Here is a 54,048-nt window from a genome sequence, read left to right as displayed (position 1 = left end):
TGTGGCGGATGCGTATCTCCGAGCTGTTCCCGACGGTCCCGGCGCTCCGCGGCAAACACCAGGTCGTCGAGGGCTTCCGGTATGTCCGTGCCCGTCCCGACCTGATGCTGATTCTGGCCCTGGTGGGGCTGGTGGGAACGTTCGGCATGAACTTCCAGGTCACCAACGCGCTGATGGCCACCGCCGTGTTCGGCAAGGGCCCGGAGGAGTACGGGCTCCTGGGTTCGATCATGGCGGTCGGGACACTGGCCGCGACCCTGCTCGCCGCCCGCCGGCAGGGACCGCTGCTGCGCTTGCTGCTGGGCGGTGCCATCGGGATGGGCTTCTTCACCCTCGTGGCCAGCGTGGCGCCCTCATACTGGTTGTACGCGGCAGCCCTGATTCTGGTCGGCCTCACCTCGCTGACGTTCCTGACCAGCTGCAATACGAGCATCCAGCTCTCCGTGGAACCGCAGTTCCGCGGACGGGTACTGGCCCTGTATATGGGCGTCCTGCAGGGCGGGACGGCCCTCGGGGCGCCCCTGGTCGGCTGGATCGGGACCGAGTTCGGGGCCCGCTGGTCGGTGGCTGCCGGCGGCATCGTGGTGCTGCTGGCCGGCCTGTGCGCCCTCGTTCTCGTCAGCCGGCGCAGCGGGCTGACCATGCGGGACCAGGCGCGGAGGATTTCCTTCAGGATCCCGTCCCGCAGCGGCCGCGGGGCAGCCGGGCCGCGCCCGTAGTCCGGCACCGCGCCGGCACTCCGTCCGCGGCCTCTGAGCCCGAACGGACACTTGGGGCCCCGAATCCGCTGATTTTGGGGCCTCAAGTGTCCGTTCGCGCCGCCCCGGCGAGCGGTCCGCGCTGGCCGGTGAGGGCAGCACCGGCCAGCGCGCCTTGATCTCCTGGACACCTATGCCGGGCAGGAGGGCTCCGGGGAAGGCCGGGGGGCGTCCGGGCTTGAGTTGCACCCGGACGCTCCCTGTACTCCCGCGGACCGCTGGATCAGACTCTGGCGCTGTCGCCGGTGCGGGCGGGGGTGCGCTTGTCGAAGATGGTGGCGCCGACTTCCTGCTCGGCCTGGTTGTTGATGCCCAGGTCGATGCCCTTGCGTTCACGGATCACCAGCACGGCGCCCGTCGAAACCAGGGCGACGATCAGCAGGTAGACGGAAACGGACACGGTGGTGCCGGTGGCCTGGACGAGGGCGGTGGCAATCATCGGGGCGAAGGCGCCGCCGATGATCGCGCCCAGGGCGTAGGAGATCGCGACGCCGGAGAACCGGATGGAGGCCGGAAACAGTTCGCTGTAGACGGCGGCCTGCGGGCCGTAGGTCAGGCCGAGTCCAACGGTGAACATGGCGAGGCCCAGGAACAGCGCCCAGATGTTGCCGGTGTTAACCAGCCAGAACAGCGGGAAGACTGTGACGATCAGGCAGCCGTAGCCGATGAGGTAGGTCTTTTTGCGGCCGATGCTGTCGGCGAGGAAGCCGGCAACCAGTGTGAAGATGAACCAGAGGGCAGCGGAAGCGGTTACGGCGAGGAGCACCGCGGTGCGGTCCATCGCCAGTCCCTTGGGGTTGGTGGCGTAACTGAGGATGTATCCGCCCGTAGTCATGTAGCCGGCAGCGTTGTTGCCCGCAAAGACCAGCGCGGCGATGATGACCAGCAGCCAGTGCTTCTTGAACAACTCCACGATCGGGACGCGGCTCTGCTGCTTCTTCTGTGCGATTTCCTCAAAGACCGGGCTCTCGTCCACGCTGCGGCGGACAATGAAGCCGACGATGATCAGGACGAAGCTGAGCAGGAACGGGATCCGCCAGCCCCACTCGGCGAAGGCCGCGCCGGGCGAGATCACGCCGGACATCAGGGCCAGCACGCCGGAGGCAAGGAGCATGCCCAGGGGGACACCCAGCTGCGGGAAGGAGCCGAACAGGCCGCGCTTGGAACGGGGTGCATGCTCGACGGCCATCAGTACGGCGCCGCCCCATTCGCCACCGGCGGAAATACCCTGCATGATGCGCAGCAGCAGCAACAGGATGGGCGCGGCAATGCCTGCCGTCTCGTAGGTGGGCAGCACACCGATCAGGGTTGTGGCAGCGCCCATCATGATCAGCGTGATGACCAGTATCGCGCGGCGTCCCAGCCGGTCACCGAAGTGTCCGGCCAGGAACGCGCCCAGGGGCCGGAACAAGAAGCTGAGACCGACCGAAGCGAAGGAAATCAGGATGGCGATGTCGTTCCCGGCCGGTTCGAAGAAAAGCTTGGCGAAGACCAGGCCGGCAGCGTTGGCGTAGATGAAGAAGTCGTACCACTCGATGGTGGTCCCGACAATGGTGGCAAACGCTACCCGGCGGTGATCCTGTGCCGTAGTGCGCTGCCCATGGGACAGAGTGCTCATAGTGTTCCTTATTTCTTTCGGCCACGTCAGCGTGGCCAGTAAGGGCGGATTTCTGGGCGGTCCGAGCGGGCTATCACTTTGTCATACACGAAATCGTATACGATGCCCTAGTGTAGCTGTGATTCAGGTCATGTCAAATAAAAAGTCCTACGTCAAGGCGGGGACTGCCCGGGAAGAGGCCTTGAAATCAAAGTCGGGATTCACTGCGTCCTGGCGGGAAATTGAGCGGCCCTGGCCCAGGAGCCGCCGCGCCGCCATGTGGTCGGCCGGCTGGTTGACGGACTCGACGGCGGCAAGCTCGCCGTTCCGGTAGCAGAAAACGGAGAACCTGCCGGAGGCCGGGTCGCCGCGAAGGACCGTCTCGTCCCCGTGCTGGCCCAGCCCGGCAATCTGCAGTTTAAGCGGGCCCTGCTGGGACCAGAACCAGGGCAGTCCGGCGTAGCCTTCGCTGCGGCCGAGGATGGACCTGGCCGTGTGCCGGGCCTGATCGGTGGCGTTCTGGATGGACTCGAGGCGCGTACGCGCCCCGGTGTGGTGGCTGGGATAGCTGGCGCAGTCCCCGAGAGCGAAGACGGCCGGGTCTGCCGTGCGCATGCCCGCGTCCACGATGATCCCGTTGTCCACGGCGAGACCGGCCGAGGCGGCCAGTTCGGTCCGCGGGACGACGCCGATACCCACCAGGACCAGATCGGCCGGGTAGACCCGCCCCGTGGTGCTGACGGCCCCGCACACCCGCCCGTCACGCCCTTCGAAGGCAGCGATCCCTTCACCGAACCTGAGTTTCACGCCGGTCCGCGCATGGGCCCCGGCAAAAAAGGCGGACATCACAGGGGAGAGGGCGCGGGCCATGGGACGGTCGGCGGATTCCAGGACCGTCACGTCCAGGCCCCGCTGCCTGGCAGCCGCCGCGAATTCCATGCCGATGAATCCGGCGCCGATCACCACCACGGAGCGGGCCCCGTCCAGGCCGGCGTGGAGGGCCTCGGCATCGGAAAGCGTACGCAGCCCGTGGATGCCGCCCACCGTGCTGCCGGGCACGTTCAGTTCGCGGTTGGCCGCTCCGGTGGCAAGCACCAGGGTGGAGTACGCCAGGCGGGACCCGTCGTCGAGCGCCACCGTGCGGGAGTCCCGGTCAACGGCGGTGGCGCAGACGCCCAGGCGGGAGTCGACGTCGTTGTCTGCGAAGAATTTTCCTGCCCTCAAGGGCAGCGGCTGCGGTGCCTTGCCGGCCGCCATGTAGTCCTTCGAGAGGGGAGGGCGCTGGTAGGGGGCGTGGGGCTCCTCGCCGATGACGGTGATGGGCCCGGCGTGGCCTTCGACGCGCAGCGAGTCCGCGAGCTGGATGCCGGCGTGGCCGTTGCCGACGATGACGATGTTGTTCATGTTCTCCATGGCGCCTGCCTCAGACCTGGCTGCCGGGGACGTCGACTTCGAGGTCTCCGACGCCGCCGCCGAGGGTCACCTGGCAGCCCAGGCGGCTGCGCGCCGCATCCCGGGGATCGACGGTGCAGTCCAGCATTTCGTCCTCGTCGTCGCCGATGGCGGGCAGTCCGGCGAGGTATTCGGGCCGGACGTAGACGTGGCAGGTGGCGCACATGGCCTGTCCGCCGCATTCGCCGACGATGCCGGCCACGCCGTTGGCGACCGCGGCCCGCATGATGGAGGTTCCGGGGTCCACGTTGAGGACGTCGACGGCGCCGCCGGCGTGGTGGAAGCTGATTTTGGTCATGATGTCGGTTCTTTCTACTGGTCCCAGGTGACGGGAAGGGCGGTCATGCCGCGGAAGACCCAGCCGGCGTCGACCGCCTGCCGCGAGGGGTCCAGCCGCAGGTTCGGCAGCGTGTTGAAAAGCCGGGGGAGGGCCACGCCCGCCACCGAAGCGCGGGCGACCCAGGTGCCGGCACAAAAATGGTTGCCGCCGCCGAAGGCCAGGTGCGGCTTCTTCTCGCGGTTGATGTCGAAGCGGTCCGGATCGGCGAAGACCTTCGGGTCCCGGTTCGCGGCGCCGATGACGACGCCGAGCCGCGCCCCCTGGGGCAGCCGGATGCCTTCCAGGACCGTGTCCCTGGTGGTTTCGCGGGGGTACATGCCGATCGGCGCGACCCAGCGGACGGCTTCCTCGAAGGCGACGGCGAACCGGGCCTGATCGGCTTTCACCTGCTCCAGCTGGGCCGGGTTGCCCAGCAGCGCCCAGACGGCGACGCCGATGACGTCCCGGGGCTCGTTCAGGCCGCCGCCGATGGTCATCTTCATGTTGGCGCGGATGGCCTCCAGCGGAATCGGCATGGAGGCCAAGCCCGAGAGCAGGCTGCCGTCCGGGTTTCTGAGCAGGTAGGGCAGGACCTCGTCAATGGCGTCGTCGACCTCGTCGTAGGACTTCTTCGAGGCGGCCCATACGTCCGGGTCGTCGGCGTAGTTGCCCGTGCCGTTGATCATGGTCTGGGACCAGCGCTGCATGTCCTCCTGGCTGGCGTTGTGGAAGCCCATGATCAGCCGCAGGTTTTCGGCGGCGTAGGGTGCGGCGTACTCGCTGATCAGGTCCGCGCCCGGGCCCGCAGCCTGGAGGCGGGCAAGGAACGCCTCGCTGTTCCGTTCGAAGATCGCGTTCCATGTTTCCTTGATGGCCTTCGGGCGCAGCACGGAACCGTAGGATTTGCGGTCGACGTCGTGCTCCGGATCGTCCTTGCGCAGCATGGAATGGCCCATGGCCCGCTTCATCAGCGAACCGGTCTCGTTGGCCGAGAACGTTTCCTGGTCATTTTCGATGAGGTGGCAGGACTCGTAGCTGGTCACCATGTAGCGGCCGACGTCCGGCACCCAGTGCACAGGGGCCTCGTCGCGCATCCTGCGATAAATGGGGAACGGGTCGGTGTGGAGGTCCGCCAGGGTGACCCAGTCCGCCGTCGGGGCAGGCCTGGCCGTGGTTGTCTCGAGGGTCATTGTCGACTCCTGTCAGGGATGGATTTCCCTCAATGTGTCACGGACCATAACCATTGGTAAAGTTCATAAAAATCACTAACATCCATAGAAAAATTGAGGAATGGCATGGCGCGCTACACCCTGCGGCAGCTGGCGCACTTCGTTGCTGTGGCTGACACCGGCGCAATTTCAGCGGCGGCGCTGAAGCTGCATCTCTCGCAGGGCGCGGTGTCCGCGGCGGTGACGGAGCTCGAAAGGATCTTCAAGGTCCAGCTGATGGTCCGCCGAAAGGCTCACGGCGTGACGTTGACGCCCGCGGGAAAACATCTCTATGCGCGCGCGGTGCTGTTGCTTGCAGACGCCGAGGAACTGGAACTGAGCGCCTCCAGCGGAGGTCTGGAACTGGCGGGACCGCTGGTCATCGGCTGCTACCTCACCCTGGCGCCGACCGTGCTGCCGCCGCTGCTGGACGGGTTCTCGGCCAGGCATCCCAGGGTGCGGCTGGAATCCGTGGAGGGAACCCAGAACGGGCTGCCGGACCGGCTGTTCGGCGGCGAGCTGGACCTGGCCGTGGTGTACGACATGGATCTCCCGGCGTCGCTTGGATCCGTGGAGCTGTATACGGCGGCCCCGTATGCCCTGCTGCCTGCGCGGCACCGCCTGGCCGGCCGGCCCCAGGTGTCCCTTGCCGAACTGGCCGCGGATCCCATGGTCCTGCTGGACGCGCCGCCCAGCAGCCGCCATACCTTGTCCCTGTTCGAGCGGGCGGGGGTGGAGCCGAACGTCCGGTACCGCACCACCGACTTCGAGGTGACCCGCTCGCTGGTGGGACGGGGCCTGGGGTATTCGATCCTGGTGCAGCACCCGGCCGTAGACAGGAGCTATGAAGGCCTGGAGATCGTGAGCCGGCCGCTGGCCCCGGCCGTTCCGCCGTTGTCCGTCAAGATGATCTGGCCGCGGGCCGTGCGCCTGACGGACCGTGCCCGGGCCATGGTCGACTTCGCAGCAGGCCTGCCGTGGGGGACCGCGGCTCCGCAGTAAACCCCGTCCGGTGTACTAGACAGCGAGCGGAACGGGATGCACCTCGTCCGCAGGGTGGCCTGTGCGTTCATGAATGCGCCGCACTGCGTCCGCGGAAGGCGCCTCGGACAGGCAGTACACCACGCCGGCCTCAGGGTCAGCCCACGCACTCTTGAAGACGACGTTTTCCTCGCCCTGGATGGCCAGGTCGGCATCGTGGGCCGCCTTCAGATCCTCCTCCGTAAGGCCCTTCATGTTGTTGTGAACATCCATAAACTGCGGCATGACAACGCTCCCTAAATATTGGTCGACAGATTGGTCGACCGAGGGTTGTGGGGGATATAAGCCGACGCTAGACGCGTGCGCGGAAGCCGTCAAGAGGCCGCGTTGAAGGCAGTCCGGGCGGCAGCCAGCCGCCTTGGCAGCTTCGCCTATCCTGCGCCCTCCCCGGGCGCTGCCCCCTCATCCAGGGTTTCCGGCTTGACCCAGGTCGCCACCACACTGACCCCGCCGTGTTCGTCCCGGTCCGTGGCGATTTCAATGGCGGAAGCCGACGCCCCCATGCCCAGCAGCTCGTCCCGGTAGGAGGCTACGAGGGCCGTGAGGCTTTCCTCCGTCCACTCGCCGGGGCGCATTCTGGTCGAAATTTCAACTGGTTCGGGCTGGTACAGCGTCACGTGATGCCTCCTTGGGAACTGCCCGTGGCTGGTCCTGCCGCTGCGGCCGTTGCGAATCGTCACGGTGCCGAGATGTTCCACGCTGTGACGCGGAAGCGCCCGCGGCAAGGAAGGATCGGGGGACGGCCGGGGTGGCGTCGTGGGAGGACCGCCGTCGTACAGCGGAACAGCAGCGGCGGGGGGCGCCGTCTTCCGCGGGGACTGACCGTCCTGCGGCGGCCGGGGCAGCGACCCCCTGTTGCACGCTGCGCGGGCAGGGCTATGCTGTCGCCATGACGACGCCGCCTGCGGCCTCGCCGGTGGGGGCCGGTCCCTGCTGCCGGACGTGGCCTCCACCCTTGAACCGAATCATCGACGGGCATGCGTCGTGAATGAAGGGTCGGCGACGGCGGGTCGGCTGCAAGCCGGAACCACGACGGCCGCGAGGCCTGAAGTGGTGTCCAGTGCGCTGCTGGCCGTCGCGGACGTGGCGGCGTCGAGGTACTTCGATGCCGCGTTCCGGGTCAGCGATGTCATGGACCCCGTCATGACGGCAGGGGGAGACCGCCTGCGCTGTGAGTCGTTTTCGGCCTGCAACGGGGTCCAGGCACGGCTGGACCTGCTGGGCAGCGGCCTCGACGGCGGCGAGATCGGCTTCGGCACCACCAACGTGGACATCAACAGCCCGTTGCGGTCCGCGCTCGCCAACGTGCACCGCAACGAACTGCTGGCAGTGCAGCTGCTAGACCGGGAGCGCCCATGACGACGGAAATATCAACGATGACGGCGCCGGAGGACCGCGGCGACCCGCGGCTCGTGCAGGAGGTGCGCCGGCTCGTCACAGCCGGGGACCGGAGTGCCCTTCTCAAATACATCACAGCGCCCCCGCCGGATGAGCTCGCCGAGGCGGCGAAATGGTTTGTCAAGGGCGGCCGGACCCTCTTGGCCAAGGACCGCGACTGGCGGCTGCAAACCACGGACACCAGAGACGACATGCCGGTCCGTGACTTTGTGCGGAATGTGCTGATCGTGGCTCTCAATCCGCCTGCCACCGCCGCCAAGGCCCTGCCCTGGGGGGACATGCGGTCAAACCTCACCAGCGAGGTCCTGACGTTGCTGGATATTCTTGTGGCCAAGGGGGAGGAATGGTGCCGGCGCTTCGTGGCCGCTGCGATGGAACGGAACGCAAAAGCGGGAGAGCGGCCAGCCGTTGTCGCCGTCCGTCATTGCCTGCCGCTCATTCTGCACTTTGGAGTTTCCACAGCTCATTTCGGGGCCTACCCGCGGCTTTGGGCGTTCTACTATCGGGTGCTCGCGACCGGCTGGATCCACGAGGTCTGGAACGATGAGATTGCGGCGCAGTTCGAGTACCCGGGGTGGTCGGGGGTGGAGTTCCGCATCGGTCCCGCCGGAACCGCGGTGGTCTTTCCGAAGATGCAGAAATCGTTGCTGGAGTTGTGGGACCAGGACGCAACCGCAGCGACAACGCTCCTTCGTTGCTTTGAGGTGCCGGACGCGCTGGGTCCGCTGACCAGGATGGGAATGCCGACGGAGTGGACCGTCGGGACCGCAGTCCGCGGCTACCTCGACAGGGGGATCTTCAGCAGGGAGGAGGTCTTCGGCAAGGTCCGCACGGCCCTGGCACGGGGCGACGGACTCCCGACCCAGAGAGTGCTGGCCGATGTCCTGAAGTCGTGTCAGCCCAGTCCTGAGGAGGTGGCCGCCAGCATCCCGCTGTTCTTGTCCACCGTCGCCACGGCCCCCGGGTTCCTGTCCTCCCCGGCTTTTGGGCTTCTGCTCCGCGCCCCGCTGGATGGCGGAGACCTGCAGGACCTGAGCGTCGCCGTGTTCGGCAGGACAGAGAAGAAGCCGCAGGAGCTTTTGGTCCGGCACCTCAAGTCCCTGCGGACGTCAGGGACTTACGACGCCGCCGTCCTCGCCGCCTGCTGGGAGGCGGCGGCGGGATCCTCGGATCTGTTGATCCGGACCATGGCGGAATCGATGCTGGACATCCCTCTGGCCACCAGCACAGAGGGGCCAACTGCTCCGGCATCATTGTGGGGAACCGGGGCCCGGCACTCGCCGGAAATTCCCCGGTATGTGGCACCGGAAGCCGATTCCAGGAAAGGGCTGCCTTATTGGAACCGACAGTGGAAACATTCCATCGCCGACGAGCAGTATGTCGATCACTTCCTGCGGAACGTTTACCACGTTTCCCAGAACGTGCGGGACTGGTATCGGCGGAGATATCGTGTTGACTTCGGGCCGTTTCCTGGAGACATGCCCCCGCCGCCGAGCTGGGAATGCTGGGCGGAGCCGAGCCCTAATGTCGTCCTGGCCATGTGGGCGGCAGGGGAGCACAACCTGGCCGCTCACCGGAATCTGGTCCAGTTGTTCCGGGCTTCGGGGCCGTTGGCCGCAATCCATATATTTCGTCACAGCGAGCTGGCGGTCCAGGCAGGAAGAGTGCCGTACTCCCTGGCTACACCGAGCTACGACAACTTCCGCGTGGAACTGGACAGGCTGGTGTCCCTGCTGCGTCTTTTTGAGCGCGAAGGCTGGGCGTACGGGGAAGCCGACCTGTTCCAGGCACTCCTGCGGCTGGGGCCGATGGATGCGAGGCTGGCAGCCGATATCCCTGAGCTGCGTGTCCCGCCGCTTGACGGTCCACCTGGCCCGGAGCGGCTTGCCGGGCGGATTCTCCGCGAATGGGTCCGGGGAGGAGGATTCAGGCCCCGCCGGTGGACGCTCCGCTCACAGTGCCGGTGCCGTTGGACCGGTTTCCGTCGATCCCCCGGTCGTTGCTCTCGTCAGAGTTGTGGGGTGGCAGCCAACGCGGGTACCTGGGTGACTGGCTTGCCTGTACGGCCTCGGCGGTTGTGCCTTTCTGGCCGGACCTCGGCGCCATGTGGTGGGAACGGGGGAGGCTGTGCGGCGGCCTGGTCGTCTCCCTGCGGGCAGGTGGCCTGGCCGGGGCAACGGCCGGAGGAGTCGGGCAATTGACCCACAATTGGTTCGTTGCCATGCTCGCCAGTCCCCGTCAAGACGACCGGGACCACGCCGTTGAAACGGTGCTGGAACTGGCCGCGAGGCGCCAACTGTCAGCCGAACACCTGGCCATGGCTGCACGGAAGCACGTCGAGGCAGGCGACCAACCGCTGGGCCGGTTCGTGCGGACCCTGGCGCTGGTGGCCTATGAGGGCCATCTGGACTGCGTCTGGCCCGCGTTGACGGCCTTGGTGATGGTGTCAGCAGGACAGCAGAAGCTCCCGGCCGGGATGCCGGAGCTGCTGGCCACCTGCACAGAACTGTGGGACGCCGTTCCCGCCGAACATCGGATGGCGGCGACCGTCCCGGCAAAATTCACCGGCGCAGTCGTCGCGCTGGCCGCCTCAAAATCGGCCACGAAGACCGCGCTCGAAGCGAGGCGGCTCGCGTCTCGGATGGGACTCGTTCCCTAGCGCCCCGCATTCTCACGCCCGGTCCCCGCCTCACTCCCCGTGGACGGCGGTCTGCTTCTCTTCCGAGCGGTCCAGGTAGGCCAGCAGGAGCCCGCCGGCGCGGTCCAGTTCGCCGGCTTCGAGGGCTGCGCAGATCTCCTCGTTGTCGGCCAGATAGCCGCGGTAGAAGTCCGCCTCCACTGTCGCCTTATGGAAGAAGAGCCGCATCTCGGCCAGGGCCTGGGACATGATGGTGTCCAGCCGCCGGCTTCCGGCCAGGGCCACGATGGCGCCGTGGAAATGCGCGTTGGCGCTGCCGAGCGCCTCGTCGTCATCGAGGGCCGCCGCGGCCTTGCCTTCCTCCACCGCGGCCCGGACCGCGGCGATGCGCTCGGGGCTGCCGCCGCCGCGGATCGCGCTGACTTCGATCGCGCGGCGCACCGTGTAGACGTCGTGGATGTCCCCGGGCGCCAGGCTCGCGACGAACACGCCCCGGTTGGGATGCCGGACCACGAGGCGCTCGGCCGCGAGTTCGGCGAACGCCTCGCGGACCGTGTTGCGGGAGACGCCCAGCTCCTCCGCAATCGTCGATTCCGTCAGCCGGTTCCCCGGCAGCAGCCTCCCCTCCGCCAGTTGCAGGCGCAGTTCCGCGGCCACGCGCTCCGCCACGGACGGGACGGCCACGCGCAGCCGCGCCGCCTGGCTGCGGGTTTGCGCTTCGGAAGTGGTCATAGTGCCGAATCTACACGATTGTTCCAAAGTTAAATCGTCGGATTGTTGAACAATCGCCACAAGTGGTGCATCCTTGTATCGGGGCTATCATGAGACGAGGATCACAAATGGCAACCATCGACCTTAACAGCGACGTCGGCGAGTCATACGGCCGCTGGACCTTGGGCGACGACACAGCGATGTTCCGCTCGGTTTCCAGCGCGAACGTGGCCTGCGGATTCCACGCCGGGGACCCGTCCGTGATCCGGGCGACCTGCCGTGAAGCGGTTGCCGCCGGCGTCGTGATCGGCGCCCACGTCGGCTACCGCGACCTGGCCGGGTTCGGGCGCCGGTTCCTGGACATCGACCCCATCGAGCTGGCGGACGAGGTGGTCTACCAGATCGGCGCGCTGCAGGCGCTGGCCGCCGTGGAGGGCGGCACGGTCAGGTACGTCAAGCCGCACGGCGGCCTCTACAACGCCATCGTCACGCACACCGCCCAGGCGCAGGCCGTCGTCGACGCGGTGAAGTCCGTTGATCCGGGCCTGCCCATCCTCGGGCTGCCGGGCTCGGAGGTGCTCCGCCTGGCCGAGGCGGCAGGGCTGCGCGCCGTGCCCGAGGCCTTTGCGGACCGGGCCTACAACCCCGATGGCACCCTGGTTTCCCGAACGCTCCCCGGCGCCGTCCTAGAGGATCCAGCGCTCGTCACCGAGCACGTCCTCCGGATGGCCACCGAGTCCGCCGTCCGCACCGTTGACGGCTCCATCCTGAAGATCCGCGCCGAGAGCATCTGCGTCCACGGCGACTCCCCGGGAGCCGTCACCATGGCTGCCGCGGTGCGGCAGGCGCTGTCCGACGCCGGTATCATCACCGCCGCCTTCGCCTAGTCCGCACGCCGCCACCCGGCACCCCAATGCACGCCCACCACCAAGCGTTACCGGCAGCACCCGCACCCCTGGAGGAACAGTCATGACCGCACCACACCAGGCCTCACCGGCCGGGGCCACGAGGAAGCTGCCGCCCGGCGCCCTGAAGGCCTACATCGCGAGCCTCACCGGCACCTCGCTGGAGTACTACGACTTCGCCATCTACTCCGTGGCCTCGGCCCTGGTCTTCCCCAAAATCTTCTTCCCCAACAGCGACGAGTTCGTGGGGCTCCTGCTCTCCTTCTCCACCTTCGCCGTCGGATACCTGGCGCGTCCGATCGGCGGCATCGTCTTCGGCCGGCTCGGCGACCGGATCGGCCGCAAGAATGTCCTCGTGATCACCCTGCTGCTGATCGGCATCGCCACGGTGCTGATCGGCGCCCTTCCCGACTACTCCGTCCTCGGCGTAGCAGCCCCAACCATCCTGGTCCTCCTGCGCCTGGCCCAGGGAATCGGCGTCGGCGGCGAATGGGGCGGTGCCGTCCTGCTCTCCAGCGAATTCGGCACCGCCAGCAAGCGCGGATTCTGGTCCTCGGCAGCGCAGATCGGGCCGCCCGCGGGCAACCTGATGGCTAACGGCGTCCTGGCGGTACTCGCCGCCACCCTCAGCAATGCAGACTTCCTCGCCTGGGGCTGGCGGGTGGCCTTCCTGGCCTCCGCCGTGCTGGTGGTCTTCGGGCTCCTGATCCGGCTCAAGCTGGAGGAAACCCCGGTCTTCAAGGCCATCAAGGCCCATGGCGAGGCGCCGAAGGCCCCGCTCAGGGAGGTCTTCACCAAGGAGCCCCGCGCCCTCGTGTCCGCCGCGCTGTCCCGGATCTGCCCCGACGTCCTCTACTCCCTGTTCACCGTTTTCATGGCCGTCTACGCCACCAGGGAACTGGGCATGACCACCGGAAACGTGCTCGGCGCCATCCTCATCGGCTCGGCGTTCCAGCTGGCGTTGATCCCTGCCGCCGGCGCCCTCACGGACCGCTTCAACCGCCGTCTCGTCTACGGCATCGCCGCCGTGGGCACCGCGGTCTACATCCCGCTGTTCTTCCTGATGGTCCAGGGCAGATCCGTCCTGCTGCTGACCGTCGGCGTCGTGATCGGCCTGGCCTTCCACGCCTTCATGTACGGCCCGCAGGCGTCCTACATCACCGAGCAGTTCCCGGCCCGGCTGCGCTACGCCGGCAGCTCACTGGCCTACACGCTCGCCGGCGTTGTCGGCGGCGCCATCGCCCCGCTGGTCTTCACGGCCCTCTACGCCGCGACCGGCAACTGGTACGTGATCGCGGCTTACCTCCTGGTGAGCTCCCTGGTGACCATCGTCGGCCTGGCTATCGGCCGGGATCCGCACACGGATGAGGAAGAGCGGCTCCTGCAGGACGCCCGCGCCTGATCGGCGCGGACCCTGAGCGGCGCGGACCTTTCGCGCGGACCCTATTCGTGAGACACCGGCAATGATGGAAGCAGCTGATGATTGAGGCAGCGGGGGAAACCCTGGCACTACAGAAGGTCCGCTCCGTGCGGGCTGTGGGAACCTGCGCGGTGCTCGCCGAGCTTTCCGGGACGCAGGACGTGCTCGCCCTGCAGGCGCTGCTCCTCGAAAAGCCGCTGCCGGGCCAGACGGACGTGCTGGCCGCGGCCGAGACCGTCCTGGTCAGGGCCGACTCGCCCGCCTCGGCCCGGCGCATCGCAGCGCTCCTGCCCCGGCTCCAGCTCACCGCGCGGGCCCGCGCCGAGGGTGAACTGGTGGTCATTGACACCGTGTACGACGGCGAGGACCTCGCCGAAGTGGGGCAGCTCACCGGTCTCGGGACCGACGGCGTGATCGCAGCCCATTCCGGCCAGGTCTGGACCATGGCCTTCGCCGGCTTCGCCCCGGGCTTCGCATACATGGTGGGGGAGAACCAGTCGCTGGACGTCCCGCGGCGCAGCTCGCCCCGCACCGCCGTCCCGGCGGGCTCGGTGGCGCTGGCCGGCAATTACTCGGCCGTGTATCCGCGCAGCTCACCCGGCGGCTGGCAGCTGATCGGCCGCACCGGCGCGAAGATGTGGGACCTGGACCGGGAGCAGCCGGCCCTCGTCGCCCCCGGCCAGCGCGTCCGGTTCCGCGCGGTCCGGAACGCGGTGACACTGGCCGCGGAGCCCTCCTCAGTTTCCCCGGAAGCCCAGCAGCAGGCCGCGTCCGGCCTCCGGGTCCTGTCACCGGGAGTGCAAAGCCTGATCCAGGACCTGGGCCGGCACGGCCACTCCGGCCTGGGCGTTTCCGCTGCCGGGGCACTGGACCGCGCCTCGCTGCGCCGGGCCAACCGCCTCGTGGGCAATGCGCCCTCGGCCGCCGCGGTCGAAACCGTCGCTGGCGGGCTCAAGGTCCAGGCCGTCGGGGACCAGGTCCTCGCCGTCGCCGGGGCGCCGTCGCACCTGGGCATCGAGTCGCCGTCGGACCCTGAGCTCGGGGAGTCAGGGGAGTCCGGACATCACCGGACGGCGCCCATGGCCACCCCATTCGCCCTGCTCGACGGCGAAATCCTCAGCATCGGCGCGCCGGAGAGCGGGTTCCGCAGCTACGTCGCGGTCCGGGGCGGCGTGGATGCCGCCCCGGTGCTGGGCAGCCGCTCCACGGACACCATGTCCGGAATCGGCCCGGCACCGCTGGCTGCCGGCGAGGTCCTCGCCGCCGGCCCGGACACGGAATCCGGCGTCGTGGGGGATCCGGAACTGCAGCCGGACTTCCCGGGCACCGGCGTGAGCGTGCTCGACGTCGTCCCCGGCCCGCGCGCCGACTGGTTCGACCAGGCGGCCCTGGACTCCTTCTGCGGCCAGGACTGGGAAGTGACACCGCAGTCCAACCGCGTGGGCATGCGCCTGCAGGGAACCCCGCTGCAGCGCAGACGCACCGGCGAACTTCCCAGCGAAGGGACCGTTGCCGGGGCCCTCCAGATTCCCCCGGAGGGCCTGCCCGTGCTCTTCCTGGCCGACCACCCGATCACCGGCGGCTACCCGGTCATCGGCGTCGTGGTCGACTCCCAGCTGGACCGTGCCGCCCAGATCCCGATCGGCGGCAGGATCCGCTTCCGCTGGGCCGCCGCCGAAGGCGGGGCTGCCACCGAAGGCCGGGCCGCCGCCGGACCCACCACTTCCGAACGAAAAGCGAGTAACTGATGCGCAAGGTCCTGATCGCCAACCGTGGGGAAATCGCGGTCCGGATTGCCCGGGCCTGCGACGACGCGCTACTGGCCTCCGTCGCCGTGTACGCGGACATCGACGCCGACGCCCTGCACGTCTCCGCCGCGGACGAGGCCTTCGCCCTGGCCGGCAACTCCCCGGCGGACACGTACCTGAACATCCCCAAGCTGCTGGCGGTGGCGGCGGAGTCCGGAGCGGACGCCGTCCACCCCGGCTACGGCTTCCTCTCCGAAAACGCCGACTTCGCCCAGGCCGTCCTCGACGCCGGCCTGACCTGGATCGGCCCCGCCCCGGACGCCATCCGGCTCCTCGGCAACAAGATCACCGCCCGCGAGGCCGCGGTCCGGGCCGGTGCGCCGCTCGTGGCCGGGAGCGACGGCCCGGTGCATTCCGCCGCCGAGGCCCGCGCCTTCGCCGAAGAGCACGGCCTCCCGATCGCCATCAAGGCGGCCTTCGGCGGCGGCGGCCGCGGCATGAAGGTGGTCCGCGCCCTGGACGAGGTCGAGGAAGCCTTCGACTCCGCCGTCCGCGAGGCCGTTGCCGCCTTCGGCCGCGGCGACTGCTTCGTGGAGCGCTACCTGGACCGTCCGCGCCACGTCGAGGCGCAGGTGCTGGCGGATGCGCACGGCAACGTCGTCGTCGTCGGAACCCGCGACTGCTCCCTGCAGCGCCGGCACCAGAAACTCGTCGAGGAGGCCCCCGCGCCCTTCCTCAGCGAGGAGCAGACGCAGCAGATCTACGACGCCGCGAAGGCGGTCTGCCGGGAGGCCGGCTACACGGGCGCCGGCACGGTGGAATTCCTCGTGGCGGCCGACGGCACCGTCGCGTTCCTGGAGGTTAACACCCGGCTGCAGGTGGAGCACCCGATCACCGAGGAGACCACCGGGATCGACCTCGTGCAGGAGCAGTTCCGGATTGCCGCCGGCGAGCCGCTTCGCGTCCGCGAGGACCCGGCGCCCCGCGGGCACGCCTTCGAATTCCGGCTCAACGCCGAGGATGTGGGCCGCGGCTTCCTGCCGTCGCCCGGCACGATCGGGGAGTTCGCCGGCCCCACCGGGCCCGGCATCCGGCTCGACACCGGGGTCCGCTCCGGATCTTTCGTCCCGCCGCAGTTCGATTCCCTGCTGGCGAAGCTGATCGTCACCGGCGCGGACCCCGGCGCCCCGCGGGCACGCCTTCGAATTCCGGCTCAACGCCGAGGATGTGGGCCGCGGCTTCCTGCCGTCGCCCGGCACGATCGGGGAGTTCGCCGGCCCCACCGGGCCCGGCATCCGGCTCGACACCGGGGTCCGCTCCGGATCTTTCGTCCCGCCGCAGTTCGATTCCCTGCTGGCGAAGCTGATCGTCACCGGCGCGGACCGCCAGCAGGCGCTGCGCAGGGCACGCCGGGCACTGGCGGAGATCAGCATCACCGGGGTGGCCACCGTGCTGCCGTTCCACCGGGCCGTGCTCGAATCCCCGGACTTCACCTCCGAGACGCACCTGGGCATCCACACGCGCTGGATCGAGACCGACTTCGCGGACCGCATCCCGGCCGACCCGGACTTCAGCACCACCAGCCCCGACGGCGAACGCCGCACCATCACCGTCGACGTCGACGGGCGCCGGCTGGCGGTCGGGCTCCCCGCGGAGCTGCTGGATGGCTGGGCGCTTTCTACCCGGATGCTGTCCGGCGGGGCGCTGCCGGCGGGGGTTTCGCTTAATCCAGCGTCCGACGGCGGCGCGGCAGCCGGCGCCGCCGACCCTGCCGAACTCCGCGCCGACATGGCCGGGACCGTGGTGAAGTGGCTCGTCCAGCCCGGCACCGAGGTCGCGGCGGGGGACCCCGTGGTGGTCCTCGAGGCGATGAAGATGGAAACCCAGGTGTCCGCCCACCGCGCCGGGACGGTAACGGACCTCCGCGCGGAAGCCGGCGGCGTGGTGGCCGCGGGCGCGGTGCTGGCGCTGATCGGGTAGCTGTTTCCGCCGCCTCCCGAGCACGGGACATGCCCTCCGCCCGGGCCCAGGAGTGGACATAACCCCTATATGTCCATTGATGGGGCGACGCGCGGGACATGTCCGGATCCGGCTTGGGGACATGTCCATTCCTGGGGCCAGGCGCGGGGCATGTCCGGAAGGGTCCGGGCATCCCCGGGGCCCAAACGGCTACGGGCGGACGGGGACCTTCAGTGCCGGTTCCGCTGGGCGGAAGCTCCTCCTTGCCAGCCGGTGCCCCGGAGGGGACGCTGGCTGGATGACTAAACTTCAGCCCGCAGCCAACCACTCCGGCCTCGAAGTCTCGGCCGGCATCGATGCGGAGCCGGACGGGGTGATTGCCCTGGACCCTGGGCTGGCCGCCGTCTGGGAGCTTGCCGCGCCGCTGCTGAAGGTGCGGGACAACGACGCCCACACACTCTACGCCCTCGGGCTGGCACACGCCCTGCTGGATGCGCATCCGGAGGCGGACGCCGCCGTCGTTCTTCCGGCAATCATGCTGCACGACATCGGCTGGTCGCAGGTGCCGCCGGCGGAAGTCCTGCAGGCGATTGCGCCGGGCGGCGGCAGGCCGGACCTGGTGCTCCTGCACGAAAAGGAAGGCGCCCGGCTCGCGGCCGGCATTCTGGCCGACGCCGGGTACGACGCCGGGAAGGTCCCGGCCATCCTGGCCATCATCGACGGGCACGACTCACGGCGGGAGGCCCTCTCGATCGACGACGCGATCGTCAAGGACGCGGACAAGACCTGGCGGCTCAGCCCGCACGGCATCGACACGGTGATGGACTGGTTCGGGCTGGACCGCGGCCTGGCGCTCCGTCTCTGCAGCCAGCGCGTCCACGGGCACCTGTTCACGCCGGAAGCCCGGGCGATGGCCCGCGCCTTGTCGGCCCTGGAATCGGTGACGCTGTGGCCGCAACGGCAGGCACTGCTGGGCGCGGGCCGGACCTGACGCGGGCCGGACCTGACGCGGGCCGCCAATCCGGCGGCACGGACCAAGGCCGGACTGCCGGTACCGGCGGCCTTCAGCGCGAAGCTGCTGCATGGGGCGCAACGGACCGGCCGGAAGTACGGGATGTCCGCGCCGATCCCTGAGCGCGCCGGTGGATGACGTACTCGGCCACCGCAAGGTTGAGCACCCACGATGCCCCCATGAACACTGCCTTGGTCAGCTGGCCGGTCGGGCCGACCAGAAGAATCCAGGGAATTGGCGCCAGGGCCTGGGTTCCCGCGGCGACGCCGATTGCGTAGCCGCGGGTCATCCAGGCGCTGTGCCTGACGAAGTCCCGGCGCCCGATCGCGAGGAGCCCCCGGACGATGCTCACCACCATTGCCGAGCCGACGACCAGCCGAAGAACGAGGAGAATCCCGCCGTCGGCGGCCGGGAGGGCATAGAAAACCGCCATCCATAGGCCGGAAAGGGCCGCGAGCAGGCCGGCGGGGATGAGGACGCCTCCGGCGACGCGGTGCCAGCTGCGCGTGCCGCGGCTGCCTCGCCGACGTGAGGGAACGAACTGGAACGCCCCGAGCAGGCAATACACGGTGACACTGGGAATGTGGATCAGCACCGGGACAGGCGAGTCGAAAAACCGCGCGTTATCGGGTGTGATGGCGGCGCCGCCCGCCAGCTCGGTAAGACGCATGGTCCCGAAGATCACCGGGATGAGACTGAGGAAGATCAAGCCAGCGGGCACGAGCCACGCGGCTTGGGGTCTGCGGATGGTTGCAGGGTCCGTCCCCACGATTGCGGTCATTCTGCTGGGGTCCACCGGGAATCCTTTGTTCGACAGGCGGCCAGGTGTACGGTGTACACCTCATGACGTCCACCGTAAGTGTACCTTGTACACTTGTTAATAGAGGGCGCAACGGTTGTCCCGGGAAGGTGGTTTAGGTGGTTCAGCAGATCGAGGTGGGGCCGCGCGTGCGCCTGAACGCGGACCGGGTGCTGCACGCCGCCGTCTCCCTCGCTGACGACGCCGGCATCGAGTCACTGAGCATGCGCAGGCTCGCGCAGGAGCTCGGCGTGGTGCCGATGGCGCTCTACAAGCACGTCGCGAACAAGGAAGAGCTTCTCGACGGCATGGTCGGCGTCATCGTCGGCGAGATCGATCCGCCCGTCCGCGATGCCGGCTGGAGGAGCGCGGTCCGGCAGCGGATCCTCTCGGCAAGGGAAGCGCTCCTGCGGCACCCGTGGGCCCGCCAGGTGCTCGAATCCCGCACCAACAGGACGCCGGCCGTCCTTGACTACATGGACACGTTCATCGGGATGTTCCTGGCCGGCGGTCTCTCTGTTGACCTCACGCACCACGTCATGCACGCCCTGGGCAGCCGCATGTGGGGGTTCACCCAGGAGTTGTTCCGGGACCCTGCCGGCCCCGATACGGAAGGAAAGGCCGAGGTGCCGCCGGAAGTGCAGGCGGCCATGTTCCAGGAGATGTCCACGCGGTACCCGAACATCCCGCAGATTGCCACGGCCGCGAGGCACGACGACGGCCCTGTCGTCGGGCCAGGCTGCGACGACCAGTTCGAGTTCGAGTTCGCCCTCGATCTCCTGCTTGAGGGCTTTGACCGCCTTCACCGGCAGGACTGGACCTCGGCGCGGGCGAAGCTGGTCCGCGGATAACCGGCCGCTCGGGACACGCGGGGATCGTGGCGGTCCGCGTTCAGGCCCGCCCGTTTGCCGCAAAAGGCCGGAATGGGGTGCCCATGGCGGCCTTTTGCGGCAAACGGATGTCCCCGCCCGGAGCGGCCGGGCCGTATCTCAGCCCTCGATGCCCGTGCTGAGGCTGAGGTCCCGCCAGTGGTCCAGTTCCGTGCGCTCTGCCTCGGCGACGGCGGCAAATGCTTCGAAAGCGTCTTTGCCGAGCACCATCAGAGACGGCGGGTTCGCACTTTCGACGATCGCCAGGATGGCTTCTGCGGCCTTTGCCGGGTCGCCCGGCTGGGTGCCGTGGACCGTGTCTTTCTCCTTGCGCCGCTTCCCGGCCGTCTCCGCGTAGTCCTCGATCGGCGTCGCGGACTGGGTGAGTGAGCGGCCGGCGAAGTCCGTGCGGAACGCGCCGGGCTCGATGACGGTGACGTTGATGCCGAGCGGCTGCAGTTCCTTGTGGAGGGATCCGGACAAGCCTTCCAGGGCCGCCTTGGTTGCCGAGTAGTATCCGGATCCGGCCGGTGAGATGCGTGCTCCGATGGAGGAGATGTTCAGGATGGACCCTGCCCTCTTCGCGCGCATGTCCGGGAGGACTGCCTTGATCATGTCGACGGCGCCGAAGACGTTGGTGTCGAACAACTGCCGGATGTCGGCGTCGTCCGCTTCCTCAACCGCGGCGCGGTAGCCGTAGCCGGCATTGTTGACGAGCACGTCGATGCCCCCGAAGCGCGTCCGCGCCTGCTGCACCACCGAGCTGATCTGTGCCAGGTCGGTGACGTCGAGGGGGAGGGGCAGCGCCGTGTCGGGGAAAGCGGCCGCGAGGTCCTGCAGCGTGGTGGCGTTCCGAGCTGTGACGACGGCGTTGTAGCCGCGGCCGAGCACTGCCTGGGCGAGGGCCCGGCCAAGTCCGGTCGAGCATCCTGTGATGAGCCATGTAGCCATGGGGGTCTTCCTTTCGTGGGGGATGCCAGCGGCGAGGTGCCGGAATGGCGCAGCCCGACTTCTGGCGGAGTGGTGGCGTGCGCTACGGCCGGACGAGGACCTTGAGCGCCTCGCGGGTGTCCATCGCGCGGTACCCGTCGGGCACTTCGTCGAGGCCGATCGTGCGGTCGAAGACCTTGCCGGGGTTCACCGTGCCGTCGAGGACGCCGGGCAGCAGCGTCTCGATGTAGGCGCGGACGGGGGCGGGGCCGCCGGTGAGGGTGATGTTGGGCCCGAACATGGAGCCGAAGCCGATCGGGGCATCCTCGTACTGCGGAACGCCGACGCGGCTGATGATGCCCCCCGGCCGGATGACGCCGAGTGCCTGGTCGTACGCGGGCCGGTGTCCCACGCACTCGAGCACGGTGTGGGTGCCGTCGCCGCCGGTGAGCTCGCGGATCCTGGCGATGCCTTCCTCTCCGCGCCCGGCCACGACGTCGGTGGCGCCGTATTCGATGCCCAGGTCGGTGCGGGTCTTATGCCGGCCCATCAGGATGATCCGCTCGGCACCCAGCTGCCTGGCCGACAGCACCGCCATCAGGCCGACGGCGCCGTCACCGATCACCGTGACGGTGGTCCGCTGGTTGACTCCGCCCTTGACGGCGGCGTGGTACCCGGTGCCATAGACATCGGACAACGTCAGCAACGACGGCAGCAGCGCTGAGTCCTCGCCCCCCGGCGTCTTGACCAGGGTGCCGTCGGCGAACGGGCCGCGGATGGCCTCGGCCTGTGCGCCGCCGATTCCGCCGGCGGCCCAGAACCCGCCATGCCGGCAGGAGGTCTGCAGGCCCTCCAGGCAGAAGTCGCAGGTCCCGTCCGACCAGGCGAACGGGGCGATGACGAAGTCACCTTTCTTCAGGGTGGAGACGTCCCTGCCGGTCTCCTCGACGACGCCGATGAACTCGTGGCCCATCGGCGATCCCTGTTCGGAGGCCGGCATATCGTGGTACGGATGCAGGTCGGATCCGCAGACGCACGAGCGCACGATCTGCACGATCGCGTCCGTAGGGTCCTGCACTACCGGGTCAGGCACGTTCTCCACGCGTACGTCGCCGGCGCCGTACATAAAGGTTGCTCGCATCAGATTTCTTCCATCTCTTCTCTGTGGCTAAAACGTTCCGGGGGTCCGCGGACCCAAGTTCCCGCTCTCAACTACGCAACAGGTCCGACGGGAAAGGGAGTCACTGCTGTTCGGGGTGCTGGCAGAACCTCCCTCCACCGGGGTGCAGAATGCGGAGGTGTAGCCGTGGGAGCTGGCCTGCGCGATGAGCCTGGGCGTCCGGGGCGCGCCGGTCAGGATATGGTCCGGCGGCGCGGTGCCGACCGAGCCGCCGGCCCGCTTCGGTGGTGTTATTTGGTGCCGTATTCCTCGTCGGTGACGAGGTCGCCCCACTCGGACTCGGGTCCTTCGGCGGGGGCTTCCCACATGGCCAGGTGGGTCATGAAGTGTTCCGGTGCGGCGCCGTGCCAGTGCCATTCGCCCGGGGGCGTGTAGATGGTGTCGCCCGGGCGGATCTCAATGACTTCGCCGCCGCGGGACTGGAGCCGTCCGACGCCCTCGGTGACGTGCAGGGTCTGGCCGACGGCGTGGGAGTGCCAGGCGGTGCGCGCGCAGGGGGCGAAGTGCACCGAGTTCACGCGCATGCGTGAGGGTTCGGGCTGCGGGGCGGCAACGACGTCGAACCAGACGTCACCGGTGAACATGGCCGCCGGGCCCTTGACGCTCGGCTTCTTGGGTTGGATTTCCAATGGGTCTCCTTCTGGGTTGATGGCTTCGGCGCGCACAGTGAACGTCACTGCTTGTCCGCTACGGCCGCTGTTTCCTTCTGCTCGGCCTGTTCCACGGTCGCCGCCCAGCTGCCCAGGAGGCGCAGAGCGTCCTCGGAGGCCGAGCCGGGTTCGGCGGGGTAGACCAGCAGGGAAAGTCCTGGGTCGGCTGCCAGGTCCATCGCCTCGAACTTGAGGTCGATGTCCCCGACGACCGGGTGGTGGAAGTGCTTGAGTCCTGTGAAGTGCTGCCGCACGTCGTGCGCCGCCCACCGGGTGCGGAACTCCTCGCTGCGCATCGAGAGCTCACCGACAAGGTCGGACAGCTCGCGGCTGTAAGGGTCGCGGCCGGATTCGGTGCGCAGGATAGCGACGGTGTCGCTTGCCGCCTTGTTCCAGTCCGGGTAGAACTCCGCCGAGCGGGGGCTCAGGAAGATGAACCGGGCATGGTTCACCGGCCGGCCCGGATCGCGGTACATCTCCGAATACAGGGCGCGCCCGAGCCGGTTGACGGCCAGGATGTCCAGGCGTCCGTTGCGCACGAACGCGGGTGCGCCCGTGATCGCATCGAGGGTGAACTGCACGCTGGGCCGCACCTGCTGCGCGGGGCGGCGACGGGGCCGCGCGGTGCCCGCGGCCTTGGCGAGATCGAACAAATGGGAACGCTCGGCCTCGTCCAGCTGCAACGCCCGCGCCAGTGCCTCCAGGATGCCTTCGGAAACCCCGCCCAGCTTGCCCTGTTCGAGGCGGGTGTAATATTCGACGCTCACGCCGGCGAGCGAGGCCAGCTCGCCACGGCGCAGCCCGGGCACACGGCGGTTCCCGCCGTAGACAGGCAGCCCTGCCTGCTCGGGGGTGATCCTGGCGCGCCGCGTGGTCAGGAACTCGCGAATGTCACTCCGATTGTCCATGTCCACCACGTTAGAGGTCTTCCGATCAGTGGGGGAGTCCCTGTCAGTACTACTGTCGGCAGGGACTCCCTCAGCCTTGCGACGGCCTGTTTCATGAGGTGTGGTGGTCTATTTGCCGGCCAGGAGGCGTTCGACGCGTGGTTTGACCTCGGTGGCCAGCAGGGTGAGGGATTCGAGGAAGTGCTCCTGGGGCAGGCCGCCGATGTCCATCTGGAGGAAGTGGCGCATGTGTCCCAGGTGCCCGTGCAGGTCCACGATGCGTGCGGCGACCTCGTCCGGGTCGCCCACGTAGTACGCGCCCGAGGCCTCGGCCTGCGCCAGGAACTGCCGCTTGTCCGGTGCGGGCCAGCCGCGGAGCTTGCCCATTTCGATGTTCAGGTTGTACCAGCCGGGATAGAAGCGTTCCAGCGCTTCCTTCTTGGTCGGTGCGATCAGGCCGAGGGCCGCCACGGAGACCTTAATGTCCTCGCCGGTGTGTCCGGCCTGCGCTGCGGACTGCCGGTACAGCTCTGCCAGCGGGGCGAACCTGGCGGGGGCTCCGCCGATGATGCCGTAGGAGATGGGGAGGCCGAGCTTGCCGGCGCGGACCGATGACGGGGCGCTGCCGCCGGTCGCCAGCCAGAGGGGCAGCCTGCCGTTGACCGGCCGGGGCACGACGGCCAGGTCGTGGAGGGCGGGCCGGACGGTCCCGGACCAGGTCACGTTTTCGGTTTTGCTGTTGTTGATGGTCATCAGCAGGTCGAGCTTTTCGGCGTAGAGCCGGTCGTAGTCGTTCAGGTCGTAGCCGAAGAGCGGAAAGGTCTCCACCGAGGATCCGCGGCCGGCGGTGATTTCCACCCGGCCGCCGCCGGAGACGGCGTCGGCGGTGGCGAACTGCTGGAACACCCGCACGGGGTCGTCCGTGCTGATGATGCTCGCGCCGCTGCCGAGCTTGATCTGCTTCGTGGCGGCCGCCGCGGCGGCGATCACGGTTCCCGGCGAGGAGGCTGGCATGTCCAGGGTGTGGTGTTCGCCGATCCCGAAGTAGTCCAGGCCGTTCCGGTCGGCCAGGACGATCGCCTCGAAGAGGTTGCGGATGGCCTCGGCGGTGGGCCGGAGGCTTCCGTCGGGGTTGCGTTGGGTGTCGCCGAAGCTGTAGGCGCCGAGTTCCATGATGTTCTCCTGTGTGCAGTGCTGCGAAGTGGTTGAAGGCAGATTCAGGCGCGGGCGGGTTCGCGGTCCGCGGCCAGGATGGCGCGCAGCTGGTGCGCCGGGTGGCTGCCGTTGAAAATCCCGGTGCCGGGTTGGAAGGCGCGTCCGGCTGCGAGCGGACCCGCATCCACCGGGTCGTAGCCAAGGCGGTCGATGAAGCCGGCAACGAGGGCCTTGGCGTCACGTTCGTCGCCGGCCAGGGCAAGGGCCCGCCGTCCCTCGGCGCCAGATTCCCTACCGTCCTCTTCGAGGTCGTGGTAGCCGATGTGGTTGAGCGTCTTCACGATTTTTGCGCCGGCCAGGTAGGCCTGGACGATTTCGCTGCTCGTCCTGCCATCGTTCTCGAAGTCGTCAATCTCGCCGTCGATGGGCGCCCAGTAGTTCATCGCGTCGATGACCGTCCGGCCGGCCAGCAGATCCGGGACCAGGGTGCGGTACTTGTGCAGCGGTACAGCCACGACGACGATGTCCGCGCCCGCCGCTTCCGCCACGTCGACGGCGACTGCGCCAGGGGTGATGATCTCCACCAGCAGGGCGATTTCATCGGCCGGCTTTGCGGTGGCGATCCTGACGTCGTAGCCGGCCTTGAGGGCCTGCCGGGCGACGGCGGTGCCGACGCGGCCGGCCCCGAGGATCCCGATGGTCCGGGCCTCTGCCGGCTGGTTCTGCGGAGCGCTCATACTGCTGGTCCTTCCGGGATCAATTTATGTTGCTCGACAGACTATATTCTCAACAGAACATCTGTGCAACTTCACGTTTGACGGTATGATGGGTTCATGACCGAGAGTATCCACCGCCGCCCCGGCACCACGACAGCGGCTGTCCCCGGTGATCTGGGGTGGCATCTGGGAATGGTCCTGCGCGGCTACCAGACCCGCTTCGAGTCCGCCGTTGCCGAGATGCCGGCAGGCATCCGGGGTTTCCAGGTGCTGTCCGCCGTCGTGCACAAGGATCCGCCGAACCAGCAGGCCCTCGGGGCACATCTGGCCATCGACAGGACCGTGCTGACATACCTTCTCGACGCCCTGGTGGATGCGGGCGTCGTCGAACGCATCCCGGCTCCCGCAGACCGCAGGGCCCGCAAAATCATTGCCACCGCAAGCGGGCGGCACATGCTGGCCGCCTACGAGGAGCGGGTCGCCGCCGCCGAAGCGGACCTCCTTGCAGGACTCGAGGAGGGCGACGCCCGGGACCTTGGCATCCTGATCGGCCGGCTGGCAATAAACGTCCACCGCACCCAGCCGGGGGCCAGCCCCTGCGAGGCGATGGACAACCTCTAGAACACTGCGGTGGGCGGAAATCCAGCCTCTGACGGGCCTTTGGGGAAGAGGCCGAAGGCCTTTACGAATTACCATCCATAAAACGGGGCTGGACCACGTGAACGCTCAAGCGTTGGGATCGGGTTCCGTCCCAGACGGCACACCGGAAGAGGTGGACGCCGCCGCCGCCTCCGGCCGCCGCGCGTTCGACGGCGGATGGCCGCGGCTGGCGCAGTCGGAACGGGCCGCATACCTGCTGCGCATCGCCGACGAGGTGGACAAGCGCGCGAAGGAACTGTCCCTGACCAACACCCGGGAGAACGGTTCTCCGGTCTCCGAGTCCGCCGGGGCCGCCGCGAACGCCGCAGGCATCTTCCGCTACTTCGCCGGCCTCGCCGGCTACCTGGAAGGCGAGGACGTCCGCGCCTTCCCCAAGGGCGGCGGCGAATCCGTGGTGCGGCGCGACCCGGTGGGCGTGTGCGCGGTGATCGCGCCGTGGAATTTCCCGATCAACCTGGTGGTAATCAAGCTCGCCCCGGCGCTGCTGGCCGGCTGCACCGTGGTGATCAAGCCGGCCTCGCCGACGCCGCTGTCCATCCGCCTGATCGTCGACGCCGTGGCCGCCGCGGGCGTGCCGGCCGGCGTCGTCAACCTGGTCACCGGTTCCGGCCGGCTCGGTGATGCCCTCGTGAAGCACCCCGGCGTGAACAAGGTGGCCTTCACCGGGTCGACGCCGGTGGGGCGGAAGATCGCGGCGGCCTGCGGGGAACTGCTGCGCCCGGTCACCCTGGAGCTCGGCGGGAAGTCCAGCGCCATCGTGCTGCCGGACGCGGACCTGGACGCCATGTCCAAGGTGCTGATCCGCTCCTCCATGCGCAACACCGGGCAGACCTGCTACATCTCCACCCGGATCCTGGCCCCCGCCAGCCGGTACGACGAGGTGGTGGACATGGTCACCGCCACGATCGCCGCCAGCAAGCAGGGCGATCCGCTGGACCCGGACACCGTGTTCGGGCCCTGCGCCACGGAATCGCAGTACCGGATCGTGCTGGACTATCTCGAAGCGGGCCGGGCCCAGGGGGCCCGCGCCACCACCGGCGGCCGCGCCGCGTCGCTTTCCGGGGGACTGGAGCACGGCTACTTCGTGGAGCCGACGGTCTTCGCCGGCGTCACCCCGGACATGCGGATCTCCCGGGAGGAGATCTTCGGCCCGGTGCTCTCGATCCTGAAGTACGACGACGCCGGCGGCAGTGTTGATGAGGCAGTCGCGCTGGCCAACAACACCGAGTTCGGCCTCGGCGGGCTGGTGTTCGGCCAGGACCCCGAGGCGGCCCTCGCCGTCGCGGACCGGATGGACACCGGCTCCGTGGGCATCAACTTCTTCGCCTCCAACCATGCCGCGCCGTTCGGCGGCCGGCGCGATTCCGGCCTTGGCACCGAGTACGGCATCGAGGGCCTGAACGCGTACCTGAGCTACAAGTCGATCCACCGGAAAGTTCAGTAACTCCAACGCGGGGTCACTTAGCGCCCATCCGAGGCCGCGGGATGGGCGCTAAGTGACCCCGCGCTGCTGGGTGGGGGCCATCAATGTCAGGACGGCGATTCGGTAGCCCGCGGCGGTTTCGATGAGCTGGTAGCAGAACCGTTCCCGCGGCTGGCCGCCGTAGGACCAGGTGACGTTGGCCCAGACGCTGCCGGGCGCTTCGGCCATGATGACGATCTTCTTGTCAATAGCGTCCACGCCTTCGTACTGCCGCCAGGAGGAGGCGAAAAACTCCTCGGTCTGGCGGGCGTCGGTGACGGGGATCGACGTGCCGGGAAACAGGATGAGCGCAGGGACCGCGTACATCCCGGCGAGCGTCTTCGCGTCGCGCGCCAACAGTGCCGCGGCGTAGCGCTCGAAAAATTCCTCGGCGTTCGTGGCCGTATCGTCCTTCGTGAGGTCCTCCATGGCACCACCCTACAAAGCAACGCCCGCGCACCCAACAACACCCGCGCACACCCCAACGCGAGGTCACTTACCGCCCATCTGACCCTCCGGAATGGGCGGTAAGTGACCCCGCGTTGTTTGGGTCAAAGCCCTCGGGCTCAACGGCCCTACCGCCACCCGGGGGACAGGAACATAATCGAGGTATCAACCCCGGTCATGAATGGAGGCGGTCGTCGTGTCGGTCTACACGCTTGGGATCTGGTTGGTGAAACCGGGCCGCGAGAACGATTTCGTACAGGCCTGGCGGGACATTGCCAGGAAGACGCAGGAGGATTTCCCGGGCGGCAGGGCCGTGCTGATGCACGACCGCGACGTTCCGAACCGGTTCATCAGCACCGGGCCCTGGGAGTCACTGGAACAGATCGAGCAGTGGCGTGGCTCGGAGATGTACCAGCAGAGTGTCCAGGCCATCAAGGAGATGCTGGAACACTTCGAGCCGCATACTCTCGACGAGGCTGCCACCATCGGCTGAGGTCAGCCTCCCGCCGGCGTCGTCCTGCCCGCCGCCCGAGCTCAGCCCTCCGTCAGCGCCTCGAGGACCGCCGGCAGCAGAATGTCGTTCCTGCCCCACACGGGATCGAAGATCTCCACGTACCAGGAGTCGGCCAGGACCAGGGCGAGGGCATCGTTGGCCTCCTCCGACCAGGCAGTGAGTTGCTCGGGGGTGACGGGGCTTTCACTGCTGCCCAGGACCGTCACCACCTCGTCCTGCTGCACCGTCACCGGAATGGACGCACGGCTCGCTTCCCCCGGGGCGTGGGCCACGGTCACCAGGCCGGTCCGGGCGGAGAGCCGCAGCAGCGACGCCGCCGCCTCCGTGGTGCAGAAAGCCGTCAGGTAGGCGCGCTGCGCGAGGCCCTCCGCGAGGACGCCCGGCTGTGATTCCTTGGTGAAGAGGCCGTTGCGGTTGAGTACGGCAAGCCGGGCGGCGATGCCCCTGGTTTCCTCATCAATGCCGGGCGTGAAGGTTCCGGGCTGATACTGGCTGCGGCCCTCCAGCCACCGTGCGGTCAGCTCGCCGGCCGCCGGGATCGTGGCGGCCTGCCGCCAGACCTCACGGTCGGCCAGAAGTCGCCCGAAGCCGTCCCGCTCCGTGGTGTACTGATCCTTCGACATCGGAATTCAGGCCTCCCGTGCGGCGGAGTGCCGCTGCAGCAACAGGGACAGGCGTTCGGAGCTGAGCCGGAGCGCCTCGAGTTCACGCCGGCAGAACTCGTCGATGTACCGGGTGACCCGCTCAGCGAGCTCCTCGGCATCGTCGTCGAGTTCGTACTCGTGGCTGAGCGTCACCTCAGACTGTCCGTCCGCCCGCTGGATGTCCCACGCGCCGCCCAGCGCCAGGAACGGGGCCTCGACGTCGAGCTGGCGGAACTCGGCATGCTGGCGGACCGCGTTGAAGACCCGCCGGCAGCGTCTCGAGCTGAGCGATCCGTTGGCGACGACAGAAGTCCGCAGTTCGTGGTTCGAATCGTCGCCGCTGACGCGCTCGGAGTAGACGGTGAGGCCGTCCAGATACGGCCAGTGCGCGGAGTCCCGAAGCATGCTGAAGATGACGTCCTCAGGGGCGTCGATGCTGAGCCGGTGCACGGTCCGGCGGGTGCCCAATGTCATGTCCACCCCTCCTGTTCGTGTGGTCTTCTATGCAGGCTAGGCGCAACGGCCCCCGTCCGGGTAGATATTCGTCCCCGCGCGTCACGAAGGGCAACCTGCAGTAACACGGGGCGGCCGCAGGTCATGTCCAGGGCCTCCGGATTAACCCGGGGTTTTCATCAATGTTGGGCTGACGGGTGTGTTTAAGAGACGAAAAGGTGCTCTGACAAGGGAAAATAGGGGTGTCTACGCCGTTATTTCCGTGTCTTGAAGGAGCACCTTTTCGATGCACCAGCCTACCAAGGTCTTCCCATCCGTCCCGGTTTCTTTCACCGGCCAGTCGCTGGTCTCCCATGCCGGAGGACGGATCCTGACCTCATTCATCGACGCCCTCGGGTTCCGGGACCTGTGCGAGGACCGGCTCGGGCAGTTCGTCCCCGTGACGGCCTCACACCGGCCCGGGAGGCTGCTCGGGTCGCTGGCGGTGATGCTCGCCGCCGGCGGCGAGCATGCCTCCGACCTGGACATCCTGCGCTCCCAGCCCGGCGTGTTCGGCCAGGTGCCCTCGAACGCGACAGTCTCGCGGTTCTTCGAACGCACCGTGAAGAACCCGGACGTCTTCGATTACGGCTTTTCGACCCTGGCCAAGGAACTGCGGACCCGGGCCTGGGAAGCCGCAGGGGACCGCAGCCCCGCGGTGAAGGCGACGGCCGCGGACCCGCTGGTCATCGACCTCGACGCCACCTTGGTGACCTCGCACTCGGACAAGGAACAGGCCACCGGAAACTACAAGGGCGGTTTTGGATTCGCCCCGTTCACCGCCAGCATTGATTACGGTGCCGGCAGCGGCACCGGGGAGGAACTCGCGGTACTGTTGCGTCACGGCGGGGCCACGGCGAACAACGCCGGGGACCACATCCGCATCTTCGAGGCCGCCATCGCCGTCCTGCCCGACGCCCTCTACGGTGAGGACGAGGAACTGGACGGGGAGAGGATCCTGGTCCGCACCGACAGCGCCGGCGCGTCCCGGAAGTTCCTCTGGTACCTGCATTCGCGCGGCGTGCAGTTCTCCGCCTCGTACCCGGTTCCGGTCGGCAAGGCCCACATGATCGACTGGATCAACGACAAGAAATACTGGCAGCCGGCCCTGGACCAGGACGGGGTCGAACGCGACGACGCCTGGGTCATCAACGCCACCCAGGTGATCCCGCTCCAGGACTACCCGCCCGGGACGAAGATCTTCCTGCGCGCCGAACCGCTGCACCCCGGCGCGACACCGACCCTGCTCGACATCGACGGTCACCGTGTGACAGCGTTCCTGACGAACTCCCCGCGCTGGCACGGACCTTTTCTGGATGCCCGGCACCGGGCCCGCGGCCGGGCCGAGAACCGCATCAAAACCCTAAAGAACACCGGGCTCGGAAAGCTCCCCTTCTTCGATTTCGCCGCCAACCAGGCCTGGGCCAACCTCGCGGTCCTGGCCGCGAACCTGGTCTCCTGGCTCCAGCTCACCGCCCTGCCCGACGGCCACAAAGCACGGGGCTGGGACATCAAACGCTGGCGCTACCGGCTCTTCGCCACCGCCGGGAAAATCATCACCCGCGCCCGCCGGAACCACCTGCTGCTGCCCGCCGCCGCGCCGGAGCAACCCCTCATCGCCGCCCTGCTCGAAGCCATCAGCCGGATCGCCGCGGCCGCGAACCGCCCCGCACCCCTGCTGCGGACCTGACACCACAGCCCCCCGGACAATCACGAGCAGGAAAGAAGAACACCAACGGGATCAGTGGAAACCCGCGCACCGCCCGGCGCCCCCGGGCCTTCAGCCACGCCCGAAATCCGATTCAGCCCGCCGGGACGGCAAAAACCAGGCCCGGCGCCCCGACCGCCATCCGATGAAAAATCCGGGTTAACTGCCGTTACCCCTTGTATCCCTTGGTTTCACCACGCTTTGACCGGCATTCGGCCGCGCCGGATAGTTGCTGGCACGAGCACTGAATCCACGACTTCCAAGGGGAAATTCATGTCCAGAAATACAGTCAAGACCAGCCTCAGCGTGGCCCTGGCCGCCGCCACCCTGCTGGGCCTGGCGGCCTGCTCCGACCCCGGCGCGTCGGCCGCCGGCAGCGCCAGCCCGGCGGCGTCCTCCTCCTCCGGAGTCAAGACGTTCAACCTGTCTCCCCAGCAGGACCGGGTGAAGGCCACCGTCGACAAGGCCGCCGCCGCCCTCGTCCCGGACGCCATCAGGAAGGACGGCAAGCTGACCGTGGCAGTCAGCCCGTTCTCCGCGCCGCTGGCCGTCTACGCCACGGACAACAAGACACCGGTGGGCAACGAGGTGGATATCGCCGTCGCCCTGGCCGAGTCGCTGGGCCTGGAAGCCGAGATCGTCCCCACCGCCTGGGCCGACTGGCCCCTCGGCGTCGATTCCGGCAAGTATGAGGCGGTGTTGTCCAACGTGACGGTGACCGAGGAGCGCAAGCTCAAGTTCGACTTCGCCAGCTACCGGGACGACAAGCTGGGCTTCTATGCCACGTCCGGCAGCTCCATCACCAAGGTGGAGACCGCGCCGGACGTTGCGGGCAGGCGCGTGATCGTGGGCTCGGGCACCAACCAGGAATCCATCCTGCTGCGCTGGGACGAGGAGAACAAGAAGAACGGCCTGAGGCCGGTTGAGTTCCAGTATTACGACGACGACTCCGCCTCCCAGCTGGCCCTGGCGTCCGGCCGCGCGGACCTGACCTTCGGTCCCAATGCCACAGCAGCCTTCAAGGCCGCCTCGGACGCCAAGACCAAGCTCGTGGGCCTCGTGGACGGCGGCTGGCCGCTGAAGGCCAGCATCGCCGCGACCACCAAGAAGGACAACGGCTTCGCCGCCGCCGCAGCGGCCGGCCTGAACCACCTGATCGAGGACGGCACCTACTCCAGGATCCTGGACCGCTGGGGCCTGAGCGCCGAGGCCGTGAAGAAGTCCGAAGTGAACCCGGCGGGCCTGCCCAAGAGGTAGCCCTACCGGCAACAACAACGCGGGGTCACATCGCGTCCGTCCCGAAGGGGATCATGGGCGCGAGGTGACCCCGCGTTGCTGTTGTCCTCCGGGAGAGTCCTCCGGCCCTATCCAGATGGACGCCGCACGCTCTATGGTGGTTACGCCATCGAGGGAAGGATCAAGGATGTTCACGCTGCAGGTAGGTTATCCGGTCCGGGACTACGCCGCATGGAAGCAGGTGTTCGATAGTGATCCCGCAGGCCGTGCCGCCTCGGGCGCCCGCTCGATCCGGGTATTTCGGGACACCGAGGACGGGAACAATGTCGCTGTGCACCTGGACTTCGACACGAAGGACGCCGCGGCTGCGTTTCTGGAGCGGCTGCGCGCCAATGTGTGGAATAACCCGGATGTAATGGAGCCGCTGATGGCCGGATCGCCGACAGCCAGGATCTTGGAGCAAGTGGGCAGCGAAAATCCGGCCGCGGGCTGACCTATTCCGGGACTGATGCGTCGATTGCTCCGTAACTGCCCTTCCGGGGCCTGAAAAGGGCGGTTGCGGAGCAATGGATGGGGAGTCAGACCCGGGCTTCGGCACCGGCCACGGCCGCAGCCTCGGCATCGGCATCGGCATCGGCTTCGGCCGCAGCCTCGGCATCGGCCTCGGCGGCAGGGCGCACCGGGGTGGCCAGGCCGAGGTTTTCCCGCAGCGTGGTGCCCGCATACTCGGTCGGGTACACGCCGCGCTCCTGCAGCGCCGGGACCAGGTGGTTGACGATCTCGTCCAGGCCGGTGGGAATGAGCCAGGGCGAGCGCAGTTCGACCTCTCCGCCGACCCGGAAACCATCGGCCCGCTGGCCTTCACCAAGGACCTCCCGCCCGCTTCCCGGTAGAATCCAACTTCCCGGTAGCGTTTGTCTTGCTGACGGCGTTCAATCAGGGTCGGCATTATTCGGCAGCGTCGCGCGTTCGCGGCGGAGAACCACCCGGGAGTCACCAGTGCGGCAGGGATCCAAGCCCACCATCCGCGACGTCGCGGCAACGGCAGGCGTATCCCTGACCACCGTCTCCTACGTGCTCTCCGGCCGGCCCGGCGGCACCACCCGGATCAGCCCGTCCACGCAGGAGCGCGTGCACGCGGCCGTCCGCGAACTCGGCTTTGTGGCCAACCGCGCGGCCCGCGGAATGCGGCGCGGCCGGACGGACCTCGTGGCCATCGCCGTCGTGGACCTCGAGGACGGCCGGGACCGCGCCCTGGCCACCGCCGTTGCACAGATCCTGCCGCGGCACGGGTACCAGTCGGTCATCCTGCTGGCCGGCGGCTGGCGGCAGTTCATGCTCTCCGGCGGTGCCGACGGGCTGATCCTGGGCCTTCGCGGCGAGGACGACGGCGACGTCCAGGCCCTCGCGGAACTTGCCGGGCGCGGCGTGGCCCAGATCGTCATCTCGGACACCCTGCAGCCGGCGGGCTTCGATGTTTTGGCGCCGGGACCGGGTTTTGCGGACAGCCCCGCGGCCGCACTGGCCTCAGCGGAGACTCTCGCGGAGCGGGCGGTGGCGCTCCTGCTGGATCGGCTGAAAGGCAAAACCCCCGCCGGGGCCGGGAGCCAGCCAACCGCTACTTGAGCCGGCGGTATTCATCGATCAGCGATGCAGGCACCGGTGAGACGCCAGGAAGGTCCTTGTCCCGGCCGGAATCCGGCTTGTGACGGCGGAGCAGGGCCCCGCCGTCGTCCTCCCAGCGGAACCCGGGGCTGGACAGGGCCGCCCGGTAGGCGGCGTCGACCGTGTCCGGGTACTTCGCCGCGAGGTCCTCCAGGACGTGTGCCGGAATCGTGGTGTCCTCCACGTAGCCGCGCAGGACTTCCGCTGCCGGGTCCGCCGCGTCGGCCGGCGGCGTACGGTGGGCGGCCTCGACCTGCCCGTAGCGGACGAGGAAGGAAACACCCATCACCGGATGATGGTAGAGTGTCAGGTCGCCGGACCCTGCGAGCTCCGGCGGGAAGGAATCATCCGGTGCCAGCTGTTCGGCCGGGCGCACCAGCGCCGCAGCGTCGGGATTTTCAGCGACGGACGCCTCGCTGCAGGCATCCAGGAAACTGCGGTAGGCCGCGATGATGTCGGCCCCGGTACCGCTCACGACATGCGAGCCACAGACGTCCAGGAAGACTGCGTGGTGCTTTCCGACCATCATGCGTGCCTGTTCGGCCTTCGCCGGATTGTTGAATGCCAATGTGGGAAAGCGCTTGAGCAGGGACGCCGCAAGGGTCTTGACGGCGGGGAGATCCCGCGGGCCGAACAGGCGCATGGTCCCGCTGATGGACCAGATGTCCCCGATCGGCACCAGGCGCGTCAGGATGTAGCCGCCTCGCTGGACGACGCTGATCGCTTCCGCCCCGGCGGTGGCGTAGGCCGGGTAGTCCATCTCATCGATGAGGTTGTGCAGGCCAAGCCGGGCACCCTTCCGGGTATCGACGCGGAAGACACCGAGAACATTGCGGTCCCGCCAGCTTTCGTAGACCAGCCGGTCTTCGGGCCAATATTCTTGTTGGTGCGCAGATAGCGCTCGAGCAACGGCTCGTGTCCGGCCTGGTCGGGATAATAGAGCATCGACTCGACGGCCTGCGCCCATTGATCCCGCCCCTCACCCCCGCGTCCGGAGAAGTCTGACAAGGCCTGCGAGAGGCGCCGGGCGAACCCCGGCGAGGATGCGTAGTCGACCAGGGCTTCCTTGAGGTCCCCCGCCCGGTCCAGGACATCGTCGATGTCCATAGATCCAATCTTCCCCGTTCGCCACGGGTCCTGCATAACTTGCGTTCGGGGCCCGGCGGGGCTGCGCTCCTGACTGGTCAGGCGTCCCGGAGCGGGCGCCGGGCCAGCCACGCCGCCACGATCGCGCCCGAAACGTTGTGCCAGAGCGAGAACACGGCCGACGGCAGCGCCGCCAGCGGGCTGAAGTGGGCGGTGGCCAGGGTGGCGGCCAGGCCCGAGTTCTGCATGCCGACCTCGAACGCCAGGGCCCGGCGGGCCTTGTCGTCGAGGCGGCCCAGCTTGCCGGCGAGGTAGCCGAGGCCCAGGCCGAAGCCGTTGTGCAGCACCACGGCGAGGAACACGATGCCGCCGGCGGCCACGATCTTGCTGGCGCTTCCGGCCACCACGATCGCCACGATCAGCGAAATCACGGCGGCGGAGGCCCACGGCAGCGCCGGCAGCACCCTGGCCACGAGTCTCCTGAGGAACAGCCTGGCCAGCAGGCCGGCGATCACCGGCAGGAGCACGGTCTTGACGATGTCCAGGACCATGCCGCCGGCGTCGATGTCCAGGAAGGAACCGGCGAGGAACAGCACCAGCAGCGGCGTCACCACCGGGGCGATCAGGGTGGACGCGGAGGCGACGGCCACGGAGAGGGCGACGTCGCCCTTGGCCAGGAACGCCATCACGTTCGAGGCCGTGCCGGACGGTGCGCAGCCCACCAGGATCAGGCCCACGGCCAGTTCCGGTTCAAGGTGGAGGCCGACGGCGATCAGCCAGCCGGCGCCGGGCATGATGACGTAGTGCGCCACGATGCCGAGCACCACCGCCCAGGGCCGCTTGGCCACCGAGGCGAAGTCGGGCGGCGTCAGGGTCAGGCCCATGCAGAACATGATGACGCCCAGCAGGTACGGCACACCCGGCGCCAGCGGTTTGAACGCGCCCGGCAGGAGGAAACCGGCGACGCCGGCCACCACCACGAGGATCGGGAAGACAGTCACCGCGACGCGGGCGATCCTCGCCTCGGCGGCGAGGGCCGGATTGGCGGGAACGCCGGCGCCAGTACCGGCGTCAGCGCCGGGCGCCGGGAGGGACGATGGGGATTTGGTTGCCTCAAGCATCCACATATGGTTGCACCGAGGCCCCGATCCGCCCACTTCATGACCGCCGGCCGGTAGAATATGTCAGATTTATATCGCCTGAGCCGCCGGCACCCAAGCGCCTGCCACCTGACCTCTTGAGCCTGAACGGAACCAGCAATGGCCACCAACACCGCCGGAACCGCGCCCGCCCCGACCCCCGAGCAGCTGCAGTCCGTGCGCGGCACCCTGCTGTCCCCGCGGCGCCTCAAGACCGAGGTGCTCGGCGGGCTCGTCGTCGCCCTGGCCCTGATCCCGGAGGCGATCGCGTTCTCGATCATTGCCGGGGTCGATCCGCGGATCGGGCTCTTTGCCTCGTTCACCATGGCTGTCACGATCTCTTTCGTCGGCGGCCGTCCCGCGATGATCTCGGCGGCCACGGGCGCCGTCGCCCTGGTGACCGCGCCGCTGGTGAAGTCCCACGGCCTCGACTACCTCGTTGCCGCCGTCATCCTGGCCGGCATCTTCCAGATCATCCTGGGCCTTTCCGGGGTGGCGAAACTGATGCGGTTCATTCCGCGTTCCGTCATGGTGGGCTTCGTCAACGCCCTGGCCATCCTGATTTTCCTGTCCCAGGTCCCCGAGCTGATCGGCGTTCCCTGGCTCGTGTATCCGCTCACGGCACTGGGCCTGCTGATCGTCTTCGGCCTGCCCAGGCTCACGCGCGCCGTCCCCGCCCCGCTCGTTGCCATCGTGGTCCTGACCCTCATCACGGCGCTGGCCGCCGTCGCCGTTCCCACCGTGGGGGACAAGGGTGCGCTGCCGGATTCGCTGCCCTCGGTGTTGGTTCCCGGCGTTCCGATCACCCTTGAGACGCTGCAGGTCATCTTCCCCTTCGCCCTGGCCATGGCCTTCGTCGGGCTGCTCGAGTCCCTCATGACGGCGAAGCTCGTGGACGACATCACGGACACCCGCTCCTCCAAGACCCGCGAGGCCTGGGGGCAGGGCGTGGCGAACGTCGTGACCGGCTTTTTCGGCGGCATGGGCGGCTGCGCGATGATCGGCCAAACCATGATCAACGTCAAGGCCTCCGGCGCCCGGACCCGGATCTCGACGTTCCTGGCCGGCGTCTTCCTGCTCATCCTCGTGGTGGCCCTCGGTGACATCGTGTCCCTGATCCCGATGGCCGCCCTGGTGGCCGTGATGATCTTCGTTTCCGTGGCCACCTTCGACTGGCACAGCATCCGGCCCGCCACCCTGAAGGCGTTGCCCAGGAGTGAAACGCTGGTCATGGTGGCGACGGTGACCGTCGTCGTCGCCACCCACAACCTGGCGATCGGCGTCGGCGTCGGGGTGCTGGTGGCCATGGTCCTTTTTGCCCGGCGAGTGGCGCACTTCGTCACGGTGGTCCGCACGGTGACCGGGGCAGACGGCGGCCGGACCGCCACCTACCGCGTCGAGGGCGAGCTGTTTTTTGCCTCCTCGAACGACCTTTACACCCAGTTCGAGTACGCGCTGGACCCGGAGCGGGTGGTCATCGACCTGCACGCCTCGCACCTCTGGGACGCCTCGACCGTCGCCACCCTGGATGCCATCACCGAAAAGTACCGGCGCCACGGTAAAAGCGTGGAAATCATCGGCCTGAACGACCCCAGCGTGCTGATGCGCGAGCGTCTGGCCGGGAAACTCGGCACCGGGCACTGAGGGGGCAGCCCGTTCCGGGATTTCCCCACCCATGCCTGTCCGGTTAGCTCAGCCCTTGCGGTGGCGGCTCGGGCTGACCGCCTGGATCGTGCTGATGGTCCACGTCTGCGGGGCCTGGAGCGGGTTCCCCTTCTACGGCTCCGCCCGTTCCGGCAACTGGTATGACTTCGGCTTCCTGCCGGGCATGGGATCGCCCCTGCCGGGCGGCCTGGGCTTCAGGTGCCGGCGCTGAGCCGGACCGGCCTGCTCGACAGGCAGCGGCTCCCCTTCGCTGCGGGGCGTTCCACCCCTGATGATGCCGGTGGCCGCGGTCCGGGGCTACTTTGACGTCCCACGGCACGGAATCCCGGTCCGGCGGCGGCGTGTCGGCGCCAAAGTCCCCCCGGACCGCGGGGAGCAGGCCTCGGACGGACAGGCGTGCGCCGAAATTCCCCGGCTTTGGCTTCGCGGCCCCGGAAATCCCCGGTGATTCCGAGGAACGCGCCGGGCCTGCCCTTCAAAGGTGGGGAGAACCGGCGGCCCGGGCCCTGGTCTGGGCCGAACCGGTACTCTCCGCCGCGCTCCCGCCCGGTTGCTTCGGCCCGGACGCGGAAAAGCCCGGCGTGTCCTTGGGAACACGCCGGGCTTCCGGGTTTGTAGCAGGCAGCAACCGGGCAGGAGCGCCAGCCTCGGCGCTCCGGGCGCGATCAGTGCGCCGCGACGGCCCCCGGTTCAGGGGATTCGTCCAGTGCCGGGTCGACGAAGGCCTCGGCGTCGGGCTGGGTGTCCTTGACACCGTGCAGGCCGATGAGGGTGAGCAGGGCTGCCGCAGCTGCCGCGATGGCGCAGACGATGAAGGCCTGGGAGAAGCCGCTGCCGAGTGCCTGCAGGGCGAGCTCGTGGGCCGCGGAGCCCGGTGCTCCCGGCGGCAGGCTGTTGAGCGCGATGGGCCCGCCCGCCTGGAAGATCGCCGCAGCGGGTCCGGCCTGGTCCGCGGGGAGGGCAGCGGTCTGCAGCGAGGCGCCGAGGCGGCCTCCCGCGGCGCTCAGGGCTACGGCACCGGCGAGGACCGGGCCGAGGGCGAAGCCCAAGTCACGCAGCAGGTTGGTGGTGGCGCTGGCCATGCCCGCAAGGTGCAGCGGAACGGTGTTCAGCGCAATCGCCGTCATCGGGCTGAGCGTCAGGGCGAAGCCGACGCCGAGCAACAGGGCCGGCAGAATGAACGGGGCCATGCTGATGTCGGTGACGTCCAGGGCCGAGGCCATCAGGGCGCCGACCGTCATCAGGAGGAAGCCTGCGGTGAGCAGCCAGCGGCCGGCGACGCGGGTGAGCAGGCGGGAGATCAGCGGAACCAGGACGAAGGTGGGGCCCTGCAGGAGGAGGAACAGCAGGCCGATGTTCAGCGGGTTCTGGTGCTGGACCGGACCGAGCCACATGCTCAGCGAGAAGAGGCTGCCGAGGAAGGCGAACATGCCGACGACGGCGACGATGGAGGAGATCGTGAAGCCGCGGTTGCGGAACAGCCGGAGGTCCAGCAGCGGGGACTTGGCGCGGGTCTCGATGACGACGAACGCGGCCAGCAGGACGATGCCGGCGACGAAGGCGAAGACCACAGGGGAAGCACCCCAGCCGTCTTCCGGTCCCTGGACGAGGCCGAAGAGGACCAGGATCAGGCCGAGGGCAAAGGTGATCTGGCCCCACCAGTCCGGCTTGCGGCCCGCGGCGGCCTTGTGTTCTGCCGCGACCAGGAGCGCCAGGACCACGGTCAGGACGCTGAGTACGGCAACCACGCCGTAGGCGCCGCGCCATGAGCCGAGGCTGGCCAAGGTGCCGCCGAGCAGCGGGGACAGGGCCGCGCCGACGGACAGGAAGCCTGCCCACATGGCGATGCCCTTGGCCCGCGCCCGCGCGTCGTGGGTGACCGCGGCGACGAGGGCGAGGGAGGCGAGGAAGATGGCACCCGCGCCGAGGCCGTTCAGGGCCGAACCGACCCACATGGCCTCGACGCTGGGGGACAGGGCGCACACCAGTGATCCGAGTGCGAGCAGCAGCGAGCCGCCAATGACAAGCTTCTTGTGGCCGAGCTTGTCGCCCAGCAGGCCGAAGGTCAGCTCGAACACGACCACCGGGATCATGAACGCTGCCGTGATCCAGGTCAGCTGCGAGCCCACGGTGTTGAACGTCTGCTGGAACACCCCGTTGAGGGATCCGGGCAGCGCGTTGGCGATCTGCGCCACCATGACGGCGACGGCGGCCGTGGCAAGGGTGCCCTTCACCCGCAGCCGCGGAAGCGCCAGTTGGGCGACTCATGAAAACTCCTTTGTTCTCGTGCCTGGTCGGCGATGAGCCACCGATGTGATGTCTATTACAAAGCTACTGTTCGCTAGACATTGCGTCAAGTGACTTATCAGTGTGACTTAGGGGTTTGCGTGTTGGTGACTATTCGCCGGGTCATCGGCCGCGTGCCGTCCCGCCAAGTGGGGGAGTGCGCCTGCATTACGCTGGCATTGTGGCAAGCATCAGAGAAGCTCAGAAACAGATGACCAGCCGGCTGTTGCTCGAGAAGGCCCTGGAGCTCTTCGAGGCGAAGGGGTACGCGGCGACCACCGTCGACGACATTGCTGCCGGCGTGGGGACCACCCGGGCCACCTTCTATGCGCATTTCCCCTCCAAGGCACGGCTCATGCAGTCGCTCGTCGCCCGGTCCAATGAGATGCTCACGGCGGCGGATGTGCCGCCCTTGCAGTCGGTGGTGGAGTCAGGCGACCGTGGGCAGATCAGGGCATGGCTGGAACGGAAGTTCGCTCAGTGGGCCGAGATCCGCCCCTATGTCACTGCCGCGCATCAGGCTGCCGCGAGTGAACCTGAAATTCAGGCGGCCCTGGATGAGTGGTTCGACGGTGCCATCGATGAGATGCAGGCCGGCCTGGACCGGGCCGGGCGGTTCGAGCCGTCCAGTCGACGCGTCCGCTGCTCGCTCGCCTTCGGCGACCTGGAGTTCTTTTCCCGGCGGTGGATGCGGCTCGGCTGGACCGTGGACCGCGACATTTCGCTGGAGCTGATGGTCGACACATGGTGCTTCCTGCTGGCCGATTAGGCAACAGCGCGGGTCTGCCACGCCGCGCGCCGCGGGAGGCCGGCGCCTGATTTCATCACAGCCCCGCGCCTATGCTTATGGGATGGAAAGTGTTGAAGCAAGCACAGCCCCGGTAAGCGCCGTGGACCACCTGGCCCTGGCCGTGGCACTGCTCGACATCTCCTCCGATGTCCGGCGGAAATCCCACAACGATACGGGGGTCCGGCCGCTGTCCAACGGTGTGCTCGAAATCCTCCGGGTCATCGAAAGCCATCCAGGGATCACCGTCGCCGAGGTCGCCTCCCGCCTGGGCCGGCAATTCAGCAACGTCAGTGTCCAGCTGCGCGAGCTGGTGGCCGGAAATCTTGTCACCCGCACCCGCGACGCCGCCGACAAGCGCTACGTCGCCCTGCATCCGACGGCGGAGTCCCAGCGCATCAAGGCGCTGCTCGAGGGCGCGTGGGCTGAAGCCCTAGCCTCCGCGAGTTCCCATCTGCTGCCGGCGGAGCGCGAGCAGATTGCCGCGAGCCTCCCGGCCCTGCAGCGGCTCGCCTCGTTCCTCGCCGAACCCGAGTAGTCGCCCATGTCACTCCAATACTGGACATGATCACTCGCCATTATTAGTTATACTTATATAAGTATTATTACTTGGAGAGTGGGAGTGGCGTGGCTACACAGTTACTGGATTCAGGCGTGGAGCAAGGGCAAAGGCCGAAGGCGGCATGGGGGGCACTCATCTTCCTTGCCCTTGCACAGCTCATGGTGGTGCTCGACGGAACCATCGTAAACCTGGCGCTTCCCCAGCTGCAGGCCCACATGGGGATCAGCGACTCAACCCGGGCCTGGGTGGTCACGGCCTACGCCCTGGCACTGGGCGCGTTCCTCCTGCTCGGTGGCCGCATCGCGGATTTCTGGGGCCGCAAGCGGACCTTCATCGTCGCCGCGGCAGGCTTCGCCGTCGCCTCGCTGATCGGCGGCATTGCCCAGGAGGCCTGGGAGCTGATCGGAGCCCGCGCCCTGCAGGGTGTGTTCGCCGCGCTGCTGGCTCCGGCCGCCCTGGCGCTGTTGACCGTTTCCTTCCCCGGCGGAAAGGACCGCGGCACCGCGTTCGCGATCTTCGGCTCCATCAGCGGTGTGGGTGCTGCGGTCGGCGTCCTGCTGGGCGGTTACCTGACCGACTACGTCTCCTGGCGCTGGTGCTTCTTCGTCAACGTGCCGATCGCCATCATCGCCCTGATCGGTGTTTCCCTCAAGGTGCGCGAGAGCAAAGCCGGAGGGCCCACCAAGTACGACTGGCCCGGCGTCGTCCTGGCGGCACTGGGCCTGGGTTCCCTCGTCTACGGCTTCACGAACGCTGAACACGGCTGGGGCGCACCCGAGGCCTGGGGCTTCATCGCCGCCGGCGTCATCCTCCTGATGCTGTTCGTGGCGGTCGAAAAGAAGGTCAAGCATCCGCTGCTGCCGCTGCGCATCGCTACCGAGCGCAACCGTGCGGCCGCGTTCCTGGCCTCGTTCCTGTCCGGAGCCGTGCTGATCGGCGGCATCCTGTTCATCAACTTCTACATCCAGATTGTGCTCGGCTTCAAGCCGTTCCTGGCCGGCATTGCCTCGCTGCCCATGACCCTGGTGCTGATGGTCACGGCTGGCCTCGTGGCAAAGAACCTGCCGAAGCTCGGTGCCAAGATCCCCACTGCCCTCGGCCCGGTCTTTATGGCAGCTGCCATGCTGTGGCTGACCGGTGTGACCGCGGACGGCAGCTACGCCGTCATCATGCTGCCCGCACTGATCCTGATGGGCATCGGCCTCGGCATGGTCTTCGTGCCCATGCAGAACCTCGCGCTGTTCGGCGTGGATAAGGACGATTCGGGCGTCGCCGGAGCCCTGGTCAATGCCTCACAGCAGATCGGCGGCTCCCTGGGCATCGCCCTGTTCAGCACCATCGCAGCCGCGGCCACCGCCGCAGCTGGTGGCACGCAGCTGGCGGCGCTCTCCAGCGGCTACTCCGCGGTTTTCCTCTGGGCCGCGGGTGTGGCCATCCTGATCGCCCCGATCGCGGTCCTGCTCATCACCATCGACCGCAAGACCTTCAGTGGCACGGAGTCCGACGCCCCCGTGGTCCACCTGGGCTGAGCCGCGTCTCCGCTACGCAGCCGGTCCCCGGGCCAGGGCCGCGCCAAAGCCGGGGAAACCCGGCGCACCGATGGCCCGGCAGGTGCCTACCCCTGCGTCAGCCGGTACCGCTCGATCTGCTTGAGCCGCCGCTGGAGGCTGTCCCGCCGCGGGTGCGGCACGACGTCGGCCGGTTCCGCCGTGAGGTCGATGTGCTTGGTGCCGTACTGCCAGAGCAGGAGGTCATCCAGCAGCCGGTCCGGGCCGGGGGAGTAGCGGTGGTCCAGGGCCTTGCGGACCTCGGTGATCCGGGTGGCGCTGAGCAGTCCGGCGAGCTGCATGGTCTGGTTGAGGCTGTGGGCTGCCATCAGCTCGGCCGCCCAGCCCCAGTCGTCGTCGACCTTCCGGTCCACGTGTGGCAGGAGCGTCCGCCAGACGTCACGGATCCGGTTGGGCGTGAGCGGGGCAGCGCCTTCGCCGTCCATGTCCCAGAAGCTGCGGACCTCCTCGTAGCGGTCGTGGAGATCCGAGAACGCGCTTTCCACGGTTTCCAGCATGGCGGCCGTGGCGGTGAACTGCCGGTCGAAGTGCGGGGTCCACGCGCGCGGATCCTCGGCCTTGAAACGGATATCGTGCTCGATCTCGCTCCAGGCATGGGCAAAGACGGTGCGGATCTGGCATTCGAAGAAGTAGCTGCCGTTGGGCTGGACGTCCGGGTTGAAGACCTGCTGGTACTCCTTGGCGGCCTCGTTCTGGATGGTCCGCAGGATCAGGTGCCGGCTGGAATAGCCGTACGTCCCGGACTCGATGGAACCGATGTCCTTCTCGCGGTCGCCGCGGCAGTCGAAGAGCTGGCGCTGGCGCTTGATCAGGTTGGCCACCAGCGCGTTCTCCGCCGGGAGCTTGGTGATCACCCGGACACCCACCATGTCGTTCAGCGTCCGGAACGGGTCCGGGAACTTCAGGACCCGCGGCCCCCCGGGTTCCAGCGGCTCCTCCGTCCGGGAGATCTTCTCCCGGAAGGACTCCACCGTCTTGGTGCGGCCGGTGACGAACAGCGGCCTCACCTCGGTGCCCTTGAGCATGGTCCGCAGGGTGAGCAGGACCTCCCGGGTGACAAGTTTCAGGGCAGGGCGCACCCGCTCGTAGAGTTCCACGTTTTCCTGCACCGATGCGCGCAGGCCGGCGTCCAAGCTGTCCCAATTACTAGCCATCCGATTAGCTTACGGCGCAGGTACGACGGCGGCAGGGGTGACACCCGCGCGGCCGCCGGCCCCGGCCCGCCTTCCCCGCCCCGCCCGGGGCGCAAGGTAGGCTCAGCACATGTCTGATGTGCGGCGTCGGGCTCTGATCGCAGCCGCAGCGGCGGTGATGCTGGGGGCAGTCTCCGCCGCATGTTCACCGGGCCCCAAGGAGGACGCAGTGAAGAGGCACAAGTACCACTACGGTGATGACCCGAGCCAGTGGGGAGAGCTCTTCCTGCCGGAGACTGCCGCGCCCAGGGGTGTGGTGGTGGTCATCCACGGCGGCTACTGGCGTTCCCAGTACGGCGCCGAGCTCGGCGAACCGCTGGCCAAGGACCTCGCCGCGCACGGCATGGCCGCCTGGAACCTGGAGTACCGGCGGGCGGGCAACGGCGGCGGCTGGCCGCACACGTTCTCGGACGTGCTGGCCGGCATCGACAAGCTTGGCGACATCGCCCCCGAATATGGCCTCGGGCTGGAGCGCGTCGTCGCCCTCGGCCACTCCGCCGGCGGACACCTGGCCGTCTGGGCTGCGGGCCGCAGCCGGCTCGGCCAACTCGGCTCCCCGGATGCGGACCGCCAGCTCCTGCGCAATGACAACGGCGGCGCTGTCCACCTCACCGGCGTCGTCAGCCAGTCGGGGCTGCTCAACCTGGCTGCCGCCGAACGGCTGAACCTCAGCAACGGCGCGGTCAGCAACCTCCTCGGCGGATCCTCCGAGAAATACCCCAAGAGGCATAAATACGTGGATCCGATGAGCGCCGTGCCCCTGCGGGTCCCTGTATATGCGGTACACGGCATGGAAGATGACACCGTCCCGATGAACCAGTCCGAGTCCTATGCTGGCGCGGCGAAGGCTGCGGGCTCACCCGTCCAGCTGCTGAAGGTCCCCGGTGATCACTTCGCCCTGATCGATCCGAAGGCCGCCGCCTACCGGAAGTGCCGCGAGCTGGTCCAGCTGCTGCTGGGCTGAGTCCCATCCTGTCCGGTTGGACCTGTCCGGTTGGACTGGCGCGGTTAGACTGGTGGCAGGTGCGCCGGGAAGTCTGGTCGGCATGATTCTGTCGAGCCAACGTTTAGGACCCCATGAGCGCCACACCTCCTCCCGCCCGCCCGCGCCCCACCGTCTTCGGCCGCGGCAGTTACGCCGAATCACTGCGGATCGGGGAAATCCTCCGGAAGGAAACGGTGGGCGGCGCCCTGCTGGTCGCGGCGGCCGTGATTGCCCTCGTCTGGGCCAACTCGCCGGCCTCGGACAGCTACTTCGCCCTGCGGGACTTCCGGATTGGCTACGCGCCCTGGCACCTTGACCTGAGCCTGGGGGCGTGGGCGGCCGACGGGCTGCTGGCCATCTTCTTCTTCCTCGTCGGGCTCGAGCTCAAACGGGAGTTCATCGCGGGCGACCTGCGGCAGCTAAGCAAATCGGTCGTTCCCGTCGCCGCTGCCGTTGGCGGCGTCATTGTTCCCGCCCTGGTCTTCGCGCTGGTGAACCTCTCCAGCCCCGGGACGCTGCGCGGCTGGGCGATCCCCACCGCCACCGACATCGCCTTCGCCGTCGCGGTCCTGGCCATCATCGGCTCGCACCTGCCCAGTGCCCTGCGGATCTTCCTGCTCACCCTCGCCGTGGTGGATGACCTGCTGGCCATCGGCATCATCGCGGTCTTCTATTCCAGCGACCTCCAGCCCGTGCCGCTGCTGCTGGCGCTGCTCCCGCTGGGCCTTTATACGTTCCTGGCGCAGAAGTGCCGGCGGTTTTTCGGCAGGCACGCCATGGCCGCGTGGTTCATCCTGCTGCCCCTCGCCGCCGCGACCTGGGCATTCGTGCATGCCTCCGGCATCCACGCCACGGTGGCCGGGGTCCTGCTCGGCTTCGCCATCCCGGTGCTCCGGTCCCGGGCCAGCGGAGGCCCGGACGCGGGGCCGGGACTGGCCGAAATCTTCGAACACCGCTCCCGGCCGATTTCCGCCGGGATCGCCGTACCGCTTTTCGCTTTTTTCTCCGCGGGCGTCGCCGTGGGCGGCTGGGCGGGGCTGGGCTCGGCGCTGGCCGATCCGGTGGCGGTGGGCGTCATCCTGGCCCTGGTGCTGGGCAAACCGGCAGGCATCCTGGGGACCACATGGCTCCTGACCAAGGCCACAAGGGCACGGCTGGATGCTTCCTTCAAATGGATCGACATCTTCGGGGTCTCGATCCTGGCCGGCATCGGCTTCACCGTGTCCCTGCTGGTCGCCGAGCTGAGCTTCGGCCAGGGCAGCGTCCACGACGACCACGCCAAGGTGGGGATCCTGGCGGCCTCCGTGCTGGCGGCCCTCCTCGCCACCGCGGTGCTGCGGACCCGGAACCGGCACTACCGCCGGGCCGAGGAAGAGGAAAAGGTCGATTCGGACCACGACGGCATCCCCGACGTGTACCAGCAGGACAGCGCCAGCTAAGGAGCCCAGCCCGCACAGCCGGCTTGATTTCACGCCCCCAACGGTCATGATGGGAACCATGGAGGTCATTGTCATCGAGACCCCGCAGTTGGGGGACCGGAGCTACCTGGTCCATGACGGATCGGTGGCGCTGGTCATCGACCCGCAGCGGGACACGGACCGCGTCGAGGCGGCCGCCAGGGCGGCCGGCGTCGTCATCACGCACGTGGCGGAAACCCACGTGCACAATGACTACCTCAGCGGCGGCCTGGAACTGGCCAGGGCCCACCACGCCAGCTACCTCGTGAACGCCGCGGATGCCGTGGCGTTCGAGCGGGTGCCCATCACCGGCGGCCAGACCCTGAAGGTGGGTTCGCTGACGGTCAAGGCCGTCGCCACGCCCGGTCACACCCACACGCACCTGTCCTTCATCGTCGACGACGGCGGGAAGCGGGCCGTCTTCTCCGGGGGAAGCCTGCTCTACGGCTCGGTCGGCCGCACGGACCTCGTTGCCGAAGCGGACACGGTCGGCCTCACCCACGACCAGTACGCCTCGGTACGGCGCCTCGCCGCCGAAGCCGGGCCCGACGCCGCACTGTTCCCGACCCACGGCTTCGGCTCGTTCTGCTCGTCCGGCCCGGCGTCGGGCGCGGGGTCCTCGACAATCGGCGAACAGTTGACCGCCAACCATGCCCTGACGGACCCGGACGAGGAGCACTTCGTCCGCGAGCTCATGGGCAACCTCACGGCCTACCCCTCCTACTACGCGCACATGGGCGCAGCCAACGCCCAGGGCCCGGGCCCGGCGCAACTGGCCGTGCCGGAGTCGCTCGACGCCGGCGAGCTCGCCCGGCGCCTGGACGAGGGGGAGTGGGTAGTGGACCTGCGGCGCCGCGTGGCGTTCGCCAGCAACCACTTCCGGGGCGCCGTGAGCTTCGAATACGGGAACAGCTTCAGCACCTACCTGGGCTGGGTGATGCCGTGGGGCGGGCAGTTCACCCTCGTCGGCTCGCGCGGGGACGTGGAACACGCCATCCGCGACCTCACCCGCCTCGGCATCGAATCCCCGGACGCCGCCGTCGGCACGGACCCGCAATCGCTGGCCCCGACGGCTGCCCTGGCCTCCTATCCCCGCGTGGGCTGGGACGGGGTGCTTGAGGGCTGGGACGGGGTGCTTGAGGGCCTGGCGGGCGGGGACACGGTCCTGGACGTGCGGCGCGCCGACGAATACGCCAGGTCCAGGGTGGCCGGTGCCGTGAATGTCCCGCTGCATGAACTGCTGCTGCGCCTGGACGAGGTGCCGGCCGGAAGACTCTGGATCCACTGCGGCTCCGGCTACCGGTCCGGGATCGCCGCCAGCCTCCTGCAGCGCGCCGGCAGGGACGTGGTCCACATCGATGCCAGGTTCCACGACGCCGAGGCCGCCGGGATCCAGATGGACTGGTCCCGCGCAATCCCCGGCTGAGCGGACCACGCGCGTCGAAAGGCGCCGGAACACAGGTTCCGGAACACAGCGGCGCCCGGCTGCGTTCTCTGGCAGAGTATGAGCATGCTCACAGTTATTGGCGAGGGACTTGTTGATGTTGTCCGGCGCTCCTCCGGTGTCCAGGCCCACGTCGGCGGCAGCCCCCTGAACGTCGCGGTGGGGCTGGCGCGGCTGGACCACCCCGTGCAGTTCATCGGCCGCTACGGGCGGGACCCCTACGGCGACTCGGTCGCGGCCCACCTCCGGTCCAGTTCCGTGCTGCTGCCGCTGGCCCCGGACGGACTGGCCACCAGTGTGGCCACCGCCGTATTAGACGACGACGGCGCCGCCAGCTACACCTTCGACCTCGCCTGGGAGCTGCCCGGCCTCGCCGGGCGCCTGCCGTTCCTGCTGCAGGGCACCACCCTGCTGCACACCGGCTCGATCGCCACCATGCTGGCGCCGGGCGCCGCCGCGGTGCTGGCCGCCGTCGAGCATGCCCATCCGTCAACGACGGTCAGCTTTGATCCCAACTGCCGGCCGAGCATCATCACCGACGTCGACTACGCGCGCGGGCAGGCGGAGAAGTTCGTCGTCCTGGCGGACATCGTCAAGGCCTCCGACGAAGACCTCGAATGGCTGTACCCCGGCGTGGATCCGCTCGACTCGGCGCGGCGCTGGCTGTCGCTGGGCGGCACGGAAGGTCCCGCGATGGTGGTGGTGACCCGCGGCGCCGAGGGGCCCTGGGGCATCAACGCCGCCGGCGAAACGCACTTTCCCGCGCCCGCTGTGGAGGTGGCGGACACCGTCGGGGCGGGGGACTCCTTCATGGCCGCGCTGCTCTCCGTGGTGGTGGACCTGGGCCTGGACGGGGCGCAGAACCGCAAGGACCTCCGCGGACTCTCGGCCGGCTCGCTCCGCCAACTCCTGGCTCGCGCCGCCTTCGCCGCCGCCGTGACAGTGTCCCGCGCCGGCGCGAACCCGCCCAACCGGGCGGAACTCAACCGGATGGAGCAGGGGGCCGCGGATTCCGACACCGCCGAATCGGACAGTGCCGGTGCGGACAGTGCCGAAACCGCCGGCGCCGGAATCGCCGACCTCAACAGCAACTGAAGAGCAGCCATGACACGCCACGATATTCCCGCTCTCCACGTCAGCAGCGAGTCGTTCAAGGAAGGCCAGACCCTCCCGCCGGCCCAGCGGAGCGGGAAAATGCGCGCCGGCGGCCAGGACGAATCCCCGCAGCTGGGCTGGAGCGGGGCCCCGGCCGGCACCAGGAGCTACACCGTGACCATGTTCGACCCCGACGCTCCCGGCCACGGCGGATTCTGGCACTGGGCCGTGCTGGACCTCCCCGCCGGCGTCACCTCGCTGCCGGCCGGTGCGGGCGCCGAGGACAACCGGCGGCTTCCTCCCGGCGCCCTGCAGCTGAAGAACGACGCCGGCTTCCACGGCTACCTGGGTGCCGCGCCGCCGCCGGGCCACGGGCCGCACCGCTACGTCGTCACGGTCTATGCCCTGGACGTGGAGCAGTCGGGGCTGGACGCAGGCACCTCCCCGGCCAAGCTGGAAGCGAAGCTGGCCCCGCACATCCTGGGCCGGGGAACCCTGACCGGCATCTTCGAGCGGCACTAGGGACGGATCCGGCCGGGTCCCGGCCGGGCCGCGGCGCCGAAATCGCCGGAACCCTGCCGACGTCGCCGGCACGGTTCGGCGATCCCGGCACGCTTCCGGCGATTTCGCGCCCGGCGGCAGGCCTGCCGGGTCAGACCGCCGTCGTCAGCTTCTCCTCGGCGGCCTCGGCGGCCGCGGCACCTGAGCTGGCCTGGGCGATGGACGGCCGCATGGCGGCCACGGCGGCACCGGCCACGAGGACCACGACGCCGACCCCCATGTAGAGCATGGAAGCCGTCCAGTGCGCATCCAGCAGGGCGCCGGTGATCAGCGGGGCGACGATCGCGCCGACCCTGCCGATCCCGATGGCCCAGCCGACGCCGGTGCTCCGCACGGACGCGCCGTAGAGCGCCGGGGCGATGGTGTACATGCCGGCGATGCAGCCGTTGATCAGCATGCCCACGACGCCGCCGGCCGCAAAGGCCAGGGCGAGGATGCCGGCGGTGGAAATGAACATCACCATGGTGGCGGCGGACAGCACCGCGAAGGCGATCATCACCTTGCGGCTGTTCCAGCGGATGGTCAGCACGCCGTAGAGGAGCGAGCCGAAGGTTCCGCCCAGGGTCAGCATCAGGCCGCCGGTGACGCCCTGGCTCTCGGTCATTCCGGCGGTCACCAGGAGCCGCGGCGTCCAGCTGTTCACGAAGTAGAAGCCGAACATGGTGGCAAAGAAGGCGAGCCACACGAGCAAAGTGGAGCGGCGGTTTCCTGCCGTGAACAGTTCGGAGAGCTTGTTCTTTTTCCCGGTTTTGGCGATGGCGGCGACGGCGGGGAGTTCCGTCAGCGCGGGCTGTCCGATCCTGCGGGCGATCTTGTTGAGGCGGTCGACGACGTTCCGGGGGCGGCGGCTGGCCAGGAAGTCCACGGACTCGGGCAGCAGGGCGGCCAGCAGCAGGAGCGTGGCGGCGGTGCAGATGCCGCCGAACAGGAACACCGAACGCCAGCCGAAGCTTGCCTGCAGACTCACGGCGGCCGCACCGCCGAGCGTCGCGCCGATGCCGTAGCCGGCGGTGTAGATGCTGATCGCCAGCCCCCGCCACCGCTTGGACGAATACTCGCTCGCGATCACGTTGGTGCAGGCGAGAATGCCGCCGATGCCCAGGCCCGTCACCACCCGCCAGATACCCAGTTCCACGGCCGAATGGGACAGGGCGGCCAGCAGCATTCCCGCGGTCGCCAGGCCGACGGAGATCAGGACCATGGGCCTGCGCCCGATGACGTCGGCGAAGGGGGCCAGCCCCAGCGAACCGGCCGCCATGCCCACCAGCCCGGCGCTGAGCAGGATGCCCAGCTCGCCGCCGCTGAGACCGAATTCGCGGGTGACACTGTTGGCGGTGAAGGCCATGGCCAGGACGTCGAAGCCGTCCAGGGCATTCAGGACGATGCACAGCCCCACGATGAGCCATTGGTACGGGGACATGCGTGACGCGTCGATGCGTTCTTGGAGCTGCATGGGAACTACTTTCTGGAGGCCGCGGACGGTCCGGGCAATTGCTGGGCGTAGGGGCGCGGAAGTGTGGAGAGGGCTTCCGGTGCCGGCTGCCGGACCTCCTCGACGAAGGGGCGGCAGCCTGGACTATCTATACTGATAGTGAGATGTGGTGTGAACCACAGCATAACTATGATGGTAGTTAGTTGACAAGCGCTTTAATGGAGACGGCCCCCGGCCTGGCCGCAAGGCATGCCGGCGGTCGCCTGACCGAGAGGAACGGTGGCGGGTGAGTCTGCGGTACGCCCTGCTTGCATTGCTGACGTCCCAGCCCCTCACGGGCTACGACGTTTTCAAACACTTCGAACACTCCGTCGGCTACGTCTGGCACGCGCCGGACTCCCAGATCTATCCCGAACTCCGGCGGATGGAAAAGGACGGCCTGCTCAGCGGCGTGGAAGAGCCCTGGGGTAAAAAAGGCAAGAAAAAGCGCTACCACATCACCCCCGAGGGGGTGGAGGCCTTCCGCGCCTGGATGAACACCACCCTCGACTACAGCCGGGAGCGGGACCCGATCCACCTCAAGGCGGCCTACCTCGAGTGGGCCGACCCCGACGCGGCGCGGGCCCAGATGCGCGCCCACATCGACTACCACTCCTCCCGCGTGCAGCAGTGGCAGGAGATGATCGCTGCGCTGGACGACCGGAGCAACCCCACCCTGGCGCGGCGCCTCGAAGTGGCGCCCGAGGAGGACCGGGCGAAGATCGCCGGGTACAAGATCTTCACGTACGAGGGCATGATCGACCGCGCCAAGGCCGAGATCGAGTGGGCCAGGCGTGGCCTTGAACTGATCGACAAACTGGAGTCCTGAGCGACGAAAGGCCCGGAAACCCGCGTGGTTCCGGGCCTTTTCCATGCCGTCCCCCGGGTGTGCCGCGCGCCGCCCTTGCAACTATCTATGGGCATAGTTATGCTGTGATCCAGCCCACTACCTATGGATATAGATATAGCGTGACGGAAGGAACGATCATGACCGCACTGGCGCAGCCCATGAGCTCAACGACCAACAAGGTGCTGGGCTATCCGCTCAACGCCTGGTACGTGGCGGCCTGGGACCACGAAGTGACCCGCAAGCCGATGTCCCGGCGGATCGCGGACCGCCCGCTGGCCCTGTACCGCACCGAAGACGGAAAGGCAGTGGCCCTGGCGGACGCGTGCTGGCACCGGCTGGCACCCTTGTCCATGGGCAAGACGCTGGGCAAGGACCAGATCCAGTGCCCGTACCACGGCATCGTCTACAACTCCGCGGGACGCTGCGTCTCGATGCCTGCCCAGGAAACCATCAATCCCAGTGCCACGGTCCCGTCCTTTCCGGTGGTCGAACGCTACCGCTACGTGTGGGTATGGCTCGGCGACCCCACCCTGGCCGATCCGGACCTGGTGCCGGACATGCACCAGATGTCCTCGGACGAATGGGCCGGCGACGGCCAGACCATCTTCGCCCCGTGCAACTACCAGCTGGTGCTGGACAACCTCATGGACCTCACCCACGAGGAATTCGTGCACTCCTCCACGATCGGCCAGGACGAACTGAGCGATTCGGACTTCATCGTGTCCCAGGACGGCAACACCGTGACGGTCACCCGCTGGATGCTCGACATCGACGCCCCGCCGTTCTGGCTCAAGAACATGCGCGACAAGTTCCCGGGCTTCGAAGGCAAGGTGGACCGCTGGCAGATCATCACCTTCCAGTCGCCGTCGACCATCAACATCGACGTCGGGGTCGCCAAGGCGGGCACCGGGGCGCCGGAGGGGGACCGCAGCCAGGGCGTGAACGGTTTCGTCATGAACACCATCTCCCCGGAGAGCGCGAAGACCTGCCACTACTTCTGGGCCTTCATGCGCAACTACCGGCTGGAGAGCCAGCTGATCACCACCCAGCTGCGCGACGGTGTGCACGGGGTGTTCGGGGAGGACGAGGCCATGCTCAAGGCCCAGCAGGAGGCGATCGACGCGAACCCCGACTACGAGTTCTACAACCTCAACATCGACGCCGGCGGCATGTGGGTGCGGCGGCTGATCGAGCGCCAGCTCATGGCCGAAGGCCGACATCCCGGCCGGCTCATCCCGGCCGTCTGACCCCGGCAACCTGACACAGCCGCCCGGCACACACGCCCCGGCACAGCCGGAACGGCAGGCACCTTTCCCCGGGGCGTCAGATGCCCAAGACGATAGAAGAAGGACATGGCAGCAACAAACATCGAGGTTTGGCAAACGGGTACGGTCGTCGAGGCCGAGACCATCACCGCGGACATCCGGCGCCTGGTCCTGGCACAGTCGATCCCCAAAAAGGCGGAGCCCGGCTCGCACCTCGACGTGATGGTCACGATCAACGGGGAACGCCAGAAGCGCTCCTATTCCGTCGTGGACTCCAGCGAGGACGGCCGCCGGGTGGCCATCAGCGTCTTCAAAGCCCCGCAATCCCGCGGCGGCTCGGTGTACATGCAGGGGCTCGGGGCGGGCGACCGGCTCGAGATCACCCAGCCGCTGCAGAACTTCCCGCTCCGGATCGGCGCGCCGCGCTACGTGCTGCTGGCCGGGGGGATCGGCA

52 protein-coding genes and 3 pseudogenes (2 of these 55 running past the window's edge) are annotated in these 54,048 nt (G+C 68.3%); 32 read left to right on the top strand and 23 right to left on the bottom strand.

Features of this window, described 5'->3' with window-relative positions:
* Positions 1-719 carry the 3' portion of an MFS transporter gene (locus ACQCSZ_RS19995; RefSeq protein ID WP_427005400.1) on the top strand. 565 nt of this gene lie to the left of the window's left edge, so only the last 719 of its 1,284 coding nucleotides appear in the window; its start codon lies off the left edge, out of view; it ends in the stop codon at positions 717-719.
* A gap of 262 nt (positions 720-981) precedes the next feature.
* Here the strand turns inward: ACQCSZ_RS19995 and ACQCSZ_RS19990 are convergent, their stop codons facing one another.
* From ACQCSZ_RS19990 to ACQCSZ_RS19975, 4 genes are all read right to left on the bottom strand, one after another.
* The gene (locus tag ACQCSZ_RS19990) at positions 982-2,376 is read right to left on the bottom strand and encodes an MFS transporter (RefSeq protein WP_427005399.1); all 1,395 of its coding nucleotides are present in this window, start codon (positions 2,374-2,376) and stop codon (positions 982-984) included.
* A gap of 147 nt (positions 2,377-2,523) precedes the next feature.
* Positions 2,524-3,768, bottom strand: a complete 1,245-nt coding sequence (locus ACQCSZ_RS19985; RefSeq protein ID WP_427005398.1) for an NAD(P)/FAD-dependent oxidoreductase — start codon at positions 3,766-3,768, stop codon at positions 2,524-2,526.
* A gap of 10 nt (positions 3,769-3,778) precedes the next feature.
* The gene (locus ACQCSZ_RS19980) at positions 3,779-4,105 is read right to left on the bottom strand and encodes a 2Fe-2S iron-sulfur cluster-binding protein (RefSeq protein WP_427005397.1); all 327 of its coding nucleotides are present in this window, start codon (positions 4,103-4,105) and stop codon (positions 3,779-3,781) included.
* Positions 4,106-4,119: 14 nt separating this feature from the next.
* On the bottom strand, positions 4,120-5,316 hold the full coding sequence (locus ACQCSZ_RS19975; RefSeq protein WP_427005396.1) for a cytochrome P450: 1,197 nt from the start codon (positions 5,314-5,316) through the stop codon (positions 4,120-4,122).
* A 105-nt stretch (positions 5,317-5,421) separates the two neighbouring features.
* Here ACQCSZ_RS19975 and ACQCSZ_RS19970 point away from each other — a divergent pair, with 105 nt between their 5' ends.
* Positions 5,422-6,336, top strand: a complete 915-nt coding sequence (locus ACQCSZ_RS19970) for a LysR family transcriptional regulator (protein WP_427005395.1) — start codon at positions 5,422-5,424, stop codon at positions 6,334-6,336.
* A gap of 15 nt (positions 6,337-6,351) precedes the next feature.
* Here the strand turns inward: ACQCSZ_RS19970 and ACQCSZ_RS19965 are convergent, their stop codons facing one another.
* Positions 6,352-6,600 (bottom strand): SCO4226 family nickel-binding protein, encoded by a 249-nt coding sequence (locus ACQCSZ_RS19965; RefSeq protein WP_427005394.1) that lies wholly within the window; start codon positions 6,598-6,600, stop codon positions 6,352-6,354.
* Between the two features lie 146 nt (positions 6,601-6,746).
* Entirely contained in the window at positions 6,747-6,992 is a 246-nt protein-coding gene (locus tag ACQCSZ_RS19960; protein WP_427005393.1) for a hypothetical protein, read from the bottom strand.
* Positions 6,993-7,359: 367 nt separating this feature from the next.
* Here ACQCSZ_RS19960 and ACQCSZ_RS19955 point away from each other — a divergent pair, with 367 nt between their 5' ends.
* From ACQCSZ_RS19955 to ACQCSZ_RS19945, 3 genes are read left to right on the top strand one after another with little or no spacing between them, the layout of a single operon-like run.
* Complete coding sequence (locus tag ACQCSZ_RS19955; RefSeq protein ID WP_427005392.1) at positions 7,360-7,734, top strand: hypothetical protein; 375 nt, start codon at positions 7,360-7,362, stop codon at positions 7,732-7,734.
* Complete coding sequence (locus ACQCSZ_RS19950; RefSeq protein ID WP_427005391.1) at positions 7,731-9,974, top strand: hypothetical protein; 2,244 nt, start codon at positions 7,731-7,733, stop codon at positions 9,972-9,974. Before ACQCSZ_RS19955 ends, ACQCSZ_RS19950 begins: the two co-directional genes overlap by 4 nt.
* Positions 9,971-10,432: a hypothetical protein gene (locus ACQCSZ_RS19945; protein ID WP_427005390.1), complete on the top strand. Its 462-nt coding sequence runs from the start codon at positions 9,971-9,973 to the stop codon at positions 10,430-10,432. Before ACQCSZ_RS19950 ends, ACQCSZ_RS19945 begins: the two co-directional genes overlap by 4 nt.
* Before the next feature lie 30 nt (positions 10,433-10,462).
* Here the strand turns inward: ACQCSZ_RS19945 and ACQCSZ_RS19940 are convergent, their stop codons facing one another.
* Positions 10,463-11,143, bottom strand: coding sequence for a GntR family transcriptional regulator (locus tag ACQCSZ_RS19940; protein WP_427005389.1), 681 nt, complete (start codon positions 11,141-11,143; stop codon positions 10,463-10,465).
* Between the two features lie 107 nt (positions 11,144-11,250).
* Between ACQCSZ_RS19940 and ACQCSZ_RS19935 the strand changes: the two genes are divergently transcribed.
* From ACQCSZ_RS19935 to ACQCSZ_RS19910, 6 genes and pseudogenes are all read left to right on the top strand, one after another.
* A complete protein-coding gene (locus ACQCSZ_RS19935) occupies positions 11,251-12,009 on the top strand; it encodes a LamB/YcsF family protein (protein ID WP_427005388.1) in 759 nt (252 codons plus the stop codon).
* A gap of 82 nt (positions 12,010-12,091) precedes the next feature.
* Positions 12,092-13,429 (top strand): MFS transporter, encoded by a 1,338-nt coding sequence (locus ACQCSZ_RS19930; RefSeq protein WP_427005387.1) that lies wholly within the window; start codon positions 12,092-12,094, stop codon positions 13,427-13,429.
* Positions 13,430-13,506: 77 nt separating this feature from the next.
* Entirely contained in the window at positions 13,507-15,195 is a 1,689-nt protein-coding gene (locus ACQCSZ_RS19925; protein WP_427005386.1) for a 5-oxoprolinase/urea amidolyase family protein, read from the top strand.
* Positions 15,195-16,361, top strand: a pseudogene (locus ACQCSZ_RS19920) (acetyl-CoA carboxylase biotin carboxylase subunit); the annotation flags it as partial. The gene ACQCSZ_RS19925 and the pseudogene ACQCSZ_RS19920, both read left to right, overlap by 1 nt.
* A gap of 13 nt (positions 16,362-16,374) precedes the next feature.
* Positions 16,375-17,175: pseudogene (locus ACQCSZ_RS19915) on the top strand (biotin/lipoyl-containing protein); the annotation flags it as partial.
* A gap of 277 nt (positions 17,176-17,452) precedes the next feature.
* Positions 17,453-18,145, top strand: a complete 693-nt coding sequence (locus tag ACQCSZ_RS19910) for an HD domain-containing protein (RefSeq protein WP_427005385.1) — start codon at positions 17,453-17,455, stop codon at positions 18,143-18,145.
* 73 nt (positions 18,146-18,218) lie between these two features.
* Here ACQCSZ_RS19910 and ACQCSZ_RS19905 read toward each other — a convergent pair whose 3' ends face one another.
* Entirely contained in the window at positions 18,219-18,962 is a 744-nt protein-coding gene (locus tag ACQCSZ_RS19905; RefSeq protein ID WP_427005384.1) for a DUF2306 domain-containing protein, read from the bottom strand.
* A 122-nt stretch (positions 18,963-19,084) separates the two neighbouring features.
* Here ACQCSZ_RS19905 and ACQCSZ_RS19900 point away from each other — a divergent pair, with 122 nt between their 5' ends.
* Positions 19,085-19,816 (top strand): TetR/AcrR family transcriptional regulator, encoded by a 732-nt coding sequence (locus ACQCSZ_RS19900; protein ID WP_427005383.1) that lies wholly within the window; start codon positions 19,085-19,087, stop codon positions 19,814-19,816.
* Between the two features lie 138 nt (positions 19,817-19,954).
* On the opposite strand, the gene ACQCSZ_RS19895 is transcribed toward ACQCSZ_RS19900, so the two are convergent.
* The 6 genes from ACQCSZ_RS19895 to ACQCSZ_RS19870 all read right to left on the bottom strand — a co-directional run bounded on the left by ACQCSZ_RS19895 (position 19,955) and on the right by ACQCSZ_RS19870 (position 25,373).
* A complete protein-coding gene (locus ACQCSZ_RS19895; RefSeq protein ID WP_427005382.1) occupies positions 19,955-20,785 on the bottom strand; it encodes an oxidoreductase in 831 nt (276 codons plus the stop codon).
* Positions 20,786-20,867: 82 nt separating this feature from the next.
* Entirely contained in the window at positions 20,868-21,905 is a 1,038-nt protein-coding gene (locus ACQCSZ_RS19890) for a zinc-binding dehydrogenase (protein ID WP_427005381.1), read from the bottom strand.
* Positions 21,906-22,174: 269 nt separating this feature from the next.
* On the bottom strand, positions 22,175-22,573 hold the full coding sequence (locus tag ACQCSZ_RS19885; RefSeq protein WP_427005380.1) for a (R)-mandelonitrile lyase: 399 nt from the start codon (positions 22,571-22,573) through the stop codon (positions 22,175-22,177).
* Positions 22,574-22,617: 44 nt separating this feature from the next.
* Positions 22,618-23,502, bottom strand: coding sequence for a helix-turn-helix transcriptional regulator (locus tag ACQCSZ_RS19880; protein WP_427005379.1), 885 nt, complete (start codon positions 23,500-23,502; stop codon positions 22,618-22,620).
* 108 nt (positions 23,503-23,610) lie between these two features.
* Complete coding sequence (locus ACQCSZ_RS19875) at positions 23,611-24,654, bottom strand: LLM class flavin-dependent oxidoreductase (RefSeq protein WP_427005378.1); 1,044 nt, start codon at positions 24,652-24,654, stop codon at positions 23,611-23,613.
* A gap of 44 nt (positions 24,655-24,698) precedes the next feature.
* Positions 24,699-25,373, bottom strand: coding sequence for an NADPH-dependent F420 reductase (locus ACQCSZ_RS19870; protein WP_427005377.1), 675 nt, complete (start codon positions 25,371-25,373; stop codon positions 24,699-24,701).
* A 96-nt stretch (positions 25,374-25,469) separates the two neighbouring features.
* Here ACQCSZ_RS19870 and ACQCSZ_RS19865 point away from each other — a divergent pair, with 96 nt between their 5' ends.
* Both ACQCSZ_RS19865 and ACQCSZ_RS19860 read left to right on the top strand, forming a co-directional pair.
* The gene (locus ACQCSZ_RS19865) at positions 25,470-25,973 is read left to right on the top strand and encodes a MarR family winged helix-turn-helix transcriptional regulator (protein ID WP_427005376.1); all 504 of its coding nucleotides are present in this window, start codon (positions 25,470-25,472) and stop codon (positions 25,971-25,973) included.
* A 97-nt stretch (positions 25,974-26,070) separates the two neighbouring features.
* Positions 26,071-27,456, top strand: coding sequence for an aldehyde dehydrogenase family protein (locus tag ACQCSZ_RS19860; RefSeq protein WP_427005375.1), 1,386 nt, complete (start codon positions 26,071-26,073; stop codon positions 27,454-27,456).
* Positions 27,457-27,504: 48 nt separating this feature from the next.
* Here the strand turns inward: ACQCSZ_RS19860 and ACQCSZ_RS19855 are convergent, their stop codons facing one another.
* Complete coding sequence (locus ACQCSZ_RS19855; RefSeq protein WP_427005374.1) at positions 27,505-27,903, bottom strand: hypothetical protein; 399 nt, start codon at positions 27,901-27,903, stop codon at positions 27,505-27,507.
* Between the two features lie 214 nt (positions 27,904-28,117).
* On the opposite strand from ACQCSZ_RS19855, the gene ACQCSZ_RS19850 reads away from it, so the two are divergent.
* Positions 28,118-28,414, top strand: coding sequence for an antibiotic biosynthesis monooxygenase family protein (locus ACQCSZ_RS19850; RefSeq protein ID WP_427005373.1), 297 nt, complete (start codon positions 28,118-28,120; stop codon positions 28,412-28,414).
* Between the two features lie 41 nt (positions 28,415-28,455).
* Here ACQCSZ_RS19850 and ACQCSZ_RS19845 read toward each other — a convergent pair whose 3' ends face one another.
* Both ACQCSZ_RS19845 and ACQCSZ_RS19840 read right to left on the bottom strand, forming a co-directional pair.
* Positions 28,456-29,058 (bottom strand): DUF6919 domain-containing protein, encoded by a 603-nt coding sequence (locus ACQCSZ_RS19845; protein ID WP_427005372.1) that lies wholly within the window; start codon positions 29,056-29,058, stop codon positions 28,456-28,458.
* Between the two features lie 6 nt (positions 29,059-29,064).
* The gene (locus ACQCSZ_RS19840; protein WP_427005371.1) at positions 29,065-29,553 is read right to left on the bottom strand and encodes an SRPBCC family protein; all 489 of its coding nucleotides are present in this window, start codon (positions 29,551-29,553) and stop codon (positions 29,065-29,067) included.
* Positions 29,554-29,818: 265 nt separating this feature from the next.
* Between ACQCSZ_RS19840 and ACQCSZ_RS19835 the strand changes: the two genes are divergently transcribed.
* The 3 genes from ACQCSZ_RS19835 (at position 29,819) to ACQCSZ_RS19825 (ending at position 33,008) form a co-directional block, all read left to right on the top strand.
* The gene (locus ACQCSZ_RS19835; RefSeq protein WP_427005370.1) at positions 29,819-31,261 is read left to right on the top strand and encodes an IS1380 family transposase; all 1,443 of its coding nucleotides are present in this window, start codon (positions 29,819-29,821) and stop codon (positions 31,259-31,261) included.
* 291 nt (positions 31,262-31,552) lie between these two features.
* Positions 31,553-32,536, top strand: coding sequence for an ABC transporter substrate-binding protein (locus tag ACQCSZ_RS19830; protein WP_427005369.1), 984 nt, complete (start codon positions 31,553-31,555; stop codon positions 32,534-32,536).
* 166 nt (positions 32,537-32,702) lie between these two features.
* Positions 32,703-33,008 (top strand): hypothetical protein, encoded by a 306-nt coding sequence (locus tag ACQCSZ_RS19825; RefSeq protein WP_427005368.1) that lies wholly within the window; start codon positions 32,703-32,705, stop codon positions 33,006-33,008.
* Positions 33,009-33,093: 85 nt separating this feature from the next.
* Here ACQCSZ_RS19825 and ACQCSZ_RS19820 read toward each other — a convergent pair.
* Positions 33,094-33,363 (bottom strand): annotated as a pseudogene (locus ACQCSZ_RS19820) (hypothetical protein); the annotation flags it as partial.
* 151 nt (positions 33,364-33,514) lie between these two features.
* Here ACQCSZ_RS19820 and ACQCSZ_RS19815 point away from each other — a divergent pair.
* Positions 33,515-34,141, top strand: a complete 627-nt coding sequence (locus ACQCSZ_RS19815; protein ID WP_427005367.1) for a LacI family DNA-binding transcriptional regulator — start codon at positions 33,515-33,517, stop codon at positions 34,139-34,141.
* Here ACQCSZ_RS19815 and ACQCSZ_RS19810 read toward each other — a convergent pair.
* Positions 34,134-34,940, bottom strand: coding sequence for a hypothetical protein (locus tag ACQCSZ_RS19810; protein WP_427005366.1), 807 nt, complete (start codon positions 34,938-34,940; stop codon positions 34,134-34,136). The genes ACQCSZ_RS19815 and ACQCSZ_RS19810 overlap by 8 nt on opposite strands.
* 424 nt (positions 34,941-35,364) lie before the next feature.
* Positions 35,365-36,387: a bile acid:sodium symporter family protein gene (locus ACQCSZ_RS19805; protein ID WP_427005365.1), complete on the bottom strand. Its 1,023-nt coding sequence runs from the start codon at positions 36,385-36,387 to the stop codon at positions 35,365-35,367.
* A gap of 138 nt (positions 36,388-36,525) precedes the next feature.
* Here ACQCSZ_RS19805 and ACQCSZ_RS19800 point away from each other — a divergent pair, with 138 nt between their 5' ends.
* Positions 36,526-38,049 carry a SulP family inorganic anion transporter gene (locus ACQCSZ_RS19800; RefSeq protein ID WP_427005364.1) on the top strand — a complete coding sequence of 508 codons (1,524 nt, stop codon included), beginning with the start codon at positions 36,526-36,528 and terminating at the stop codon, positions 38,047-38,049.
* Between the two features lie 31 nt (positions 38,050-38,080).
* Positions 38,081-38,281 carry a hypothetical protein gene (locus tag ACQCSZ_RS19795; protein WP_427005363.1) on the top strand — a complete coding sequence of 67 codons (201 nt, stop codon included), beginning with the start codon at positions 38,081-38,083 and terminating at the stop codon, positions 38,279-38,281.
* 454 nt (positions 38,282-38,735) lie between these two features.
* On the opposite strand, the gene ACQCSZ_RS19790 is transcribed toward ACQCSZ_RS19795, so the two are convergent.
* The gene (locus ACQCSZ_RS19790; protein WP_427005362.1) at positions 38,736-40,304 is read right to left on the bottom strand and encodes an MFS transporter; all 1,569 of its coding nucleotides are present in this window, start codon (positions 40,302-40,304) and stop codon (positions 38,736-38,738) included.
* A 233-nt stretch (positions 40,305-40,537) separates the two neighbouring features.
* Here ACQCSZ_RS19790 and ACQCSZ_RS19785 point away from each other — a divergent pair, with 233 nt between their 5' ends.
* The 3 genes from ACQCSZ_RS19785 to ACQCSZ_RS19775 all read left to right on the top strand — a co-directional run bounded on the left by ACQCSZ_RS19785 (position 40,538) and on the right by ACQCSZ_RS19775 (position 43,234).
* Positions 40,538-41,125 (top strand): TetR/AcrR family transcriptional regulator, encoded by a 588-nt coding sequence (locus ACQCSZ_RS19785; RefSeq protein ID WP_427005361.1) that lies wholly within the window; start codon positions 40,538-40,540, stop codon positions 41,123-41,125.
* A gap of 82 nt (positions 41,126-41,207) precedes the next feature.
* Positions 41,208-41,681: a MarR family winged helix-turn-helix transcriptional regulator gene (locus tag ACQCSZ_RS19780; RefSeq protein WP_427005360.1), complete on the top strand. Its 474-nt coding sequence runs from the start codon at positions 41,208-41,210 to the stop codon at positions 41,679-41,681.
* Between the two features lie 89 nt (positions 41,682-41,770).
* Complete coding sequence (locus tag ACQCSZ_RS19775) at positions 41,771-43,234, top strand: MFS transporter (protein WP_427005359.1); 1,464 nt, start codon at positions 41,771-41,773, stop codon at positions 43,232-43,234.
* Between the two features lie 86 nt (positions 43,235-43,320).
* Here ACQCSZ_RS19775 and ACQCSZ_RS19770 read toward each other — a convergent pair whose 3' ends face one another.
* Positions 43,321-44,427 (bottom strand): GTP pyrophosphokinase, encoded by a 1,107-nt coding sequence (locus ACQCSZ_RS19770; protein WP_427005358.1) that lies wholly within the window; start codon positions 44,425-44,427, stop codon positions 43,321-43,323.
* 208 nt (positions 44,428-44,635) lie between these two features.
* Between ACQCSZ_RS19770 and ACQCSZ_RS19765 the strand changes: the two genes are divergently transcribed.
* The 5 genes from ACQCSZ_RS19765 to ACQCSZ_RS19745 all read left to right on the top strand — a co-directional run bounded on the left by ACQCSZ_RS19765 (position 44,636) and on the right by ACQCSZ_RS19745 (position 49,969).
* Positions 44,636-45,430 carry an alpha/beta hydrolase gene (locus tag ACQCSZ_RS19765; protein ID WP_427005357.1) on the top strand — a complete coding sequence of 265 codons (795 nt, stop codon included), beginning with the start codon at positions 44,636-44,638 and terminating at the stop codon, positions 45,428-45,430.
* A gap of 113 nt (positions 45,431-45,543) precedes the next feature.
* Positions 45,544-46,890: a Na+/H+ antiporter NhaA gene (nhaA, locus tag ACQCSZ_RS19760; protein WP_427005356.1), complete on the top strand. Its 1,347-nt coding sequence runs from the start codon at positions 45,544-45,546 to the stop codon at positions 46,888-46,890.
* A 58-nt stretch (positions 46,891-46,948) separates the two neighbouring features.
* Positions 46,949-48,334 carry an MBL fold metallo-hydrolase gene (locus tag ACQCSZ_RS19755; RefSeq protein WP_427005355.1) on the top strand — a complete coding sequence of 462 codons (1,386 nt, stop codon included), beginning with the start codon at positions 46,949-46,951 and terminating at the stop codon, positions 48,332-48,334.
* 84 nt (positions 48,335-48,418) lie between these two features.
* The gene (locus tag ACQCSZ_RS19750; RefSeq protein WP_427005354.1) at positions 48,419-49,447 is read left to right on the top strand and encodes a PfkB family carbohydrate kinase; all 1,029 of its coding nucleotides are present in this window, start codon (positions 48,419-48,421) and stop codon (positions 49,445-49,447) included.
* 9 nt (positions 49,448-49,456) lie between these two features.
* Entirely contained in the window at positions 49,457-49,969 is a 513-nt protein-coding gene (locus ACQCSZ_RS19745) for a YbhB/YbcL family Raf kinase inhibitor-like protein (RefSeq protein WP_427005353.1), read from the top strand.
* 130 nt (positions 49,970-50,099) lie between these two features.
* Here ACQCSZ_RS19745 and ACQCSZ_RS19740 read toward each other — a convergent pair whose 3' ends face one another.
* Complete coding sequence (locus ACQCSZ_RS19740) at positions 50,100-51,461, bottom strand: MFS transporter (protein ID WP_427005352.1); 1,362 nt, start codon at positions 51,459-51,461, stop codon at positions 50,100-50,102.
* Positions 51,462-51,726: 265 nt separating this feature from the next.
* On the opposite strand from ACQCSZ_RS19740, the gene ACQCSZ_RS19735 reads away from it, so the two are divergent.
* The 3 genes from ACQCSZ_RS19735 to ACQCSZ_RS19725 all read left to right on the top strand — a co-directional run.
* Positions 51,727-52,308 (top strand): PadR family transcriptional regulator, encoded by a 582-nt coding sequence (locus ACQCSZ_RS19735; RefSeq protein WP_427005351.1) that lies wholly within the window; start codon positions 51,727-51,729, stop codon positions 52,306-52,308.
* A 158-nt stretch (positions 52,309-52,466) separates the two neighbouring features.
* Entirely contained in the window at positions 52,467-53,576 is a 1,110-nt protein-coding gene (locus ACQCSZ_RS19730; RefSeq protein WP_427005350.1) for an aromatic ring-hydroxylating dioxygenase subunit alpha, read from the top strand.
* Between the two features lie 105 nt (positions 53,577-53,681).
* Positions 53,682-54,048: the 5' portion of a PDR/VanB family oxidoreductase gene (locus ACQCSZ_RS19725; protein ID WP_427005349.1), read on the top strand. Its footprint extends 638 nt past the window's final position; only the first 367 of its 1,005 coding nucleotides appear in the window; the start codon lies at positions 53,682-53,684; its stop codon lies beyond the right edge, outside the window.

Origin of the sequence: Pseudarthrobacter sp. H2 (genome assembly GCF_050157045.1) — a bacterium.
In the GTDB taxonomy this organism is placed as follows: domain Bacteria; phylum Actinomycetota; class Actinomycetes; order Actinomycetales; family Micrococcaceae; genus Arthrobacter.
The sequence above is the reverse complement of the archived record's forward strand: the minus strand, read 5'-3'. Positions and strand labels throughout refer to the sequence as shown.

What these genes read in the sequence shown, in the direction of transcription:
- ACQCSZ_RS19895 (WP_427005382.1), bottom strand. Translation starts at nt 20,785, where the DNA reads ATGGCTACATGGCTCATCACAGGATGCTCGACCGGACTTGGCCGGGCC.
- ACQCSZ_RS19975 (WP_427005396.1), bottom strand. Translation starts at nt 5,316, where the DNA reads ATGACCCTCGAGACAACCACGGCCAGGCCTGCCCCGACGGCGGACTGG.
- ACQCSZ_RS19965 (WP_427005394.1), bottom strand. Translation starts at nt 6,600, where the DNA reads ATGCCGCAGTTTATGGATGTTCACAACAACATGAAGGGCCTTACGGAG.
- ACQCSZ_RS19800 (WP_427005364.1), top strand. Translation starts at nt 36,526, where the DNA reads ATGGCCACCAACACCGCCGGAACCGCGCCCGCCCCGACCCCCGAGCAG.
- ACQCSZ_RS19855 (WP_427005374.1), bottom strand. Translation starts at nt 27,903, where the DNA reads ATGGAGGACCTCACGAAGGACGATACGGCCACGAACGCCGAGGAATTT.
- ACQCSZ_RS19985 (WP_427005398.1), bottom strand. Translation starts at nt 3,768, where the DNA reads ATGGAGAACATGAACAACATCGTCATCGTCGGCAACGGCCACGCCGGC.
- ACQCSZ_RS19990 (WP_427005399.1), bottom strand. Translation starts at nt 2,376, where the DNA reads ATGAGCACTCTGTCCCATGGGCAGCGCACTACGGCACAGGATCACCGC.
- ACQCSZ_RS19845 (WP_427005372.1), bottom strand. Translation starts at nt 29,058, where the DNA reads ATGTCGAAGGATCAGTACACCACGGAGCGGGACGGCTTCGGGCGACTT.
- ACQCSZ_RS19910 (WP_427005385.1), top strand. Translation starts at nt 17,453, where the DNA reads ATGACTAAACTTCAGCCCGCAGCCAACCACTCCGGCCTCGAAGTCTCG.
- ACQCSZ_RS19780 (WP_427005360.1), top strand. Translation starts at nt 41,208, where the DNA reads ATGGAAAGTGTTGAAGCAAGCACAGCCCCGGTAAGCGCCGTGGACCAC.
- ACQCSZ_RS19930 (WP_427005387.1), top strand. Translation starts at nt 12,092, where the DNA reads ATGACCGCACCACACCAGGCCTCACCGGCCGGGGCCACGAGGAAGCTG.
- ACQCSZ_RS19770 (WP_427005358.1), bottom strand. Translation starts at nt 44,427, where the DNA reads ATGGCTAGTAATTGGGACAGCTTGGACGCCGGCCTGCGCGCATCGGTG.
- ACQCSZ_RS19970 (WP_427005395.1), top strand. Translation starts at nt 5,422, where the DNA reads ATGGCGCGCTACACCCTGCGGCAGCTGGCGCACTTCGTTGCTGTGGCT.
- ACQCSZ_RS19825 (WP_427005368.1), top strand. Translation starts at nt 32,703, where the DNA reads ATGTTCACGCTGCAGGTAGGTTATCCGGTCCGGGACTACGCCGCATGG.
- ACQCSZ_RS19875 (WP_427005378.1), bottom strand. Translation starts at nt 24,654, where the DNA reads ATGGAACTCGGCGCCTACAGCTTCGGCGACACCCAACGCAACCCCGAC.
- ACQCSZ_RS19925 (WP_427005386.1), top strand. Translation starts at nt 13,507, where the DNA reads ATGATTGAGGCAGCGGGGGAAACCCTGGCACTACAGAAGGTCCGCTCC.
- ACQCSZ_RS19730 (WP_427005350.1), top strand. Translation starts at nt 52,467, where the DNA reads ATGACCGCACTGGCGCAGCCCATGAGCTCAACGACCAACAAGGTGCTG.
- ACQCSZ_RS19830 (WP_427005369.1), top strand. Translation starts at nt 31,553, where the DNA reads ATGTCCAGAAATACAGTCAAGACCAGCCTCAGCGTGGCCCTGGCCGCC.
- ACQCSZ_RS19890 (WP_427005381.1), bottom strand. Translation starts at nt 21,905, where the DNA reads ATGCGAGCAACCTTTATGTACGGCGCCGGCGACGTACGCGTGGAGAAC.
- ACQCSZ_RS19740 (WP_427005352.1), bottom strand. Translation starts at nt 51,461, where the DNA reads ATGCAGCTCCAAGAACGCATCGACGCGTCACGCATGTCCCCGTACCAA.
- ACQCSZ_RS19880 (WP_427005379.1), bottom strand. Translation starts at nt 23,502, where the DNA reads ATGGACAATCGGAGTGACATTCGCGAGTTCCTGACCACGCGGCGCGCC.
- ACQCSZ_RS19940 (WP_427005389.1), bottom strand. Translation starts at nt 11,143, where the DNA reads ATGACCACTTCCGAAGCGCAAACCCGCAGCCAGGCGGCGCGGCTGCGC.
- ACQCSZ_RS19745 (WP_427005353.1), top strand. Translation starts at nt 49,457, where the DNA reads ATGACACGCCACGATATTCCCGCTCTCCACGTCAGCAGCGAGTCGTTC.
- ACQCSZ_RS19840 (WP_427005371.1), bottom strand. Translation starts at nt 29,553, where the DNA reads ATGACATTGGGCACCCGCCGGACCGTGCACCGGCTCAGCATCGACGCC.
- nhaA (WP_427005356.1), top strand. Translation starts at nt 45,544, where the DNA reads ATGAGCGCCACACCTCCTCCCGCCCGCCCGCGCCCCACCGTCTTCGGC.
- ACQCSZ_RS19835 (WP_427005370.1), top strand. Translation starts at nt 29,819, where the DNA reads ATGCACCAGCCTACCAAGGTCTTCCCATCCGTCCCGGTTTCTTTCACC.
- ACQCSZ_RS19810 (WP_427005366.1), bottom strand. Translation starts at nt 34,940, where the DNA reads ATGGACTACCCGGCCTACGCCACCGCCGGGGCGGAAGCGATCAGCGTC.
- ACQCSZ_RS19795 (WP_427005363.1), top strand. Translation starts at nt 38,081, where the DNA reads ATGCCTGTCCGGTTAGCTCAGCCCTTGCGGTGGCGGCTCGGGCTGACC.
- ACQCSZ_RS19870 (WP_427005377.1), bottom strand. Translation starts at nt 25,373, where the DNA reads ATGAGCGCTCCGCAGAACCAGCCGGCAGAGGCCCGGACCATCGGGATC.
- ACQCSZ_RS19805 (WP_427005365.1), bottom strand. Translation starts at nt 36,387, where the DNA reads ATGCTTGAGGCAACCAAATCCCCATCGTCCCTCCCGGCGCCCGGCGCT.
- ACQCSZ_RS19950 (WP_427005391.1), top strand. Translation starts at nt 7,731, where the DNA reads ATGACGACGGAAATATCAACGATGACGGCGCCGGAGGACCGCGGCGAC.
- ACQCSZ_RS19980 (WP_427005397.1), bottom strand. Translation starts at nt 4,105, where the DNA reads ATGACCAAAATCAGCTTCCACCACGCCGGCGGCGCCGTCGACGTCCTC.
- ACQCSZ_RS19755 (WP_427005355.1), top strand. Translation starts at nt 46,949, where the DNA reads ATGGAGGTCATTGTCATCGAGACCCCGCAGTTGGGGGACCGGAGCTAC.
- ACQCSZ_RS19865 (WP_427005376.1), top strand. Translation starts at nt 25,470, where the DNA reads ATGACCGAGAGTATCCACCGCCGCCCCGGCACCACGACAGCGGCTGTC.
- ACQCSZ_RS19935 (WP_427005388.1), top strand. Translation starts at nt 11,251, where the DNA reads ATGGCAACCATCGACCTTAACAGCGACGTCGGCGAGTCATACGGCCGC.
- ACQCSZ_RS19750 (WP_427005354.1), top strand. Translation starts at nt 48,419, where the DNA reads ATGCTCACAGTTATTGGCGAGGGACTTGTTGATGTTGTCCGGCGCTCC.